The following is a 57427-nucleotide window of genomic DNA, read 5'->3' on the forward strand; positions in this document are numbered from 1 at the left end:
GTGTCGCGGGGCCCCGGTCGTTGCTGGAGGATCAGGCCAGGGGAAGGTCCGGGATCCGGGTGGCACGGGCGTACACCGTCTCGCCCTCGGTCAGGTGCAGCGCCGCGGCATCACCGCGGGTGACCTGGGCGGCGAACTGGTCACCGGTCGCGGCATTGCGCAGTTCCAGGCGCACCTCGAAACCGAGGCGCACGATCCGCTCCACCGTGGCCCTGGTGACGCCCGCCGATTCGGCGGTGCCCTCGTGTTCGGCCATCGCCATGCTCGGATCGCGCCCGACGCGGATGTCGTGCGGGCGGACCAGGTGGCCGTTGAGCCGGGCGACCGCGCCGAGGAACGACATCACGAACTCGTTGGCGGGCCGGTCGTAGACCTCCTCGGGCGAACCGACCTGCTCGATGCGGCCCTTGTTCATCACCGCGATCCGGTCGGCCACATCGAGGGCCTCCTCCTGGTCGTGGGTGACCAGGACGGTGGTCACGTGGACCTCGTCGTGCAGCCTGCGCAGCCACTGCCGCAGATCGGTGCGCACCTTCGCGTCGAGCGCGCCGAACGGCTCGTCCAGGAGCAGCACCTGCGGGTCGACGGCCAGTGCGCGGGCCAGTGCCATGCGCTGACGCTGACCGCCGGAGAGCTGCGCGGGATAGCGGTGCTGGAAACCGTCGAGTCCGACGATGCCGAGCAGCTCGTCGACGCGCTTGTCGATCTCCTTCTTCGGCCGCTTGCGGATGGTCAGGCCGAAGGCGACGTTGTCGCGCACGGTCATGTGCTTGAACGCGGCGTAGTGCTGGAACACGAAGCCGATATCGCGCTTCTGCGGCGCCACGTGGGTGACGTCGTTGCCCGCGATCACCACCACGCCCGAGTCGAGGGACTCGAGGCCGGCGATCGAGCGCAGCAGCGTCGACTTGCCCGAGCCCGACGGGCCGAGCAGGGCGGTGAGCTGGCCTGCGGGGATATCGATGCTGACATCGTCGAGGGCGGCGAAGGAACCGTAGTTCTTGCGCGCGTTGGTCACGGTGATCATTCGGTGCCCCGCTTGCGTTCGAGGAGAGTCATCAGGAGAAGGACGATCAGCGCCATACCCATGAGCAGGGTGGCCGCGCTGTAGGCGCCGAAGGTGTTGTGGTCGTTGATATAGCGCCCGTGCACCAGCAGGGTGAGTGTCTGGGACTTGCCGGGAAGCGCCGTGGAGACCATGATCACCGCGCCGAATTCGCCCAGCGCGCGGGCCACGGTGAGCACGACGCCGTAGGTCAGGCCCCAGCGGATGGCGGGCAGGGTGATGCGCCAGAACGTCTGCCAGCGCGAGGCGCCGAGGGTGGCCGCGGCCTGCTCCTGATCGTCACCGATCTCGTGCAGCACCGGCTCCACCTCACGCACCACGAACGGCAGCGTGACGAAGATGGTCGCGATCACCATGCCGGGCAGGCTGAAGATCACCTTGAATCCGAGTGATTCCAGCCCGCCGAACCAGCCGCCCGCGCCCCACAGCAGGATCAGTGACACACCGACGACCACCGGCGACACCGCGAACGGCAGGTCGACGATGCCCTGCATCAGACTGCGGCCCGGGAACTTGCTCCGGACCAGCGCCAGCGCCGTGACCACACCGAACACCACGTTCAGCGGCACCACGATGACCACGATGATCATCGACAGCTGGAACGCCGAGATGGCCGCGGGCGTGGTGATCGACTCGATGAACGCGCCGATCCCCCGCTCGAACGTGCGCAGCAAAATGATCACCAACGGCAGCACCAGCAGGATCAGCAGGTAGCCCAGCGCGACCGTGCGCAGCGAGATCCTGGTGAACGCGGACAGTTTCATCGGGCCGCCTCTTCTTTGCGCGAGGTGCGTTCGGCCAGGATCCGCAGCACGAGCAGGCTGACGAACGAGATCACCAGCAGCGCCACCGACACCGCGGCCGCGTTGACCGGCCGGTCGACCTCGATCTGCTGCTGGATGTACTGCGAGGTCATCTGCGTCTCGCGCGGGATATTGCCGCCGATCAGCACCACCGACCCGTACTCACCGATCGCCCTGGCGAAGGCGAGGCCGCCGCCGGAGATGATCGCCGGCGCCAGGGTGGGTAGCACGATGCGCCGGAAGGTGATCCAGTTGCTCGCGCCGAGTGACAGCGACGCCTGCTCCACTTCCTTGTCGACCTCGATCAGCACCGGCTGCACCGAGCGCACCACGAACGGCAGCGTGACGAAGGCCAGCGCCACCACCAGACCGGGCTGGGTGGCGTTGAGGTGGATGTCGACCGGGCTGTTCGGGCCGTAGAGCGAGAGCAACACGATCGAGGCGACGATCGTGGGCAGCGCGAACGGAAGGTCGATCAGCGCGTTGACGATGCCCTTGCCCGGGAACTCGTCACGAACCAGCACCCAGGCGATCAGCGTGCCCATCACGACATTGATCACGGCGACGATCACCGAGACGCCGATCGTCACCTTCAGCGAGTCGAGCGCCGAGGGCGCGGTGACCGCGTCCCAGAAGCCGGACCAGCCGTCTTCGAAGGAGCTGACGGTGAGCGCCGCCAGCGGCAGCAGCACGATGAGGCTGAGCCACAGCACGGCGACACCGATGCCGAACGGGCCCACCGACCCGGTGACGCGCAGCCAGGCCCAGCGAGGTCCGCGCGAGGTCGGCGGCTTTTTGTCCAGTTTCACGGCGCCGCCGGGATCGGAGGTATCCCCGGTCCCGGCGGGCCCACTGCTGTCAGTCACAGTTGTCCAGTATCGCGTGTGAGCCGGGTCACGGCCTACTTGGTGGCCTTGTCGTAGATGACGGCGACCTTGCCGGTGCCCTGCGCGAACAGATCCTTGTCGACGGCCTTCCAGCCACCGAGGTCATCGATGGTCCACAGCTTGGCCGGGGTCGGGAAGTCCTTGGCGAACTCGGACGCGACCTTCGGGTCGACCGGACGGAAGCCGGCCTTCGCCCATGCCTTCTGGCCCTCGGCGGTGAACAGGAAGTCGCGGAACGCGGTGGCCTTGGCCAGGTTCTTCGAGTTCTTCAGCACCGCGACCGGGTTCTCGATCTTGAAGGTGGTGGGCGGGTTGATGTGCTCGATCGGGTCGCCGTTGCGCTCGGAGAAGATGGCCTCGTTCTCGTAGCTCAACAGCACGTCGCCGGTGCCCTGCAGGAAGGTCTCGGTGGCTTCACGGCCCGACTTGGGCTGCACCTTCACGTGCTCGGGCGAGACCAGCTGCGACAGGTAGTCCAGACCGGCCTGCTGGTTCTTGCCGCCGTCGCTCTTGGCGGCGTAGGGCGCGAGCAGGTTCCACTTGGCCGAGCCCGAGCTGAACGGGTTCGGGGTGACGACCTCGACACCCGGCTTCAGCAGGTCGTCCCAGTCCTTGATGCCCTTGGGGTTGCCCTTGCGGACCACCAGGGTGACGACCGAACCGAAGGGGATGCCCTTGGTGGCGTCGGCGTTCCAGGTGGACTCGACCAGACCGGCGTCGACCAGGCGGGTGATGTCGGGTTCGACGGAGAAGTTCACGACGTCGGCCTCTGCGCCGTCCTTGACCTTGCGCGACTGGTCGCCCGAGGCGCCGTACGAGGCCTGGACCTGCACACCCTTGCCCGCGTCGGTCTTGTTGAACTCGGGCACGACCTTGTCGAAGCCCGGCTTCGGGACCGCGTAGGCGTAGAGGTTGAGGGTGCCCCCGCTGCCGTCGGCCACGGTAGCGCCGCCGTCGGTCGAGTCGCTGGCGCCACCGCCGCAGGCGGTCAGGGCGACCGCGGCGACAGCAGTGAGAGCGATGGCGGCGGCGCGACGGCGCGAGCCGATCCAGGTGTTGCGAGACATCGGGGTGTACCTTTCGGGAAAGGACCTGCGGCGCAACGATTTTCGTGGCGGCAGGGAAGATCGTGTCGATCGGTAGACCTGTCGTACGTGGATATACGACAGTTGGCGCGACTCGGGCCCAACGGCCCCCGGAGTGACGGACTACGACTGCGAAAGGAAAGCGCGCGCCAGTCTACTGGGCAAGAACGCGCAGCCGGGTCCGGTGGCCGATCATCGACAGAGAATGTCTGCGACCGCGAGGTTGCCGACAGCGATCAACGCCAACTCATGGCGGATCTGCGGGGCGACACTCGACGACACAGGCAGACTGTAGCAGATTGCGCCATGATGATCGCAATCGACGAGAGTTCTCTAACCAGGGGGGATTTCATCCTATGACCATGGCTCCAGACCGGGTTCGCACGCGTTTTCCGGAGATCAGCACGCGCACTTGGGAACACCCGGCCGACCGCACCGCACTCGTGGCGCTGCGCTCGCTGAGCGGCTTCGACACCGTGCTGCGGGCGCTGTCGGGATTGTTGCGGGAGCGCCAGCACCGGTTGATGTACCTGGCGACCGCCGTGCGGGTCGACGATCGGCAGTTCCGCACCCTGCACCAGTTGCGCGCGGACTGCGTCGGCGTGCTCGACGCGCAATCCACACCGGAGATGTTCGTGCTCCAGGACCCCTCGGTGAACGCGTTCACCATCGGGATGGACAAGCCGTTCATCGTGCTCACCACCGGCCTGCTCGAACTGATGGACACCGAAGAACTGCGGTTCGTGGTCGGCCACGAACTCGGCCACGCACTGTCCGGGCACGCGGTGTATCGCACGATGCTCATGCACCTGATGCGGCTGTCGGCCTCGGTCGGCTGGATGCCGGTGGGCGGCTGGGCGTTGCGCGCGATCGTGGCAGCGCTGATGGAGTGGAGCCGCAAGTCGGAGCTGTCCGGCGACCGGGCGGGGCTGCTGTGCTGCCAGGACGTGGAGGCTTCGGTACGCGTGCACATGAAGACCGCGGGCGGTGCGTGGCTGCACGAGATGAACCACGGCGCGTTCCTCGACCAGGCCGATGACTACCTGCGCTCGGGCGACCTGCGCGACGGCGTGCTCAAGCTGCTCAACCTGGAACTGCAGTCGCATCCGTTCTCGGTGCTGCGCGCGGCCGAGCTGCGCCGCTGGATCCAGTCCGGCGAGTACGAGCGGGTGCTCGGCGGCAGCTATCCGCGTCGCGAGCAGGACAAGAACGCGCGGATCAGCGAGGAGGTCAAGGAGGCGACCCGGCACTACCGCGAGTCGTTCGACCAGTCCGAGGACCTGCTGGTCCGCACGGTGCGCGACCTCGGCCGCGACGTGGGCTCGGCGGTGAACACGGTGGGTCAGGAAGTCGGCCGCACGGTATCCGACCTGGGCAAACGTTTCGACGACTGGCGCAAGAACTAGCCGCAGTGTCGGCGCGGGCTGGTGCTCGCGCCGACTAGCGCGTGAAGAACCACGCGATGACGACCAGGACCAGTAGGGCGATGAGCGCGAGCTGGACGCGAGAACGTGGCATCAGCGGGCACCGCTGCCGACGGTCGGGCGTTCGGCGAGGGTGACCGGCATCGGTGGTTCGGTGCGATCGTCGCGGCGCAGCAGGCGGAAGGCCATACGCAGGCTTCGGTCGAGCAGGAAGGCGATGGCGAAGCTGATCGGGACCATGCCGACCAGCACCACGAGAAACTGCGGAATGAAGGGCAGCCCGGCTACCCAGAGTTCGAACCCGTCCCACCAACCTGCGATGCGTTGCACGCCGTCCAGCCTAGTCGGTCGCCGTGAACGCCCTCGCCGTCCGCATGGCCGCGGGCGAATTCCCGGCCGCGACCGGCCGATACGCCGAGATCGCCGCCCCCAGCGGTGGACGCGCGCCCACACCGCCGTGATGATGGGGTATGGAGTCTTCCAGCGCTGACAGCCTGCCGATTCTGAGTCCGGTGTCCTCCAGCGGCCGTCGCGGCGCGTTTCCCCCGATCGACGACTATGCCTTCCTGTCCGACTGTGAAACCAGCTGCCTGATCGCCAGCAGCGGTTCGGTGGAGTGGATGTGCGTGCCACGCCCGGACTCCCCCAGCATTTTCGGCGCGATCCTCGACCGTAGCGCCGGGCATTTCCGGATCGGCCCCTACGGAACGAACGTGCCCGCGGCGCGGCGCTACCTGCCGGGCGGGATGATCCTGGAAACCACCTGGCAGACCGAAACCGGCTGGCTGATCGTGCGCGACACCCTGGTACTCGGCCCGTGGCACAACAACAACGCCCGGTCCAAGACCCACCGGCGCACCCCGATGGACTGGGACGCCGAACACATCCTGCTGCGCACGGTCAAGTGTGTGAGCGGCACCGTCGAACTCGAAATGAGCTGCCAGCCCTCGTTCGACTATCACCAGCGCGGAGCCAAATGGGAGTACACCGGCAAGGTCTACGAGCAGGCGACCGCGCGGGCGTCGAGCGATCCCGACAGTGGGCCGTCGCTGATTCTCACCACCGATCTGCGCCTCGGCCTGGAGGGTAGGGAGGCACGCGCCCGCACCAGGATGGCCGAGGGCGACCAGGTGTTCGTCGCGCTCACCTGGTCGGAGCTACCCGCGCCCGCCACCTACGACGAGGCCGCGCAGAAGATGTGGGCGACCACCGAGTGCTGGCGGCGCTGGATCACCCAGGGTGATTTCCCCGACCATCCGTGGCGCAGCTACCTGCAGCGCAGCGCACTCACGCTCAAGGGGCTCACCTACGCGCCGACGGGTGCACTCCTCGCCGCCGCCACCACCTCGCTTCCGGAAACCCCTGGCGGAGAACGTAACTGGGACTACCGCTACACCTGGGTGCGCGACGCGAGTTTCGCGCTGTGGGGCCTGTACACCCTCGGACTCGACCGCGAGGCCAACGACTTCTTCGCCTTCCTCGACGATGTCACCACCGGCGAGAACGGGGACGCGGTCCCCCTGCAGGTGCTCTACGGAATCGGCGGCGAACGGCAGATCACCGAATACGAGCTGCCGAATCTGTCCGGCTACGACGGCGCGCGCCCGGTCCGCGTCGGCAACGCCGCCTACGACCAGGACCAGCACGACATCTGGGGCACCATGCTCGACGCGGTGTACCTGCATGTGAAATCGCGCGGGCAGGTGCCGGAATCGCTGTGGCCGCTGCTCGAACGCACCGTGCACGCGGCGATCGCGAACTGGCGCAAACCCGATCGCGGGATCTGGGAGGTCCGCGGCGAACCGCAGGACTTCACCTCGTCGAAGGTGATGTGCTGGGTGGCACTGGATCGCGGCGCCCGGCTGGCGGAGTTGCACGGCCAGCACGAGCGCGCGGCCGAGTGGTTCGAGATCGCCGAGGAGATCCGCGACGACGTCCTCGAATTCGGTGTCAGCCCGGAGGGCATCTTCACCCAGACCTATGGTGGCAACACGCTCGACGCCTCGCTGCTGCTGGTGGTGCTGACCCGATTCCTGCCGCCCGACGATCCGCGCATCCGCGCGACGGTGCTCGCCGTCGCCGACCGCCTCACCGTCAACGGACTGGTGCTGCGCTACCGCACCGAGACCACCGACGACGGCCTGGAAGGCGAGGAGGGCACCTTCACGATCTGTTCGTTCTGGCTGGTCTCGGCGCTGGTCGAGATCGGCGAACTCGAACGGGCCACCAATCTGTGTGAGCGGCTGCTCGGACTGGCCAGCCCGCTGCGCCTCTACGCCGAGGAGATCGACTCACGCACCGGGCGGCACCTGGGCAACTTCCCGCAGGCCTTCACCCACTTGGCGCTGATCAACGCCGTGACCCACGTGATCCGGGCCGAGGACCAGCGCAACGCGGGTCAGTTCCAGCCCGCGCACTCACCTTCGCACCGATCATGAGACCGGGGCGGCCGGCGCCTTCGCCCGGTGCCGGACACAGTGTTTCGCCCCACCGGGCGCCCGCTCAGTAGGCGAGGCGTTCGGCGCGGGCGCGTAGCCCCGCCACCGTGCGCAGGCCCGCGTCGATCTCGGTGATACGCAGTTCCCGATGGTCGCCGTAGCGCAGGCCTGTCTCCTCGGCGGCGCGCAGGGCCTCGTCGGCGGTACGGCCCACTTCGGCGGCGATCTCGGTGTAGTGGTCGCGCAGCACACGTTGCAGGGAGCGAAGGCGGTTGCGCGATTCCTTGCCCACCTGGAAGATCACGTCGTCGGCCAGCCGGGCGACGGCCACTTTGGCCTCTGCCTGCCTGCGATGCTTGCGGTTCTTGCGGTCGTCCCACAGCGCGTTCACACCGAGCAGCACACCCGCGCCGGCGGAATACCAGTTCACCAGCGACATCCCGAGCAGGCTGGTGGCCAGACCGACCATCAGGATGCCGCCGTAGGAGCCACGCAGCGCGGTGAGCAGCTGCTGTCCCACTCCGGCTTTGGCACTTTCGAGGGGTTCCAGCGGCTGCACCGGCTCGAGAACCTCGCCGGGGTTGGTCAGCCGCAGTTCGGGCAGCGGCGGGGTTCGGTTGTCGGGCGGGAACTTCGAGGCCACCTGCTCGGTGAGCTCGACGGCACGGTAGTGCGCCATCACGAAGTTCTCCTCGACCGCCTCACAGATCCGCGCGTCCAGTTCGGAGGCGAAATCGGACCACTTGCGGGCAGGGTCGGTGCGGGTGATCTCGGCCTCCGCCTCGCGGACCAGCGTGCGCAACCGGTGCCGCAGGTCGTGTTCGATGTCGGCGCTGAGCTCGGAGCTGCCGTCGACGAGGGTGACCTGCCAGGTGGCGGTGCGCTGTCGCAGCTGATCGGCGGTGGTGCGCGCGGCGGCGAGGCGCTGGGTGATCTCGGCGCGCCTGCGCGGGTCGCGCAGTGTGTCCGACTCGGCCCGCAGGGTGACGGTGAGCTGATCGGTGATCAGCGCGATATCGCGCACCGCGGCCGCCACGGCCACCGAATCAGCCTGGGCGACAACATATTCCCGCAGGTGATCGATGAGCTGGGGCACGCCCGACTCGGCATCACGCTGCTGGTCGCCGCGCTCGGCGGCCTCTCGGTGCAGCAGACCCGAGACGGGAGCCACCGCGAAGTTCAGCCCGGCACCGTCGAGCAGCGCGCGATTGCGTCGCTGGGTGAGCGACCAGTGCGGGTTGCGGTCGATCTTGGTGAGTACGCAGACCACCGACGGGCACACCTGCTCGACCCGGCGCAGATAGTCCAGCTGCGCCTCGGTGAGCTCGGCGGCGGAGTCGGCGGCGTAGAGCACGACATCGGCGGCGGCGATCATCGACCAGGCGGCCGCCTCGTGCGCGGTCGAGCCGGGCGCGTCCATCACGACGAGCCCGTCGGCCAGCAGCCCACTCGGCTCGGCGAACTCGGCGCGCAACACACCGAGCGAGGTCAGGGCGGGAAGCGGATTCAGCGGATCGACGGGCACCCGTTCGACCCGGCCACCCGGCGCCGACTTCACCAGCGTCGCCTTCGGCGCCTGGCCGTATTCGACGATCACCGGAACGCTCGGCTTGCCCTCGGTGGCACTGACCGGCGACCCGACCATGCTGTTGACCAGCGTGCTCATCCCCGCCTGCGGTTCGCCGACGACGACGATCCGGACCCGCGGATCGCTGAGCCTGGCCCGCACCATGCCCAGCCGGGCATCGAGGTCGTTGCGGCCGCCCGAGCGGACCAGTTCCCGCAGTTCGTCGACCAGCGCGACAACGGGAGCCATCACATCCGGATGCTTCACCGTCGCGGTCTGCAGTCCGGCTGCGGCAGACACCTGTTCCTCACTCTCGTCGCATCGACACGGCCGAAATCGTCGTGTCAGACCACGAAGTCATACCCGTGGTGCTCGATGGGAAACGCGGCTGCGTGCAAATCACCGCCACCCAAGCCCGTATCGAACAATCCGGCCGAGACGCCATGGTAACCGCTGTCGTGCTGGTCGAACTCGGCGGCGATCGGCTTGGTCTCGATGACCGGGGGTTTTACCGGCGCGACGGTCGGCTGCACGGTGACCGGCGGCGGGGTGACCACCGTCGGCGGGTCGATGTCGACGGTGGGCTGCTTGGTCGGCGGATCGATGGTCGGCTGCTTGGTCGGCGCCGTCGGCTGCTGGGTGGGCACCGTCGCACTGGTGTGCGGGGTGGTCTGGCTGGGCACATCGACGGTCGGCGTACTCCCACCGGTCGAGGGAGTCGTCACGCCGCCGGTGCTGGTCCCCGGCTTGGTGGTGAGGTCGTCGTCGGGAGTGGTCGGCATGGTCGGAACGGTCGAGCCGGTGTGGCCGGTCGGCGGCACGGTGATCGGCACCTTGGTGACGTCGGGCGCGGTCGGCGCCGTGACCGTGGGCACCTTCACCGTCGTCGGGGTGTCGAGGTCGACCGTCGGGACCTTGGAGGGAACCGTCACCGGCACGGTCGTCGGGGTGTGGCCGCCACCGGAGACTTCGGGGGGCAGCACAACGGGTTTCGTCGGGGTGGGTGGGGTGAACAGCGCGGGCACCGAGGCCGCGGGCGCGGTCAGCGGCGACACGGCTTGGTGACCGAACACATTCGCGATCGGGGTGGAGGCCGCGTCGGGCTGGATGGTGGTCTGCAACGGCGTGCTGACCACGGGGTTGACCGCCACCGGCGCGGGCGCTGCGGGGGCGACAGGCACGGGCGCGGGAGCGATCGGGGCCGGCGCGTGCGCGGGAGCCGCGGCGAACGGTGTCGCCGGGGCGGGTGCGGGAGCCGCGATGGCCGGCGCGGGTGCCGCGAGCGCCGGGGCGGGCGCAGCGGGTGCCGTCGTGCCGGGCAGGCCGATGCCCGACGAGGACGAACCGGGCAGGCCGGGAGCGCCCGACGACGAGTTGCCCAGACCGGTTCCGCCGGACGCGGAAGTGCCGAGGCCGGATCCGGCCGGCGTGGTGCCTGCCGTGTCGCCGGGGACCTTCAGTCCGTCACCGAGCCACTGGCCGTAGTCGTCGAGCTGATCGCCGACCTGGCCGACCTGCACGTCGACCTTCATCTGCGACGTGGCCCACACGCCGTCGAGCCCGACGTGGACGTCGACCTGCCAGTCGGTGGTCACCATCGCGCCGACACCGTCGAACATGCCACCGATACCGTCGAATGCGCCGTCGAGGTTGCCGATCCCGTCGAACATGCCGCCGGGCGCGTTGGCACCGGCCGAACCGCCACCGGGCAACCCGACGCTGTCGTAGCCGGGGAGTCCGAACCCGTTGCCGGGCAGACCGTCATAGCCCGGAATGCCGATACCGCCGCCGGGCAGACCGTCGAAACCGGGCAGACCGTGGCCGGTGCCGGGTAGCTCGAAACCGGGAAGGTTGCCGTGGCCCGGAAGACCTTCGAAACCGGGCAGATCGAAGCCGGGGTCCGGGGTGGTGCCGGGCAGCGGGTTCGGGGTGTCGTGGTACCCCGGTCCGGCGGGCGTGTGCCCGTAGCCCGGTATGCCGATACCGCTGGACGGCTCGTCGCCGCCGGGGATCCGGAATTCACGATCACCGTCGGAGCCGGGAACCTCTGGGCGCCGGGGGGATTCGTCCGTCGCCGCGACCATCGACACGTCGGGCTTGGGCGGCGCGGCGAATGCCGTGTGCGGAATCACCGGGGCAGGCGGGGGCTCGACGGCCAGGTCGGGGAAGGTCACGATCGGACTCGGTGCGTCCGGGCTCGGATCGGTGGAAACGGTCTGCTGCGACCAGCCCGCGTACCTGCTGTCGGCATTGCTGGTGCCCGGCTCGCGCGTGGTCCCGTTGGCCGCGACCAACGCGCCACCGGTGACATAGGCGCCGGCCCTGGCCACCCGGGCTACGCCGTTGGCGATCCGGTAGGCCGTGTCCGACCCCTCCGACCCCTCTGCGCGCGCGGCACCGTCATCGAAAGGCAGATCACGCGTCATCAAAGCTCCAACACTCGCATCGCTGTGGTTCCCCACCACAAACAGCGGCGAAGTGAGGCCCATCCAACACTATTTCCCGGACATCGGCCTGTCATTTCGTGCAGGCCGGTTGGTACCCCGCTCACCTTATGGCGAGCAACATCTTTCGGCGAGCCCGGGGAATCAGGGGCGCGCACGATCCCAAGAGAACTCTAACGAATGCTCAACGGAGCGCGAAGATCGGAACCCTAGCGTCGGTGCGGTCCACCGAGAAGGTCGGTGAAACGCACAGTCAGGAGCCCGATCATGACCGCACTCTCCACCCGTCACCGCGTCAAGGCCGCCGCACTACTCGGCGGTGCCGCCGTGATCACCGCCACTGCGGCGGGCGTCGCATCCGCCGATCCGGGCGAGCGCCCCGACGACGGCCGGGCAACCACGATCATCTGCACCGCGCCGGGCGGCGGGGACGCCCCCGGTCTCCCCCCGCTGCCCGCCGAGCCCGGAGTCCGTTTCGAACGCGTCGTTCCCGGTGTGCCCGGCCAGGAACCCGGCCGGATCCACATCGAGCGCGCGGCCCCGGGCACCCCCGCACCGTCGATGGACGGTCCCGTGGAATGTCAGCGGATCCACCCCGATGGCGAGCGCGCCATCGTCCCTGCGCGACCGTTCTGACCAGCGTAAACAGCGGAAAACACTAGGGTGAGTGCATGACGGGACAGCAGATCTTGGTCGTCGACGACGAGGTCCGCGTGCTCGCGTCGCTGCGGCGCGGCCTGGAGCTCTCGGGCTTCGAGGTGATCACCGCGCCCGACGGCGCCCGCGCACTCTCCCTGGTGGGAACCGCCGCACCCGACGCCATGGTGCTCGACGTGAACATGCCCGAGCTCGACGGCGTGGGGGTGGTCACCGCCCTGCGCGCGATGGGCAACGACATCCCCATCTGTGTACTCAGCGCGCGCAGCGCGGTCACCGACCGGATCGCCGCGCTCGAGCGTGGTGCCGACGACTATCTGACCAAGCCGTTCGATCTGGGCGAGCTGGTCGCGCGGCTGCGCGCGCTGTTGCGACGCAGACCGGTCACCGCCGCCTCGCCGGCCGACACGATCCAGGTCGGCGAGGTGATGATCGATCTGACCGGGCATCGGGTGCACGCGGGGCCGGCCCTGGTCGACCTCACCAAACGGGAGTTCGAGCTGCTCGCGATGCTGGCGCGCAATGCCGGGATCGTGCTCGGGCGCGAACAGATCCTGTCGACCGTCTGGGGGTACGACTTCAGCACCGACACCAATGTGGTCGATGTGTTCGTCTCGTATCTGCGGCGCAAACTGGAGGCCGAGGGTGTCGCGCGGGTGGTGCACACCGTGCGCGGGGTCGGGTTCGTGCTGCGGGATCAGCCGTGAGGGCCTCGTGGTCGTTGCGGGTCCGGGTCGCGTTGGTGTCGGCGGCGGTGGCCGCGCTGGTCGCGGTCACGCTCGGGCTGACCTATGCCGCGCTGCTGAAGGTGACGGGGACGAGCCAGCTCGATCAGACCGTGTCGAGCATGCGGGTACAGATCGCGCAGCGCTACGACGGCGTGCCCGGGGAACCACCCGAACTTCAGGCTCCCTCGGCCCCGGTTCCGTTGCCCACCACCGGGATAGCGCGTGAGCGCACCATCGTGGTCCCCGGCACCCCACCCGATGAGGCGCTCGCCCAGGTCCAGGGCGCCCCGGGGTTGCTGGTGCGGCTCGATCCCGATCGCGAACTCGTCGACGCCGCCATCACCCGCAGCCAGCTGATCGGCCTCGGCATCGGGGTGGCCGGGGTGATCGTCGCCGCCGTATTGGGTTGGGTGCTGGCCGGATTCGCCGCACGCCCGCTGCGCAGACTCGCCACCGCCACCCACGAGATCGACACACTCGACGAGTTGCCACCACTGTCGGGGCGCGGCGCCAAGGAGGCCGAGGAACTCTCCGACGCGATCAACCGGATGCTGGCACGCCTCGAGACCGCACACGGCGAGACCCGCCGGGCACTGGCCAGTGCCCGCGACTTCGCTGCCGTCTGCGCCCACGAGCTCCGCACTCCGCTCACCGCCATGCGCACCGACCTGCAGGTGCTGTCCGGCACCGAACTGCCCGCCGACCAGCGCGGCGCCGTCCTCGCCGATGTGCTGGCCGCCGAGGGTCAGATCGAGCGCACCCTCACCGATCTGGAACGCCTCGCCGTCGGCGATCTCACCGATCACGGTGCGTTCGAACCGTTCGAACTGTGCGAGACCCTCGACCGCGCGGTGCAGAACGCTCGCCGCGCGAATCCCGGCGTCGACATCTCGCTCACCGCCTGCGATCCGGTCCCAGTACACGGACTGCCCGGCGGGATCATGCTGATCGTGACCAACGCGGTCGCCAACGCGGTCCTGCACGGCCGGGCCACCGAGGTCGCCGTCGCCGCACGGTCCACCGGCAACGGCGCCGAGATCACCATCGACGACAACGGCACGGGCATACCGGAACACCTGTCCCCCAACGCTTTCGACCGCTTCGCCAAACGCCCCGGCTCTCCCGGCTCGGGTCTCGGCCTCGCACTGGTCCGCCAGCAGGCCGAGTTGCATTCCGGTACCGCCGAACTCGCCCACAGCCCGCTCGGCGGCGTGCGCCTGCGGGTGGAAATAGCTCAGGCGCCGGTGAGCACCGGCGCCTGAGCGGTCGTTCTGGGAGCTTGCCTACTTCTTGGGCTTGTCCGAATCCGAGGACAGCGCCGCCACGAAGGCTTCCTGAGGGACCTCCACGCGACCGATGGTCTTCATGCGCTTCTTGCCCTCCTTCTGCTTCTCGAGGAGCTTGCGCTTGCGGCTGATGTCGCCGCCGTAGCACTTGGCGAGGACGTCTTTGCGGATCGCCCGAATGTTCTCGCGGGCAATGATCTTCGCGCCGATCGCGGCCTGGATCGGCACCTCGAACTGCTGACGCGGGATCAGTTCGCGCAGCTTGGTCGTCATCTTGTGCCCGTAGCCCTGCGCGGCATCGCGGTGCACGATCGCGCTGAACGCGTCGACGGCCTCACCCTGGAGCAGGATGTCGACCTTCACCAGATCGGCTTCCTGCTCGCCCGCCTCTTCGTAGTCGAGGCTGGCGTAGCCGCGAGTGCGCGACTTCAGCAGGTCGAAGAAGTCGAAGATGATCTCGGCCATCGGCATGGTGTAGCGCAGCTCGACGCGGGTCTCGGACAGGTAGTCCATGCCGCCCAGTTCGCCGCGACGCTGCTGGCACAGCTCCATGATCGAGCCGATGAACTCACTCGGCGAGATGACGGTGCACTTCACGATGGGTTCGTACACGTGCCGCGACTTGCCCTCCGGCCAGTACGACGGGTTGGTGACAACGTGTTCGGTGCCGTCCTCCATCTCCACCCGGTACACCACGTTGGGCGCGGTGGAGATGAGCTCGAGACCGAACTCGCGCTGCAACCGCTCGCGGGTGATCTCCATGTGCAGCAGACCGAGGAAGCCACAGCGGAAGCCGAAGCCCAGCGCCACCGAGGTCTCCGGCTCGTAGGTGAGCGCGGCATCGTTGAGCTGCAGCTTGTCCAGCGCGTCACGCAGATCCGGATAGTCGGAGCCGTCGACCGGGTACAGACCGGAGTAGACCATCGGGCGCGGCTCGCGGTAGCCGGTGAGCGCTTCGGTGGCGCCGTTGCGGGCGCTGGTGACGGTATCGCCGACCTTCGACTGGCGCACGTCCTTCACGCCGGTGATCAGGTAACCGACCTCGCCGACGCCGAGTCCCTGGGTGGGCTTGGGTTCGGGTGAGACGATGCCGACTTCCAGCAGTTCGTGGGTCGCGCCGGTCGACATCATCTTGATCTTCTCGCGTGGGGAGATCTTGCCGTCGACCACGCGGATGTAGGTGACCACACCCCGGTAGGTGTCGTAGACCGAGTCGAAGATCATCGCGCGGGCCGGTGCGTCGGCGTCGCCCACCGGAGCGGGGACGGCCTCGATCACCTTGTCCAGCAGTTCGGTCACGCCGACGCCGGTCTTGCCCGAGACCCGCAGCACGTCGCCTGGCTCGCAGCCGACGATGTGGGCCAGCTCGGCGGCGTAGCGATCGGGATCCGCGGCGGGCAGGTCGATCTTGTTGAGCACCGGAATGATCGTGAGATCCTTCTCCAGCGCCAGATACAGGTTCGCGAGAGTCTGCGCCTCGATGCCCTGGGCGGCGTCGACCAGCAGGATCGCGCCCTCACAGGCCTCGAGCGCGCGCGAGACCTCGTAGGTGAAGTCGACGTGGCCCGGGGTGTCGATCAGGTGCAGGACGTAGTCGGTGCCGTCGACCTGCCACGGCAACCGCACGTTCTGCGCCTTGATCGTGATGCCGCGCTCACGCTCGATGTCCATCCTGTCCAGGTACTGGGCACGCATGGCCCGCTCCTCGACCACACCGGTCAGCTGCAACATCCGATCGGCCAGGGTCGACTTGCCATGGTCGATGTGGGCGATGATGCAGAAGTTCCGGATCCGGGACGGATCGGTGAACGTCGTATCGGCAAAACTGGAAGCCACTCCACTCCTCGCGGGGTATAGGCGAACTGCGCCCATCGTCCCATGCGCCCAGCTACTCCACTCGCACCGGTGCACCCGACCGCGTCATTCCTGCGAGCCCGGGCCCTGTCACCGGTGCACCGAAGTGCGAGTCGGCGTTATATTTCACAGATGGCCAGCAGTTGGAACAGTCTCGGCAAGCAGCTCGGCGTCATCACCAAGGAGCAGGGGCCCAAAATCGTGCGCAAGCAGGGGCCACGACTGCTCGAGAAGCTGGTGGACGCACTGGCGACCAAGCAGGGACCCGCCGTCGCGGTGCGCCCGACGGCCTCGACCCCCGTGCCGACGGCGCATCGCGCCCGCCAGATCGTCTACTGCCCGCAGCTCGACGGGCGCGCCGACCCCGGGGAGATCGTGTGGACCTGGGTGCCGTTCGAGGAAGACCCGACCAATGGCAAGGACCGGCCCGTACTGGTGGTCGGGCGCGACCGCAAGACTCTGCTCGGACTGATGCTGTCGTCGAAGGCCGACCGCGCCCACGACCACAACTGGGTGGGCATCGGCACCGGCCCATGGGATCACGACGGCAGGCCGAGCTGGGTACGGCTGGACCGGGTACTCGACGTGCCGGAGGACGGCATCCGGCGCGAGGGCGCGATCGTCGAGCGCAAGACCTTCGATCTGGTCGCGCACCGGTTGGTAGCCGAATACAGCTGGAGCTGAACGACAATCGAACCCCGACCCGGAGACATCCGGATCGGGGTTCAACGGTTCGTAGCTAGGAGTGCACGTCCTTGGACCGGCCGAAGATCAGGCCGTAGAGCAGTGCGCCCAGCGCCCCGCCGATCAGCGGGAACACGATGAACGCCCATATCTGCCCCATCGCCCCGTCCTGATACGGCGCGACGCCCAGGCTGCGCGCCGGGTTCACCGAGGTGTTGTCGATCGGCAGCGAGACCAGGTAGATCACCGTGAGCGTGACGCCGATCGAGAGCCCGGCCAGTGGCACGTCGGAGATCTGGTCGGTCGAGGCCAGCACCACGAACACCAGCAGCGCGGTGAGCATCACCTCGATGATGATGGTGGCCGCCAAGCCGTACCCGTTCTGCACCACCACATCACCGAGCGGACCGGTCACCGCCGACGGGCTGTGCGCACCCCAGCCGTTGGCGCCGAGACCGTCGACCGGCCGGTCGTAGGCGGGCAGATTGTTGGCCAACGCGAACACCACCAGTCCGGCGAGGAACGCGCCGACCACCTGGGCGATCACATAGCCGACCGCGCCGATCGCACTGATCCGCCCGAGCAACATGTGCCCGAGCGTGACAGCCGGGTTGACATGGCAGCCCGAGATCGGCCCGATCGCGTAGACCAGGAACAGCAGCGACAGTCCGAAGGCGAAGGCGACACCGAGCGGGCCCACCCGATCACCCGCCAGCACCATCGTGCCGACGCCACAGACCACGAGGACGAAGGTGCCGAGCGCCTCGGCCACCCACTTCTTCGGCTCCGGGACGACTTCGATTTCGACGAGTTCCTGTGCAGTGGGAGACATCGGCCGCCACCTCTCCGGGAGGAATAAACCCCGCGGCGAGCGGGGTCCGCACGAGCCTCTCGGACACTACGCGAGCCGGGTGACCTCCACAACGACCTCCAGGTCTGTCGAGCCGCCGCCGGAGAACACGCCTTTCAACGGCGGCACATCGGCGTAGTCACGACCGACGCCGACCGACACGTGCTGCTCGTTGACGGCGAGATTGTTGGTCGGGTCGTAGCCCCACCACTGCCCGGTCCACGCCTCGATCCACGCGTGCGACTGGCCCGCCACCGTTTCGCCGATCGCCGCACCCGGCTTCGGATGCAGGTACCCGGACACGTAGCGACTGGGAATTCCCATGCTGCGCAACAACACCAGCGTCAGGTGGGCGTAGTCCTGGCACACGCCGCGACGTTCGGCGAAGGCCTGCAGCGCCGAGGTGTGCACCGAGGTCGTGCCCGCGATGTAGTCCATCTCCTTGTGCACCCACTCGGCCGCGCGCACCACCGCCTTGGCCGGCTCCTCACCGCGCGAGAGCTGACGCGCCACCGTCGACAGTTTGCGATCGCGCGGCACATAGGCGGTGGGACTGAGCATTTCGTCGAACCGGTCGACGACCCGCCCGCCCTGCAGTTCGTCCCAGCTCAGTTCCTCGGTGGGTTCGGCGAACGGTTCGGTCTCGACCACCGAGGACCCGGTCACCTCGAGTTCGGTGTGCGGTGCGTGCAGGTCGAAGGCCGTGACGGCGGTGCCCCAGTAGTCGGTGTAGCGATAAGCCCTGGTGGCGGGCACGGTTTCGACGCGATTGAGGATCACGTTCTGCCTGCTGTCGGCGCGCGGGGTGAGCCTGGCCTCGTTGAACGACCGCGTCACGGGCGCGTCGTAGACATAACCGGTGGTGTGCACCACCCTGATCCGCCAACTCATAGCTCTCCCTCTACCTGCACGCGGCTGTCCTGCTTGCTGCGCACGTCGGTCCACGCCACCCACGGGGCGGCATGGAAGTACTGGCGTGACACGGCTTCACTGAGCTCACGGCACGATTTCTGCAGGGCGAGCAGGCGGCTCTGCAGATCTTCCAACAACACTCCCGGCGGCAGGAACTCGAGTTCGCTGCGCGCGCGTCCGAGCACCCGTTGCGCCTCGTGCCGCGCGCCGACGCGACTGCCCGGCCGCTGATCCAGCTCGGTCAGGCAGGCCTCGGCGACGCGCAGCGTGTGGAACACCGAACGCGGGAACAGGCGGTCGATCAGGATGAACTCGGCGACTCTGGCCGCGTCGAGGGCGCCGCGATGGGTGCGCAGGTAGGTGTCGTGCGCGCCCGCCGAGCGCAGCACCGTCACCCAGGCGGGCGAGGAGGTCTTGTCACCGGCGCGCGAGAGCAGCAGGCGCACCATCATGTCCACGCGTTCGATGGAACGCCCGAGCAGCAGGAAGCGGTAGCCGTCGTCACGACTCAGGGTCGAGTCGGTCAGTCCGGTGAACATCGCCGCCCTGCCCTTGATGTAGGAGAAGAACTCGTGCGGACCGAGGCCACGCGCCGCCCGCTCCGCCGCGGCCATGCCGTTGTAGGTGGCATTGAGGCACTCCCACATCTCACTCGAGGTGACTTCGCGTGCGCCGCGGGCGTTCTCGCGGGCTTTGGTGATGGAGTCACTGATCGAGACGCCGTGGTCGTGGCTGTAGGCGACGAGATCGGTGACCGACCACACGTCGAGGCGAAGGCCCTCGGGTGGTTCGATCCCGAGCACCTTCAGCAGCACGCGAGACGTGCGGTCCGCGTCGACAGTGGCGTCTTCGAGCAGTTGGTGCACCGCCACGTCCAGGATGCGCGCTGTGTCGTCGGCGCGCTCGACGTATCGGCCGATCCAGTAGAGGGATTCGGCGTTTCGAGCAAGCATGTCTCTATTCCCCGATCAACCGCTGTGTCTGCTGTTGTTGCTGCTGTTGCTGATTGGCCTGCGGGGTGCTGAGTTCGCGACCCAGCTCGAACGAATCCGCTTGCGGCGGTTCGCTGACGAGCTCGGGTCCGGCCAGTTCCCGGTCTTCGGTCCCCGAGCGCCCGGCCAGCACCCAGGTGTCCTTGCTGCCGCCGCCCTGACTCGAGTTCACCACCAGTGAGCCCTCCGGCAGCGCGACCCGGGTGAGACCGCCGGGCAGCACCCAGATGTCGTCCCCGTCGTTGACCGCGAACGGGCGCAGGTCCACGTGCCGGGGGGCGAGATCGTCACCGATCTTGGTCGGCACCGTCGAGAGCTGCACCACCGGCTGGGCGATCCAGCCACGCGGGTCGGCCTTGATCTTGCGCTTGATCGTCTCCAGCTCGCGCGGCGAGGCGTCGGGCCCGATCACGATGCCGTAGCCACCGGAACCCTCGACCGGCTTGACCACCAGTTCGCCGACCCGGTCGAGCACCTCCTCGCGTTCGTCGTCCAGCCAGCAGCGGAAGGTGTCGACATTGGGCAGGATCGGCTTCTCGCCGAGGTAGTACTCGATGATCTTGGGCACGTAGGTGTAGATGAGCTTGTCGTCGCCGACACCGTTGCCCACCGCGCTCGAGATCACCACATTGCCCGCGCGGGCGGCGTTGAGCACGCCGGCGACGCCGAGCACGGAATCGGGGCGGAAGTGCATCGGATCGAGGAAGGTGTCGTCGATGCGCCGGTAGATCACGTCGACCTGACGCTCCCCCGCCGTCGTGCGCATGTAGACGACATTGTCGCGGCAGAACAGGTCGCGCCCCTCCACCAGCTCCACACCCATCTGCCGGGCCAGCAGCGAATGCTCGAAGTAGGCGGAGTTGTGCACGCCCGGCGTGAGCACCACCACGGTCGGGTCGACCTCGTTGGGCGCCGCGGAGGCCCGCAGCGCGCGCAGCAGGTGGCCCGGATAGTCGCCCACCGCGCGCACCCGATGCGAGGAGAACAGATCGGGGAAGACCCGGGCCATCGTGCGCCGGTTCTCCATCACATAGGACACCCCCGACGGCGAGCGCAGATTGTCCTCCAGCACCCGGAAGTCGCCCTTTTCGTCGCGGACCAGGTCGATGCCCGAGACGTGGATGCGCACGCCGTTGGGCGGGACCAGCCCGGCGGCCTCGCGGTGGAAGTGCTCGCACGAGGTGACCAGACGCTTCGGGATCACCTGATCACGCAGGATGTTCTGCTCGCCGTAGACGTCGGCCAGGAACAGTTCCATCGCGGTGACCCGCTGTTTGATGCCGCGTTCGAGCTTGGCCCACTCCGCGGCGGCGATCACCCGCGGCACCAGATCCAGCGGGAACGGGCGCTCCTGGCCCGACAGCGAGAAGGTGATGCCCTGGTCGATGAACGCACGGTCCAGCGCGTCCGATCGTTTGGCCAGGTCATCGACATCATTGGCGGCCATCGCGGCGTGGATGCCCTTGTAGGGCGCCCGTACCTTCCCCGATGCGTCGAACATCTCGTCGAACGCGTCGGCGAAGCGGCCGGGGCCATATCCCTCGAACAATCCGGTGTGGGTGGCTGCCGGATGGCCGTTCGTTCTCACCATCGCCGGTGATGCAGATCGAGCCGTACTCGGCGCAGTGGTGGAGGTCATGACAAAAACTGTGCATCACCCGGCGGCAGGGTCGTGTGTGACACAGGTAAATTCTTTGCATCACCTGAAACGGGTGAAATCGGCGCCCGCTCGCCCGGCCGAGTGGATCGAGGGCCGATTTCGCCGGGGGATGCCGAGCTGGTAACCTCGATCTTCGGCGCGGTGTTACCCGTAGTTCAGCACCATCTGCTGCATCGTGGGCGCGCGCCCGACGAGCTTTCAAGGAATACCACCCAGCGACAGGAAACCAGAGGATACAGGCGTGGCCAACATCAAGTCCCAGATGAAGCGGATCCGTACCAACGAGGAAGCGCGCAAGCGCAACCAGTCGGTCAAGTCCGCGCTGCGCACCGCGATCCGCAACTTCCGTGAAGCTGCCTCCAGCGGTGACAAGGAAAAGGCTGCTGAGCAGCTGCAGTTCGCGAGCCGCAAGCTCGACAAGGCCGCGTCCAAGGGCGTCATCCACGCCAACCAGGCGGCCAACAAGAAGTCCGCGCTCGCGCTGGCTCTGAACAAGATCTGATCGACGGCGAGCCTGGTGCTCGCTGGCAATACTTCGCAAGACGCAGCCGCCGTGGCCTCGATGACCACGGCGGCTTTTGTCGTTCCCTTCCACCGGCTACCATTCGCGCCATGCTGACGGTGTACGCGAATCAGACGGTGGTACGAGGCGATGACCTGGCCGAGGTGATCCGCGCGGCGGAGATCCTGGGCATCGGTCTCAAGGTCGAAAATGTGATGGTGCCCGACGAGGACGGTGGCTACGGCGCCGCGTGGATCGTCACCCGTGAGGACGAGGTTCCCCTCTACGACGAGTGGGAGGGACGCTACGACGACCTCGACGACGACGAGGATGTGGACGTCTCGCTGGTCGTCGCCGGCGAGTAGTCAGTTCACGCAGGGCACCTGACCCGAGGTGATGTCGCTGCGGACCGGCCTGCCCGCGTCGGGAGTCTGTGGCGCCGACGTGGTCGTGCTGGTCTGCCAAGCGCCCGCTGTCGACTCCGCCGACCAGGCGGCAGGCGGTTCGGTGCGTTGTCCGGTGCGCCTGGCCGTGGTGGAGGCCGGGACCGGCATACCGAAGGCCGCGGCCATCTCGCGGCGGATCGCCGACCGGTCGACGATGTTCACGTCCTGGCCGTTGATCACGTCGTAGCGCAGCACCGGCAAGGTGCGGAACTCGACCTCGGGATCGTCGGCGGCGCCCAGGGTGCGGACGAATTCGGTCATGTTCCAGCCGTCCGACAGCACGATATTGCGATGCGCCACATCCATCAGTGCCGAGAGCTTGCGCGGGTCGGTGAGGGTGCCCGCGCTGCGAAGCTGGCGGGCCACCGAGGTCAGGAACGCCTGCTGGCGGTGGGTTCGGTCCAGATCGCCGTTCTCCAGCCCGTGCCGCTGCCGGACGAAAGCCAGCGCCTGTGCGGGATTCAGCTGCTGGCGGCCGGCGGGAAAATCGGCGCCGGAGAACTCGGAGTCCTGGACCGGCTTGTTCAAACACACTTCCACGCCGCCCAGCGCGGCGGCCAGCTCGTAGAAGCCCGCCAGGGTCACCTCGGCGAACCTGTCGATCGGCACGCCTGTCAGATCCCGGACCGCGGCCACGGTAGCGGCCCGCCCCGCCTCCCTGCCCGCCTGTTCCAGCTTCCGCTGATCGGTGATGCCCTGCGCGATCAGCCGGTCCTGCACGGCCGCCTTCTTCAACCCGTACGCCTCCTTGATCTTGGCGTGGGTGTAGCCCGGGATCCCGGTGACCGGCACATAGTCGTCGCGCGGTATCGACACCGCGACGATCTTGTCCATCGACGCCGGAATATGCACCAGGATCAGGGTATTGGCGTTGTATCCGCCTTCGTCACCGTCGCCGGCGTGCAGTTGCTCGAGGACCTCGGCCGGTAGCTCGTTGCCGTTCTGATCGCGGCGGGTATCCAACCCGATCAGCAGGATGTTGAGATCGCCCCCGAGTGAGTGCGGGGCGTCGTCACCGATCGCCCGCGACCGCAGGAACCCCGCATCGAAACTCCCCGCCGTCGACCACCCATATGCCGTGACCACCACCACCGTGGCCGACAACACCGCCGCGACCACCTGCACCACCCGCCGAGCTACCCGCCCCGCCGATCCCCGACCGCGTCGACCGCGCCCGCCTCGTCCATCCCGGCTACCACTCGGCTCAACCATCTCATGATCAACTGTGCCAGCCGCGAGAGCGACCGGACATCGCGATTGGATCCCGATTGGATGGCGGTGCGGCGCGCCTGCTCAGCCGCGCTGGTCAGCCGGTGGCGCGGAGGTCGAGGATGCGGGCGAGGGCGTGTTCCACCGCGTAGGTGGCGTCGGCGGCGCCGCCTTTGACGTCGGCATTGAGGGTGGCTACCACCTGTAGGGCGGTGCCGATGGTGGTGGGGTTCCAGCCGCGGGCTTGGGCTTGGGCTTTCTTGATCTTCCAGGGGGGCATACCCAGCTTCTGGGCGAGGGCGAACGGGTCGCCGCGGCCTGCCGAGCCGACTTTGGCGATGGTGTGGACCGAGTCGGCGAGCGCGTCGGCGAGCAAAACGTGGGGAACGCCGCGGTCGGTGGCCCAGCGCAGGGCTTCCATCGCGCCGGGACGGTCGCCGGCGACCGCGAGGTCGGCGACGTCGAAGCCGGTGACCTCGGCCCGGCCGGAGTAGTAGCGGCGGACCGCGTTCGCGTCGACCTTGCCACCGGTATCGGACACCAATTGTGAACAGGCGGCGGCCAATTCACGCAGCTCCGAACCGACCGATTCGAGCAAGGCTTGCACGACTTCGGTCGAGACCTTGACCCCGAGGGCCCGGAACTCGCCTCGCACGAACTCCACGCGCTCGGCGCCCTTGTTGAGTTTGGTGCACTCGTGGACCGTCGCGCCCTTCTTCTGCAGTGCGGGTGCCAGCGCTTTGGCCCGTCCGCCGCCCGAGTGCAGAACCATGAGCACCACACCGTCGGGCGGATCGGCCGCAGCCTCGGTGATCACCGCGACCGCGTCCTTGCCCGCTTCCGCTGCCGACTCGAGCACGATCACCCGGTCTTCGGCGAACAGCGAGGGGCTGAGCAACTCGGCCAGTTCCGCCGTGCTGGCGTCACCGGCGCGCAATCGGTCGACGGGTACCGAATCCGGATCGGGCGCACAGGCCCGCACCTGCGCGGTCACCATCGCAACCGCACGTTCGACCAGCAGTTCCTCGTCGCCGAGGACCAGATGCACCGAGGCAGGGCGTTCGCTCACCAGGCGATCCTACGTACGCCCACCGACATCCCTTGGCGCCGACCTCGGGCATGTTGCCGAGCACCGTCGTCCCGCTGCGCCTGGCCGAGTTCGACCAGCTCCCGAGGCGGCCGGACGCGACTCGCCCACCGGGAATCGACGTGCTGCTCGTTCTTCACGGTGACCTTCGAGCATCGGTCCGAGACGTCAGTCGTGATGGGTATCAACGTGCCCACCGACCGGATCGCGATCCTCGACGCCATCCAGACGTGGGGCCGTGCCGCGTCTGCGGTGCTCGTCGACGAGACGTGACGGTCCGCAGATCGGCGGCGGTACCCACGATCACGACGTCACCCTCGAGGTCGGTCCGAGCCACGGTTGCGCCGAGCGCGGCGAGGGTCGAGGTCACCGTGGGGTGCGGATGCCCGAAGGTGTTGTCCGACCCGGCACTGACCAACGCCAGACGTGGTCCGACGGCACGCAGGAATGCCGGGGTGGTGGTGCGTGATCCGTGATGGGGCACCTTGAGGACGTCCGCCCGGACATCCTCACCGCGCATGATCCGGGCCTGTCCCTCGGCCTCGATGTCGCCGGTGAACAGGATCGTTCCGGCCGGCGTACGTGCTCGCATCACCAGTGACCGATCGTTGGCCGCATCGGCCGACAGCGACGTCGGCAGGTCCCGGCTCGGTGCCAGCACACGCAATCCGACTGCGCCGAAGGTCATTTCGTGCCCCGCGTGCAGTTCCATCAACGGAATATCAGCCGCACCAGCCAGTTCCGTCACCCGCTCCACTCCCTCGGTGTCGTCACCGTGGCCATGCGATTCTCGTTGGGAAACAGTCTGTTCCGCGGAACGGCGACCACTTTTCGCCGGCCTCTCCCCCGGCGTCCCACGCGGGCACACGACATGATCGTCTCCCGTCGGCCGCACCTCGGCGCCCACCGTCGACGCTCGCTCCATCGGATGTGAGGTTGCGGTCGGCTGCGGTCGCCCTGGCATGGTCGGCGTCGCCGAGCGCGACGGCGGTCCGCCCGAGTCGTCCGGATGCAACGGTGGGACAGCCGAATCCACAGAGGGCACCCGCGCGGCGACTACCCCCTGCGCAGGTGGTGACGATTCCGCTGTTCGCGATGGGTATCTCTCGATTTCTGTGGGATGCGAGGGAGTTCCGGTCGATGGGGTGAGGTTCGGCGGTGTCGGCGCAGTGCTCGGCGTCGGCGCAGTGCTCGGCGTCGGCGCAGTGCTCGGCGTCGGCGCTGCGCTCGGCGTCGGCGCTGCGCTCGGCGTCGGCGCTGTGCTCGGTGTCGGCGCTGCGCTCGGCGTCGGCGCTGTGCTCGGTGTCGGCGCTGCGCTCGGCGTCGGCGCTGTGCTCGGTGTCGGCGCTGTGCTCGGTGTCGGCGCTGTGCTCGGTGTCGGCGCTGTGGTGCGGTCTGCGGCGGCGCAGGTTTCGGCGATCGCTGAACGGAGTTCGCCCGGGGCGGTAGCTATAGCGTCGACAGTGCGGCCTCGGAGAGCGCCGGCGAGTCCGTTGATGTGATCGGCATGGGGGTGAGTGAGGACCAGAAGCGGGATGTGGGTGATTTTCAGGCGATCCAGGCAGGCCCGGATCGGGCGTGGGTCCGGGCCGACGTCTACGACGACCGCGGCACCGGGAGCAACAGACAGAGCCAGGCCGTCGCCCTGCCCAACGTCACACATCGCGAGCACCCAGCCCGATGGTGGCCATCCTGGCTGCAAGAAGCGCACCGGGAGCAGCACAATCGACACTCCCAGCACCACTACCGCGAGGAGTCTGCGGGTGTGCGACCAGCGCAGTGCCGCCACGACCACGACAACGATCACCGCCGCGACCGATCCTGCGACCACGCCGCCAGGCACCGTGATCGTGGCGCCCGGCACCGCGGCCGCGCGATCGGCGACGCCGAGCAACCACCACATCGGTGGCCGCGCGCACCACAGCACCCATACCGCGGCATCACCCCATACGCAGGCCACGACCGCGCCCACCGCGCCGATCACCGTGATCAGCCCGACCACCGGTGCGACGAGCGCGTTGGCCACGATCGCCACCAGGCTCACCCGCCCCGACAGGGCAACCATCAGCGGCACGGTGACCACGAACGCGGCCGCCGACACCGCGACGATCTCCGCGGGTGCGCGCCACCAACCATGCGCCCGCAACCAGTCCGCCCAGCTGGGCGCGAGCAAGATCAGCCCCGCGGTCGCGAGCACCGACAGCGCGAATCCCGCGCTCACCGCCAATTGCGGTGCAACGGCCAGCAATCCGATCACCGCCGCACACAACGCCGGCAGCGCCTGCTTGCGTCTGCCGGTAAGCAGGGCGAGCACTGTCACCGAGCCCATCGCTGCCGCACGCAGCACACTCGGGTCGGGGCGGGCGATCACGACGAACAGTGCGACAGCCCCCGCCGCCGCGGCAGCACTGGTCCGCGGGCCGGCCGTGAGCAGGCGGGTGAGTGCCAACAGGGCCGTCAGCAGGATGGTGAAATTGGCTCCACTGACCACACAGAGGTGCTGCAATCCAGCAATTTCGAATGCGTCACGCACTTGTTCCGGCAGCGCGACAGTGTCACCGACAACGAGCGCGGGGAGCAACCCCGCCGCAGCAGGTGGCAGTGCCTCGGCGGACGCGTCCACCAGATCCGTTCGCACGCTCGCCGCGACCCGCTGCCACCACGGCGGCTCACCGATCCGCTTCGGTGCGTCGGCGGCGTGCAGGGTGGCAACCGTCAGATCGGCTCGGTTCGGCTCGCTGACCTCAGCCCGGAATCGCACCACTTGCCCAGGCGACAGCTCAGCCCACTCACTGCCCTGCGCGAGCACCACAATCGAACCGCCTGCCTGCGTCCATGCCTGGCCATGACCGAACTCGCGCAGACCCGCACGAACAATCCACCGCCGCTCACCGCCGAACCCACCGGCGCGCAGGGGCTTCGCGTCATCGGTGACCACCGCGAGCACGTTCACCGACCGGCCGAACGATTCTCGCAACGGATGTGACTGGACATGGTGCTCCTGCCAAGCACCGGCCGCCGCGAACCCCGCACCGAGCAGCATCGTCGCCAACCCGGTCACCGCGACAACCCGCCACCGCTCCCGCCGATGCGCCATCGCCCACAGCAGCACCACCCACAACCCGATCGCGACCACGACCGACGCAGCAGCCAGCACCAATCCCGCGACCCACCCCACAGTCACCGCGACAATCGTCGCCACCCAGCACCCGAACGCCGCAGGAACCAACCGCATATCGAGTACCTGTAGCTCCGGTTCCCCCTTGCCCGTCACTCCTTGTTGTCCCACGCCAACCCGGCGTCCCGGCCCCCGCCCCGCCGACTCCCAGAGCTCTGCTGCTCGCGTCCACCGACGCCGACCCGACCTTTCCTGCGAAGCGCCCTCGCGTTCAGCCGTTCCCAGCCGCCCACGCCGGTCCGAATCTCCTGGAATCGTCCCCCCGTGCTGTACGGCTCTCGGTCGCCGGCGCGGTTCCTCCCGAACCGCTCCCTCGCCCGGCTCGTGTCTCATCCGCCTGCCGTGTCGTCAGGTCGGGGCGTACCGATGCCCAGGTCAACCACATTGTTCGCAGAACGAGGTTTTTCGCCCGATCCGAGTGGACATGCGAGGCGACGGAGATCGCCTGATCCCGGCGCGCAGTCCTCCACTGTTTCGATGGGTTGAGCTGTGGCGGGTCCGGTACCGAGCCGTGCGCAGGGCCACACCGGGCAGGTCACGCGATCACCTCCGCGCGGGGCGTCTTCGCGTGGATCATGCCGTCACCAGGTCGCGGAGTCGAGCCAGACGGGCGGGACCGATGCCGTCTACCTCGCCGAGTTGAGCGACATCGGTGAAGCGGCCGTTGGTGGTGCGCCACGCGAGAATTGCCTTGGCGGTGACCGGTCCTACGCCGGGCAGTGCGTCCAACTCGGCTTCGGTCGCGGTGTTCAGATCGATGCGCGAATTGCCGGACGAGACACCGCCACTGAGGCCTGCGGTGCTCGAACCTGCGGTGCTCGAACCTCCTGGTTTCGAGCTCGCGGTGTTCGAGCCGCCGGTACCGGGCGTGGTCACAGGTGCGCGACCAGCACCGATCGTGATGCTGCCGAGGCGTGGTTGACCGGTTTGAGGATCGGTGGCTCCGACTATGACCTGGTCCCCGTCCACCAGTCGTTGAGCCAGGTTCAGGCCTGCCAGGTCGGCACCGTCACGAATCCCTCCTGCCTTCTCCAAGGCGTCGGCAATCCGGGAACCGTCCGGCAATCGGTGCAGCCCGGCTCGTTCGACCAAACCGACCACGCTGACGACGACATCGGCACTCGAGGTCGGACCTGGACCGGACACGGCCGCGACCACCGTGGTCGGGCCGGGCTGTACCGCAACGCTTTCCGCCCGCAGTACAGGTACCGGCGGAACCGCCCGCGCCACCGGCTGATCGCGTAGCACCATCACACCGGTGAGCACCACAGCGATGACCCCGACCAGCCCGAGTACCAGCGCGCCGCGACGACCCGGATCCAGCCGTGCGTGTTGGAAGCGCGCCGGCACCAGGCGGTTTCGTCTGCCCGATCCACCATCGTCGAGCCACCCGGGTGTCCCCACTGGACCTGCCGGTCCGGCCGACGGCGCGAGTTCGTCATCATCCCACTGTCCTTCGCCGTCGTCAGGGCGCGCAGCACTGTTCCCGGCCTCCAACCCGGACGCGCGCAGCGGCTGACTACTCGGTCGCGCTCGCTCGCGGACCGCCAGCCCGCCCAGCCGCTGCCGTACTCGCTCGTGCTCTTCGTGTCGTGACATGGCAGCGACGCTAGGTCGACGCCGACCTGACGAACCCGCGCCGACCTGGGCTTCGAGGAAACCTGTGGATAACTCCGAACCTGTGGACAACTCACCGGTCAGCGTGGCTTCGCACCCGGAATCTCGTCTGCCCGAGTGGATACCGTGCGCTCATGGCCGATTCGACGTACCCAGGAACCCATGGAACTCGCACAACGATTCCGCGACTTCGCACTTCTCGAAGCGCGCGGAAATTCCCCGCTCTATCACCGGCGAGCGCTGGATATCAGCGTGGACGCGGAGGTACTGGCGCTGATCGCCCAATTGCCCACGGACAAACAGCAACCCAACCTGATCCTGGCCGCCGCGCGAGTGCACGGCGCGACTGCGGTTCCCTATCACGAGTTCCGCGACCAACTGCGCGAGAACTGGTCGGCGATCTCCGCGACCGCGCTGCGCAGACGTACACAGACGAACGAGGCGGGCCGGGCGGCCACCCTGCTGCCGGTGCTGGCCCGCCTGCCCGGACCCCTGTCGCTCATCGAGGTCGGAGCATCGGCCGGACTGTGCCTGTACCCGGACCGTTTCAGTTATCGCTACAACACCGCCGCGCTGGATCCGGCAGACGGTCTGTCATCGGTTGTGTTGACCTGCAAGACAACCGGAGCGGTGCCGATCCCGGACCGGCTCCCCCGGGTCGTCCATCGGGCTGGAGTAGATCTGAACCCGCTCGATGCCGGCAACAGCGACGACCGGCAGTGGCTGTCCGCGCTGGTCTGGCCGGGACAGAACGAGCGGCTGTCGCGCTTGCGTTCGGCCTGCGCGATCGCGGCGGCGGAACCACCGGCCATCGTCACCGGCGACCTGAACGAGCAGGTCACCGAGCTGGTACTCGCGGCGCCACGCGCCAGCACCGTAGTGGTTTTCCACAGTGCTGTGCTGAGCTACCTCTCCCCTCAGGCGCGGGCGGACTTCCGGGCGACGGTGCGGGACCTGCCCTGCCACTGGGTGTCGCAAGAGGGCACCGGGGTTCTCAGCACGCTGGCCGACCGGTTGCCCCCGCGCGAGAGCACAGCGGCCCGATTGGTGCTCGCCCTCGACGACGAGCCGTTGGCTTTCGCCGGGCCGCACGGCCAGTCGCTGGACTGGTTCGGCCCGGCGTAGCGACCTCAGAGTCGGCGCATCACCGACACGACGCGGCCCAGGACGACGGCTTCGTCACCGTCGATCACGGAGTAGGCGGGGTTGCGCGGTTCGAGCTGCACGTGCCCGTTGCGGCGGCGGTACACCTTGACCGTAGCTTCCTCGCCGATCATCGCCGCGACGATATCGCCGGAGTTGGCCTCGCGCTGGCTACGGACCACCACGAGGTCGCCGTCGCAGATCGCGGCATCGATCATGGAGTCGCCACGCACCCGCAAGCCGAATACCTCACCACGGCCGACCAGTTCACGCGGGAGGGTCATGACGTCGTCGGGGTTGTGCTCGGCCAGGATCGGAGTGCCCGCCGCGATGTCGCCGACGACGGGCACCGACACCGAGGCGTCGGAGTCGGCGGCGGAGGCGCCACGCAGGAACAGGCGCACGTCGATGGGTCGGGTCATGGTGGCGGCACGGCGCAGGAACCCGTCCTCCTCCAACGCCTTCAGGTGTTGGGAGACCGTGGATGTGGAGCGCAGGCCCACCGCGTCGGCGATCTCCCGCGTGCTCGGCGCGTAGCCGTGGGCGAGCACCGAATCCCTGATCACGGCGAGGATGTGTTGTCTGCGGGGAGGCAGGCTCGCGGCGTCGAGGTGGTCGAAGTCGTCGTATCCGGTCATCGGGGAATCGTAGATCCCCCCGCGATCATCACTTCAGTCCAGGTTCCTCGCGAAACAGTTCGACTGCGGCAGGACGTGATACGGCGCGAACAGCGGAATCCGGTGATAGCCACTGCGCTCGTAGAAGCGCACCGCTTCCGGCTGCAGGTGCCCGGTCTGCAGGATCATCCGCGGCCGGCCGGCCGCGCGCACGGATGCTTCGGCGGCCTGCAACAGCGCGGTCGCGGTTCCGGTGCCACGGTAGGCGGGACGCACGAACATCCGCTTGAGTTCGAGGTCACCGGCGTTCCAGCGCACCGCGGCGTGTCCGACAGGCTCCGCGCCCGCGTACGCGACGAACGTCTGGTGCACGGTCGCGTGATCGACCGCGATCGGCGAGGGACCGCGCAGGGCGAGCTCGAGGTGGGCGTAGCGGGGACGGACCTCGGCCGACATCTCCGCGCGCAGCGACTCGGCATCCGGGTCGTCCCAGTCGACCACGAGCACTCGTGGCGAAACGTCGGTCTGTGGGGAAGTGTGGCCAACCATGACAACCACGGTAGGCACCGGATCATCGTCACCGGACTGTTTGCCCTCAGCGAGATTCTGAACCGGCAGCGATCAGACGCATCCGCCGGGCAACACCGCGACACCGAGTGCGCCGACACCGAGGTGCACACCGAGTGCGGGGCCGAACTCGGCGACGTAGAGCTCTTGCACCTCCGGCAGCTGCTCACGCAATTGCGCCGCGATGTTTTCGGCGGCCTCGGGGGCACCGAGATGCTGGATGCCGAGCGCCGCACCATCGGATGCGGCCGCCTCCACCGCGGCAGCCACCAGCTTGGCGTAGGCACGCGATCTGGTTCGCACCTTCTCGCGCATTTCGAGCTTGCCCTCCACCAGCTGCAGCAGTGGTTTCGTCACCAGTTCACTGCCGAAGAACGCGGCGGCGCTGCTCAGCCTGCCACCCTTGCGGAGTTGCTCGGTGCGGTTGACCAGGATGAACGTGCGCGAACGGGTCGCGGCCGACACCGCGCGCTCATAGACATCGTTCAACGCCTCGCCTGCCCTCGCCTTACGCGCGGCGGCCAGCACGGGCAGACCGGTCGCCAGGCCTGCCCCGAGCGAATCGACAACGCGCACACGATCTTCGGCGCCCATGTCGCGCACCGCCTGGCGGCCCGACTCCCACGTCGCCGACAATCGGCGCGACAGATGGACGGCCACGACACCGTCGCCGTCGCTGAGGCTCAGCGCTCGTTCGTAGGCTTCGCGCAGTTCTCCGGGCGAGGCGGCCGACGTGGTGACCGAGTCGGCGGTGTAGTCGATCTCGATCGGGTCGACGCCTTCCCGGATCTCGTGCTCACCGACGAGCACATGCAAGGGCACCACTTCGATACCGAGCTCGGCGACGAGATCGGCGGACAACCCCGCCGCCGAATCGGTGACCACCACAACGGCCACGGACTACCGGACCTCCTGCAGCGCCTTCGTCATCGCCGTCGCCACCGCCGCGTGCCCGGCCCAGCCCCAGTGGATGCCATCCGGGTTCGCCGATCCCGACTCGATGTCGTCGCGCACGGCCTCGCCGAGGTCGACGAGCGGCACCGACGTACGGCCCGACCACGCCTGCAATGCCTTGACCGCCCGCGCCCTGCCCCGGTGGACGCGCCCGTAGGCGTCGCACTTGTGGACCGACGGCAGCACCGCCACGACAGGCAGCTCCGGACGCAGATGATTCAGCGCGGTCCGCGACTGCTCCAGGTAGTCCACGCTCACCTTGGGCGGAAGGGCAACCGGGCGACCGAGTTTCGACAGCTTCGGCTGCAGCCAGTTGTAGGACGCCCGCACGCCACGGCGCAGACGCGGCGGACGGATATAGCGAATCATCTCTCGCAGCGCGGTGGGCAGCGGGGACGGCAACGTGTCCATGCCGCCGACTGCGAATACGACCGCCCCGGCGCGCGGCACCGCAGCCCACACGCGCGGATCTCCGATCAGCGCCCAGTAGGCATCGCGACAGGTCCAGCCGATCCGGGCGATCAGTTCGACATCCCAATCCAGTTCCGCGGCAACCATATTCGGCCAGATCCGTGGATCATCGGCAGGCAGCCCGCCCTTCGGCCCGTAGTAGGCGAGCGAGTCGGCGATTACGAGCAGCACTGGACGCGGTGCGGCCGACTCGACCGGCCTGGGCGACACGGCTTCCTCTACGAGCAGCGAACCGGAGATCTCCGCAGCGCCCGATTCACCGGGCGAGACAGCAGGTTTCGCGGACACCTCGACCGCGGGATCCGCGACAGGGGTTGCCGAGGATGTCAGCAAGCTGTCCGCGATATCGAGGTCCACGTCCGGAAGTGCGGCGGGAGGATCGACCTGCGCATCAGCAGAACCGGTTTCGACGGCGGTCGCCACCTCAGCCGAAGAAACTTCGGACGAGGTAGCGGCATCGACCCGAACCGGATCGCTCGCCTCCGGCCGGAGTGGTTGCGGCGCAGCCGTATCCGTAGATCCGGCGGCATCCACGATCGACTCGGCGACTGCCGGGTCATCGACGGACTGCTCCGTGGGCTTCTCACTGCCGGCAGCCGATACCGCATCCGCAGCAGCGGTGGCGATCTCCGCAGCGGACTCGACGGTATCGGTCTGTGCAGCACCGGAATCCACATCGCCGAGTTCGTCTGTCGAACCGTCATCTGCGACAACATCCACCGATGCCGTGGCACCGGAAGTCTCGCTGTCTGCTTCCTGCACAGCGGAACTGGATGCGACGTCGACAGCGCCGCGTGCGGCCTCGGCATCGTCACCGATCGAGGTCACCGCACTATCGCCGTCGACACTGCCGTCTGGGGAAACATCGGCGGTCGGGGACCCGGAATCCGCTGTCCCCGAGCCGGACTCGACGACGTCTGCCGCCGAGTCGACCGGCTCGGGTTCCGCGACGACCGGCGGGGGCACCGGGCCGAACAGGGCATCGGGCAGCGATCGCGCGCTGCGTGCGGTGACCTGCTTGAAGAGCTCGTCCGGTACCGAACGGATCGGCTCCTCACGCTCTGCGCGCGCGGGCCGAGCGGGTGGCGGACCGAATAGCGCGTCCGGCAATTGCCGTCCGGCTTTGGCCGTCACCTGCTGGAACATCTCATCAGGTACTGATCGGTCGGGCTCTTCATTGGACATCGGGAGCTACCTTCGCCGCTGCGTTCCACACATCGAGGCGCCAGCCGGGTCGATCGATGTCCGGGCCGTGGCTGGAAAGCTGCACCCAGCTGGTATTGGCCAGCCCACCCAGGGCAGGCCAGTTCTCCGGTGGCAGTTCCAGCAACGCGGCCGTCAGAGCAGCGATCAGCCCGCCGTGCGCAACCAGGATGATAGTCCGACCGGGCCAATCCTGCCGCTCGTTGTACAGTTCGCGCACCACAGGCAGGGACCGGGCACCCACCTCGAGCTTGCTCTCGCCGCCGGGCGGTGTGTAGGTCGCATCGAGACGCCACTGCACGCGCGCGCCGGGGTAATCGGCGTCGACTTCGAGGTGGGTCAGGCCTTCCCAGTCGCCCAGGTTGGTTTCGCGCAGTCGCGGATCGGTGATGACAGGCAGATCGCTGATGTCACCGAGTGCCTGCGCGGTTTCCTTGGCGCGACGCAGATCGGAGGCGTGGATCGCGATGGCGTTGCGTGAACCCAGTTCGCGCGCGGCCTCTTTGGCCTGCTGGCGACCGAGTTCGGTGAGATCGGTGTCGATCTGACCCTGCATCCGGTCGGCCGCGTTCCATTCGGTCTGCCCGTGCCGCAACAGGATCAGGTTGCGCACATGGGCGTACTTGCTCACTCGTTGATTCCCTCTACCTGCGCGTCGTCGTCCGCGGCCGGAGTCGGGAGTGCGGCGATGCCTTCGACGGGAACCGCCGGGCAGTCACGCCACAGGCGCTCGAGTGCGTAGAAGTTGCGCTCGTCGTTGTGCTGGACGTGCACGACGATATCGACGTAGTCGAGCAGCGCCCAGCGACCCTCACGGGTGCCTTCGCGACGGACCGGCTTGTGGCCGGCTTCGCGCAGCTTGTCCTCGATGTTGTCGACGATCGCGTTGACCTGGCGCTCGTTGGGCGCCGACGCGATGACGAAGCAGTCGGTGATCACCAGCTGCTCGGAGACGTCGAGGACGACGACATCGGTGGCCAGCTTGTCGTCGGCGGCGAGTGCGGCGACCGTGGCCATCTCGATCGCTTCGGTAGAGGCACTCATACGGTCTCCTCCTGCGGGGTCAGACCCTCGCTCATGTGGCTCAACGTCAGCTACCTTCCGTTCCTGCGGGCACGTAGAGGTGCCGCTTCGATATGTACTGCACCACGCCGTCGGGGACGAGGTACCAGACCGGCCGACCCTCCGCGGCGCGGCGGCGGCATTCGCTCGACGAGATGGCCAGCGCGGGGATCTCGACCATCGTCACGGCGTCGGCGGGAAGGTCCCGCAAATGCTCCTCGAGATGATCGGTGTTCAGTTCGTAACCCGGTCGGCTCACCCCGACGAACTTCGCCAGTTCGAACAGTTCGGTCCAATCCTGCCATGTCAGGATGTTGGCCAGCGCGTCCGCACCGGTGATGAAGTACAGCTCCGCGTCGGGATGCGCGTTTTGCATCTCGCGCAGGGTGTCCACCGTGTAGGTGACCTTGTTGCGTTCGATGTCGGCCCGGCTGACGGAAAACCTCGGGTTGGACGCGGTGGCGATGACCGTCATCAAATAGCGATCCTCGGCGGGGCTGACCTGCTTGTTGACCTTCTGCCACGGCTGGCCGGTCGGCACGAAGATCACTTCGTCGAGCTCGAACCGGTTCGCGACCTCGCTCGCCGCGACCAGGTGGCCGTGGTGGATCGGGTCGAAGGTGCCGCCCATGACGCCGAGCTTGCGGCGCGGCCGAGCTGTTTCGTGCATGAGGTCTGAGCTTAATCCGGCCCATGAGATCGGGGCGGACCGGACTACTCCGCGCCATCGCGACGCTCGCGAGGTCCCGACGCCTGGGCGCACATCTGCGCGAACTGGGCACGGGTGCGTTTCAGCTCCTCGACGAGGTGTGCGGCCGGCTCGGCGGCTACCCGGCGGTCCAGCTCGGTCAACAACACATCGATCGTTACCCACCAGGGCCCACGCACACGCCCCTGCGGTCCGCGCAGTTGCAACCAGGCGGCGGCACGCAGGCAGCGGGCCCGCGGCACGATCTTGTCCTGTTCGCCCCACAGGCCCGCGGCGCGCAGGTAGCCGCCGAGCGCCTCGGTCTCCTGTCCACAGCACTCCCGGGCGACCGCGGCCGACCAGACAAGATCGGCATGGCGGCGGCGCAACGAGGGCGTACCGCCGATCAGCCGTGCCGCCTCGGTGAACTGCCAGGCGGCCTGGCGGTAGCGACCGACGTGGTTCAGCGATTCGGCGAACTGGGCACGTACCAGCGCGAGCTCGGCAGGTGGGTAGCCGACGGGGCCGGTGAGCAGTGGGCGGTCGAAGGCGACCACCGCTTCGCCGTGCCGACCCGCACGATGCCAGGCACGACCCGCGACCAGCCACAGGTGGACCGAGTCCGCACACGAGATCGGCTGCCAGCAGGCAGCGGCCGAGGCCGCGGCGCGGGCTACGTCGCGGTCACGGCCCGGCTGGGCGGCGACCGCGGTCACCAGCTGCGTGCGCATCGCGGCTAGTTCGCGCCCGGCCAGCTCACCCGCGCCGACAACCAGGGCCCGACGCAGTTGCTCCTCCGCTGCCGCGGGAGCGTCTGCCAGCCGAGCGGCGGCGATACCGGCCAGTCGCCGCGCCGCCCGCGCCCCTGAACCCGGCGCCAGCGGACCGGCATCCGCACCGAACGAACCTGCCGCGAGCGCCGTGGCCTGCCCTGCGCCGGCCGAACCCACCTCGAGGCCACCGGCAGGCGGAAGGTGAGGTTCTTCTTCTCGAAGCGAATCGTTCTCGTTCGCGAACGCATCGTTCACCGGGCGGAGCTCGCCGACCGCGCGAGCGCACAGCCCGGCAGAACCACCACTGCATCCGATATCCGTCGATCGGATCGCTCGTCGTCGCGCGACGCCCCTGCCAGCATGGGCGTGATCTTGGTAGCCGTGCCATGCGAGCCGCTTAACGTCGGCTGAAGTACTCAGGCGGTGGGGCGCTTCGACTTCGGGAGCTTGGCGACGACCGCGTCGTAGGAGGCGTCGATCAGTTCGCGTAGTTCGTCGTCCGGCACCGCGCCGCCGACGCGGATGCTGTTCCAGCCGTAGCGGCCGATGTAGGCCGACACGGTGACGTCGTCGGGGTAGATGTCGACCAGCTCGTCGGCTTCGGTGCGGTCACGCCCGCACTTGAGCCCGATCGACGTGCCCGCGCCGAGGAACGCGAAGACTTTGTCGCCGACCTTGGCGACGGTGTCGCCCTCCCACGGCTCGTCCTCCCAGGCGCCCGGTTTGGCCAGGCAGTAAGCCAGGACGTCGACACTCATCGTCAGCTCCTTCAGACGGGCAACAGTCGGGAGACCACCTCGGTCAGCTGCCGAGCTGATCGGCATTCGTGCATCTCGATCACCGAACCGTAGTCGCGGGCCGCTGAATCGCCTGTCCCCCACAGGTTCTGGGGTTCCGGATTCAGCCAGTGCGCGTGCCGGGCGGTGCCGACCAGTTCGCGCAGGGTATCCAGCTGCGGGTTGCGGTAGTTGGTGCGGCCGTCGCCGAGAACCAGCAGCGAGCTGCGGCTGGTGACGGCCTCACCGAAGTTCTCGGCGAAGCTGGTCAGCGCGTAGCCGTAGTCGGAGTGCCCGTCGGCGTCGATGATGCGCGACTCGGTGAAGATCCGGGTCATCACATCGTCGAGACCCGCGTACGGCTCGAAAAAGCTCGTCACCTCGTCGGTGCGGTCGACGAACGCGAAGATCCGCACCCGGGAGAACTGCTCCCGCAGCGCGCTCACCAGCAGCAGTGTGAAGTTGCTGAACCCGGCCACCGAGCCCGAGATATCGCACAGCAGCACCAGTTCCGGTCGACCGGGACGCGGCTTGCGGTTCACCAGATCAATCGGCACCCCGCCGGTGGACATCGAGGCACGCAGGGTCTTGCGCAGATCGATTTCGCCGCGCCGCGCTCGTTTGCGCCGCACCGCCAGCCGGGAGGCCAGGATCCGGGCCAGTCGCTGGGTGCCGCGCCGCAGTTCGGTGAGCTCGCGTTCGGACGCGCGCAGGAAGTCGGCGTCCTCGGCCTGGCGCGCGACACCGTAGGTCGCGACGCGTTCGCGCCCGATCTGCTCTGCCACGCGCCGATTGGTCTCGGCTTCCACGCTGGCCCGAAACCCCGCGATGCGTTCCCGTGCGACGCGGCGGGCAACCTCGGTGTCGCGCTCGCTCGCGTCCGGCGGGAGAGCGAGACCCGCGAGCACCTTGGCCAGCAAGGACTGGGGCGCGAGATCTTTGAGAGCCTGGTACGCGGAGAACGACGGTCCACGCGCGGACTGGTACTGCCCCAGCTGTTCGACCACCTGTCCGGCCAGCATCTGCAACTGCTCGCCACCGCCGTCGGCGGCGAGCATTTCGGCGAGCTGCTCACGGAGGGCGGCCAGGTCGATCTCGCCGTCCGGGGTGCGTGGCAGGTCCGGAGTCTCAGCGGTGCGATCACCCACGGCAACGGGGAACCACAGATCGAACAGGCCGTCGAAGGTGGCGCGATGGGTAGGCCTGCGCAGCAGCGCACAGGCCAGCCCTTCGCGCACAGCTTCGCGATCGAGCAGATCCAGCACGGTCAGTACCCGGCCCGCATCGACGGTTTCCGAGGGTCCCACCGGCACGCCACGGGCGCGGAGCGCACCGACGAAACCGGCGACGTGGCCGCCGATTCCGTGGGGTGCTGGCGCAGTCACGATCAGGCCAGTTTCAGCTCGGCCAGCGCGCGCTGGTGATCGCTGCGGTGCTTGAGCACCACGCCGAGCGTGGCGCGCACGGTCGCGTCGTCGAGGTCGGCGGCGCCCAACGCGAGCAAGGTGTTGCCCCAGTCGATCGTTTCGGCGACCGAGGGCAGCTTCTTGAGTTGCATACCGCGCAACACGTGCACGACCCGCACCAGTTGCTCGGCCACGGTGCTCGGGAGTTCCGGCACACGGCTGGCCAGGATGCGGCGCTCGAGATCTTCGTCGGGGAAGTCGAGGTGCAGGTACAGGCAGCGGCGTTTGAGCGCCTCCGACAGTTCCCTGGTGGCGTTCGAGGTGAGCACCACGAACGGCTTGCGCGTGGCGGTGATGGTGCCCAGCTCGGGCACGGTCACCGCGAAATCGCTGAGCACTTCGAGCAGCAGACCCTCGATCTCGACGTCGGCCTTGTCGGTCTCGTCGATCAGCAGCACCGTCGGCTCGGTGCGGCGGATGGCGGTGAGCAACGGGCGCGAGAGCAGGAACTCCTCGGTGAAGACGTCGGCTTTGGTTTCGGCCCAATCATTTTCACTCGACGCCTGGATCCGCAGGATCTGCTTGGCGTGATTCCACTCGTAGAGCGCGCGAGCCTCGTCGACGCCTTCGTAGCACTGCAGGCGGACCAGTTCGGCATCGGCGACCTGGGCTACCGCCCGCGAGAGTTCGGTCTTGCCGACACCGGCCGGTCCCTCGATGAGCAGCGGTTTGCCCAGCCGGTCGGCAAGGAAGACCGAAGTGGCCGTTGCTTTGTCGGCCAGGTAGCCGGTGGTGGCGAGGCGGGAGATGACATCGTCTACCGACGTGAAGATCGGTTCCTGTACGAGAGTCACGATCACACCGGCCGAGTCTGGCCGTCGCCCCACACGATCCACTTCGTGGAGGTGAGTTCGGGCAGTGCCATCGGGCCGCGGGCGTGCAGTTTCTGGGTGGAGATGCCGATCTCGGCGCCGAACCCGAACTGCTCACCGTCGGTGAACGCGGTGGACGCGTTCACCATCACCGCGGCGGCGTCCACGCGGGCCGTGAACTCGCGAGCGGCGGCCAGATCGGCGGTGACGATGGCCTCGGTGTGGCCGGTCCCCCAGGTGTTGATGTGGTCGACGGCGGCATCGAGGTCGTCGACCACCTTCAGCGCGATATCGAGGGTGAGGTACTCCTCACCCCAGTCGGCATCGGTGGCCGGGACCTGACCGGGCAGGTCGCCGTGGATGGTGACGCCCGCGTCGTCGAGCGCCTTGCTGAGCCGCGGCAGCGCGGTCTCGGCGACGGCGGCGTCGATGAGTACGGTCTCGGCGGCGTTGCAGACGCTGGGTCGGCGGGTCTTGGCATTGAGCACGATGGCCTCGGCCATGTCCAGATCGGCGGCCGAGTGCACGTAGACGTGGCAGTTGCCGGTGCCGGTCTCGATGGTGGGCACCTGCGCGTCGCGGACGACGGCGTTGATCAGGCCCGCGCCGCCGCGCGGGATCACCACGTCGACGAGGCCGCGGGCCTGGATCAGGTGGGTGACGCTGGAGCGGTCGTTGCTCGGCAGCAGTTGCACGGCATCGGCCGGAACATCCTGGGCGACAAGGGCCTCGCGCAAGACCTCGACCAGTGCGGCGTTGGAGTTCGCCGCCGAGGACGACCCGCGCAGCAGCGCCGCATTGCCCGATTTGAGAGCGAGACCGAACGCGTCGACGGTGACATTGGGCCGCGCCTCGTAGACCATGCCGACCACACCGAGGGGGACGCGGGTCTGGCGGATCTCGAGGCCGTTGGGCAGCGTGGAACCGCGCACGATGACACCCACCGGGTCGGGCAGAGTGGCGACCTGCCGCAGCCCCGAGGCGATGCCGTCGATGCGGGCCTTGGTGAGCCGCAGCCGATCGAGCAGATTCTCCTCGGTACCGGCGGCCTGCGCGGTCGCGATGTCCTCGGCGTTGGCCGCGAGTACGCGATCGGCGGCGGCGAGCAGGGCGTCGGCCGCCGCGTGCAGGGCGTCGTTCTTCTGCGCCGTGGTCAGCTGAGCCAGCACACGGGACGCGACGCGAGCCCTGCGGGCGGCGTCGTGCACCGCTGCGCGGATGTCCAGCTCGGGGGTCACTTCTACCGTCATGGCTATCAGCCTACGCAGGCCGCCTCGCGCGCTCGACGCCACCCGGGACCCGGAATAGCCCTCCGACCGGCACCGGGACCGAGTTGTGCACAGGTTCGGCGACGCCGTCGACAAAGTTGTCCACAGCAACGCCGTCGCCGCTAGATTCGGCGTCATGGATCGCACCGGTTCGCCGACCGTCGTCGTGCTCGGCAGCGTCAATATGGACCTGGTCACGACGGTCCCACGCAGGCCCGCGCCAGGTGAGACGGTGCTCGGGAGCGACTTCGCGACCGTGCCCGGCGGTAAGGGGGCGAACCAGGCGATCGCGGCCGCGCGATCCGGGGCGCGGGTGCGATTTCTCGGGGCGATCGGCGACGACGCGTTCGGGACGGACCTGGCGGCCACGTTGTCGGGGGCCGGCGTCGACATCACTTTGCTCCGCAGGGTCGACGGCGCCAGCGGGATCGCCTCGATCGTGGTCGACGAGGCAGGCGAGAACAGCATCATCGTGGTGGCGGGGGCCAACGGGCGGGTAACCGATCTGACGGCAGCCGAACTCGCCGCGATCGCGCGTGCCGACATCCTGTTGTGCCAGTTGGAGATTCCGATCCACACGGTGCTCGCCGCGGCACAGCACGCCCGCGCGTCGGGCACCGTCGTCGCGCTCAATCCGTCCCCGGTTCAGCCGCTGCCCGACGAATTATGGGCGGCCGTCGATGTCGCGATCGTGAATTCCCTGGAGTCCGAGCAGTATTCGGACGAGCTGACGCACGTCGCGCATCTCGTGCGCACGCTCGGTGGGGACGGCGCCGTTTATCGCGACGCCGACGGAAACGAGCGATCCGTCGGCGGTCGCACCGTCGACGTCCTCGACACGACGGGCGCGGGCGACGCGTTCACCGGCGCACTGGTCGCAACCTGGAATCAGGGCGTGTCTACCGCGCTGAACTGGGCGAACACCGCCGGAGCTCTGACGACCACCCGGCTCGGCGCGAGCTCGGCGATCCCCGGAAGCGACCGGATCGCGGCGGCCCTCACCGCCGACTGACCTGTCGGGCGCGGCGAAAATCAGGTGCGCCGCCTCCACCCCATCCCTACCGTTGGTCCTTCATCAAGGAGAGGACCGACCATGTTTCCCGTCGAGCTGCGCGGTACGCGAGCGCAGACGCTCATGTGGGCCGACGAGCACGAGATCGAGCAGTCAGCGCTGCGCCAGCTTCGCAATATCGCGAACCTGGAATGGGTGCACGGACTGCGCGTGATGCCCGATGTGCACCTGGGCAAAGGGGCGACGGTCGGGTCCGTGATCGCGATGCGTGATGCGGTGGCGCCTGCCGCGGTCGGGGTGGATATCGGATGCGGGATGGAGAGCGTGAAGACCGATCTCACCGCCGCCGACCTGCCGGATGACCTGCGCTCGTTGCGCAGCCGGATCGAGAGCGCGGTACCGGTCGGCTTCCAGGCGCACAAGGACGCGGTGAACGTCACGAAGCTGGGTGCGGAGTTCGCGGGGTCGCATGGGCAGGCCGCGTTGCGGGCCAACAGCTGGGAGCGGTTCTGGCGTTCGTTCGGCGAGCTGCATCCCGGGGTCTCCCAGCTGGAGTCCAAGGCGCACAAGCAGATCGGATCGCTCGGGTCGGGCAATCACTTCATCGAGGTCTGCCTCGACCAGGACGATGCCGTCTGGATTCTGCTGCACTCCGGTTCGCGCAATATCGGCAAGGAGCTCGCCGAGCGGCACATGGCGGTGGCCCGCGCGCTGCCGCACAACCAGTCGCTGCCGGATCGCGATCTGGCCGTCTTCGTCTCCGGGACAGCGGAAATGGACGCTTACCGGCGCGACCTCACCTGGGCGCAGGAATACGCCGCGCGTAATCGTGCGGTGATGCTGTCGCTGGTGTGCCGTGCGGTGCGCGATGAATTCGCCGGGCGCGAGGTGCGTTTCGACGAGCCCATTTCCTGCCATCACAACTATGTGGCCGAGGAGATCATCGACGGTGAGCCGATGCTGGTGACCCGTAAGGGCGCGGTGCGGGCCGGATCCGGTGAACTCGCGTTGATTCCGGGTTCGATGGGGACGCGGTCGTATGTGGTGCGGGGCAAGGGGAATCCGGCGTCGTTCCAGTCGGCCTCGCACGGGGCGGGGCGGCGGTTGAGCCGGTCGGCGGCCAAGCGGCAGTTCACGGTCGCGGATCTGGTCGCGCAGACCGAGGGTGTGGAATCGCGTAAGGACGCGGGCGTGGTCGATGAGATCCCGGCCGCGTACAAGGACATCGATCAGGTGATCGCGGCACAGGCCGATCTGGTCGAGGTGGTGGCGACGCTGCGGCAGGTGCTGTGCGTGAAGGGCTGATTCATGGTCGGCTGTCTGTGTTGCCCATCGAACCTGTCGGAGGTGTACGGCACGATAGGCGCATGACCTCACCCGCAGGCAACGATGTGCTCGACCTGACGGCTCCTGACCTGCGCGAACGAGCCGAACAGCTGCTTCGTGAGCTCGCCGGACCCGATGCGCGGCTGCGGGAAGATCAGTGGATCGCGATCGAAGCGCTGGTGGTGCAGCGCAGGCGGGCGCTGGTCGTGCAACGGACCGGGTGGGGTAAGTCGGCGGTGTACTTCATCGCGGCCAAGTTGCTGCGCGGAGCGGGGCGTGGGCCGACGGTGATCGTGTCGCCGTTGCTGGCGTTGATGCGCAACCAGGTGGCGGCCGCCGAGCGCGCCGGGGTGGTAGCGGCCACGATCAACTCGGGCAACGTCACCGAGTGGGACGAGATCCATCAGCAGGTGGCCGACGGTGCGGTCGACGTGCTGCTGGTGAGCCCGGAACGGTTGAACAACCCCGACTTTCGCGATCAGGTGCTGCCGCGCCTTGCTGCCGACGCCGGGCTGGTCGTCATCGACGAAGCGCACTGTGTATCGGACTGGGGCCACGATTTCCGGCCCGACTACCGCCGCATCCGCACGTTGATCGCCGACCTCGGGTCGGAGGTGCCGGTCCTGGCGACCACCGCGACCGCCAACGACCGGGTGGTCACCGACGTGGCCGGACAGATCGGCACCGATACGTTGGTGCTGCGCGGCACTTTGGATCGCGAATCACTGCACCTGTCGGTGGTGCGGTTCGACGACGCGGTGCAGCGCACGGCGTGGCTGGGCGAACAGCTGCATCGGATGCCGGGCTCGGGCATCATCTACTGCCTCACGGTCGCGGCGGCCAACGATCTGGCCGACCTGCTGAATTCACACGGCCACACCGTCGCCGCCTATACCGGCCAGACCGACCCGGCCGAACGCGAGGTGCTCGAGGCCGCGCTTCTGAACAACGAGGTGAAGGCGTTGATCGCAACGTCGGCACTGGGCATGGGTTTCGACAAGCCGGATCTCGGTTTCGTCGTGCACGTCGGTGCGCCGTCCTCGCCGATCGCCTACTACCAGCAGGTCGGTCGCGCGGGGCGCGGTACCGAACGCGCCGAGGTGGTCCTGCTGCCCGGCCCCGAGGACGCGCGGATCTGGAGCTACTTCGCCTCCGTCGCCTTCCCGCGTGAACACATCGTGCGCTCGGTGCTCGCCGCGCTGGACACCGACCGGGCGATGTCGACGGTGGCGCTCGAACCGCTCGTCGAGCTGAACCGATCGCGTCTCGAGATGGTGCTGAAGGTGCTCGACGTCGACGGCGCCGTTCGCCGGGTGCGCGGCGGGTGGCTCTCGACCGGCCAGGACTGGACCTACGACACCGAGCGCTACGAGGGCCTGGCCGCGGCACGCGACGCCGAACAACAGGCGATGATCGATTATCAGTCGACGGCGTCGTGCCGGATGACCTTCCTGCGCCGCCAACTCGACGACCCCGGCCTGGGCGGGCTCGCGACAGCGGAGCTGGATTGCGGCCGCTGCGACAACTGCACCGGCACCCGCGCCGACACCACCGTCGACGACGCCGCGATCGCCGCGACCCGAGCCCGCCTCGATCGTCCCGGCCTCGACCTCGCCCCCCGCAAACAGTGGCCCAGCGGCATGGCGAAATTGGGAATCCCGTTGTCGGGCAAGATCTCCGGTGGTGCCGAGACCGGCCGTGTCCTCGGCCGACTCACCGACCTGGGCTGGGGAATGCGGCTGCGCGCCCTGCTCGACACCACCGACGCGCCGGTCCCCGACGCGGTCTTCGACGCCTGCGTCGCGGTACTGCGTGACTGGACCTGGACCGCCCGTCCCACCTCGGTGCTGGCTCTCGAATCCCCCCGATACCCCCAGCTCACCGCCAGTCTCGCCGAACGCTTGGCCCAGATCGGCCGACTCGACAACCTCGGTACCCTCCGCACCAAACCCGACCGTCCCCCGGTCTCGGCGGCGAACTCCGCCCATCGGGTCGCCGGGCTGTTCGACTCCTGGGAGATCCCCGACCTGTCCGGGGTCGACGGACCGATCCTGCTCGTCGACACCCTCACCGACACCGGCTGGACCATGACCGTCGCCGCCCATGCCCTGCGCACCAGCGGCGCCGACGCCGTCCTCCCCTTCGCCCTGGCTACCCCGACCTGACCCGGCCCGAGCTCCCCGACCCCGAGGGGCGGCCGGGTCGCCCCTCGGAGCCGCGAACACGTGTGCCCCGGCGCGCCGAAAACACAGCCCAACACGCCGCCCAGATTGTGGGCACCCATCACCACCAGTGCTTGAATGCGCCTATGACCAGGACCACATTTGCTCGAACCCTGATGGCCGTTGCTGCGGGCTGTGCGGCCGGATTCACCCTCTTGACCGTTCCCGCCCAGGCGTCGAACGAGAACCCGCTCGACTGCGCCGGCGTCCCCGGCGCCCAGGCCGCCGCCGACCGTGAGAGCGCGATCCGCGGCATCGCCATCACGCCGCTGTGCTTCAGCGGCGGGCTCTACAGCGGCGTCCACGCCGGTATCCCCCTGGCGGTGCTCAATCCGTTGACGATGCCGGGCACCGCGAGCGTGTGCGTCGCCGAACGCGAAACCGTTGAGGCGGCAGCGAGATTCGAATGGACCGACCGGGTCCACGTGATGCCGATGTGCATCCAGAATCGGGCGTTCGGCGTGTACGAGCTGTAGCTCGCCCCGCACGGAGCGGTCCGCACGGAGTCGATCCGTGCGGACTTTTTTTGCCTCTTGCCCTATACGTATACATCTACTTATAGTGAGTCGGACGGAACGAGTACCGCTACCGCACAACTGAACACAGACCCACGACGACGGCCCGAAACGCAGGGCACGCCGCTCGTATACCCATGCCCACATGCGCACTGCCTTATCGAATCGGAGCAATCGATGACCATCGAACCCGCATACGACACTGCCGTAGACACCACCGAGCCGAACACCGACAACGACGGGTTCGCCCCGGTGCTCGTCAAGGTCGGTCCAGGTGGCGGCCGCACCCAGCGCTTCACCGGCCGCGAGGTCGGCCGGTCACGCCGGGTAACCCGCAAGACCATCGAAACAGTCCGGGTCTACCTGACCCGCAAGGGCAACTTCCTGGTGCACAAGCAGACCTCCGCATGGTCGGACTACAACGAGCTCGGCGACTGGACCGTGGACTGGAAGAACTGGCGCTCGATCCTCGGCAAGGGCGAGCAGAGCTGGGGCGACTACACCACCGAGGTGGTCGATTCGCTCGACGCTGTGCGCCCACTGGTCTCCCCGAAGGTGCACCTGATGATCGTCGACCGCGTCCAGCACCCACGCAACCACGACCTCGACATCTGACCAGCCGGGCCGGGAAAGGACCTACCACTATGTTCGCCAGACTGGGACGCGTCGTCGTCCACCATCCCTGGAAAGTGATCGGGCTGTGGGTGCTCGCGATCGTCGCCGTGTTGTCGACGGCGCCGACGCTCACCGCGACGACCGACCAATCCGAGTTCCTGCCTTCGCATTACGAGTCGATCCAGGCGATGAAGTTGCAGGAGCAGGCATTTCCGCAGCATTCCGCGCCCGCCGCGCTCATCGTGATGGTCCGCGCGGACGGCGCGGCGCTCACCGACGACGACTCGACTACGGTCGGCGCGGCAGCGGCAGCGCTCACCGCACGCAATATCAAGGGGGTCACCGGCATTCAGGTGACACCACCGTCGGAGAATCGCCTGGTTCAGGTCGTCGCCGTGCAGATGACCAAACTCACCGACGCCGCCGACAAGACGCAGGGCGAGGCGGTGAAGAGCCTGCGCGAACAGCTGAAGGAACAGGTGCGTGACACCGGGTTGAAGGCAGGCATCACCGGCACCGCGGCACAGACCCTCGATCAGACCGAGGAGGGCGAGAAGGGCATGGCGATCATCGGCATCGCCACGATCGTGCTGATCCTGGTGCTGCTGCTGATCATCTTCCGCAGCCCGGTCATCGCCTTGCTGCCGGTGATCACCATCGGCGCGATCTCGAGCACGGTCAGCGGCCTGATCGCCATGGCGGCCAAGGCATTCGACCTCGATATCGACACCTCGATCAGCGCCATCCTGCTGGTCGTACTGTTCGGCGTCGGCACCGACTACATCCTGTTCCTGATGTTCCGCTACCGGGAACGGCTGCGAGCGGGCGACGATCCCAAGACCGCGATGATCAACGCGGTGGCCCGCGTCGGTGAGGCCATCACCTCGGCGGCAGCCGCCGTGATCATCGCGTTCATGGCGCTGACCCTGTCGAGCCTCGGCATGTTCCGGGCGATGGGTCCCGCGCTGGCGATCGCCGTCGCGGTGGCGCTGCCGGCCGGTCTCACGCTGGTACCCGCGATCGTCTCCCTGCTGGGCACCAAGGTGTTCTGGCCCTCGAAGGCGTGGCAGGTCGAACCGAGAGGCGCGCGGTTCGGCGCGATCGGCGCGGCGATGGGCAGGCGGCCGGGCGTATTCGCTGTCGCCTCCGGCGGAGTGCTGGTGGCGCTCGGGGTGTTCGCGGTCGGCTTCAACCCGACCTTCGATCTGAGCTCGGGTTCCACCTCCGACGCCTCCGAGTCGGTGGTCTTCACCACCGAGCTGCTCAAGGGAATGCCGGCGGGCGCCACCCAGCCCTCCGACGTGTTGCTGCACTCGCCCGGCGGACCGCTGAGCGAGGACCAGCTCACGACCTACCGAACGGCGTTGACCCAGGTCGAAGGCGTCGGGCAGGTCGGGCAGGCGCAATTGTCACCGGACCGCACGATCGCCGACTTCCAGGTGACGCTCGCCGACGCACCGGAATCCGATGCGGCGCTCGACACGGTGGCCGGTCCGCTGCGTACGGTCGCGCATCAAGCGGCGCCCGCGGGAGCCACGGCGGCGGTCGGCGGCATGACCGCGGTGTTCGTGGACTTCAAGGACGCCATGAACCACGACTACGCGATCGTTTTCCCGGTGGCCGCGATCCTGATCATGCTCGTACTGGCGCTGCTGCTGCGCAGTCTCGTCGCACCGTGGTACCTGATGGCCTCGGTGTTCCTCGGCTTCGCCGCAACCTTGGGTGCCACGGTGCTGGTGTTCCAGCAGATCCAGGGGGAGAACGGCCTGATCTTCACGCTGCCGGTGATCATGTACCTGTTCGTCGTCGCGCTGGGCACCGACTACAACATCCTGATGGTCGCCCGGTTGCGCGAGGAAGCCCGCGAGGGACACACGCCACGCGAAGCGGCGGCGCTGGCCGTGCGGCACACCGGGCCGACCGTCGCGGCGGCCGGACTGATCCTGGCGGGCACCTTCGCCTCGATGATGCTGGCGGGCAACGGCACCCTGTCGCAGATGGGCTTCGCCATCTCGGTGGGCATCGCGATCGCCGCGTTCGTGATGGCGCTGTTCTTCACCCCCGCGGTGACCGCCCTGCTCGGGCGGCGCGCGTGGTGGCCCGGCCACGGTGGTGACAGCGACGCGGACGCGAAGTCCCGCTGGGCAGAGCACTCCTACGCCGAGAGCTACTACACCCCGCCGACGGAGCACAGCCGCTGGTAACGGCCACACCGACGCAGGCTCGCTCCCCCACGGGGGCGGGCCTGCTCGTCTATCGTTGGGCGGGTGGCCAAGTCTGCGGCGCCTGCGGTCGAACTACCGGTGGGTGAGCACACCGTGCGGGTCAGCAATCCCGACCGGGTGTATTTTCCCGAGCTCGGCGTGACCAAGCTCGACCTCGCGCAGTACTACCTGAGCGTCGGGGACGGGATCGTCAACGCCCTGCGGGATCGGCCCTGCATGCTGCACCGATTCCCCAAGGGACTGCCGGGCGGAAAGGTGCACCAGAAGCGGGTGCCCGCGGGTGCTCCGGACTGGATACCGACCGTGCGCGTGTATTTTCCGCGCTACGGCAGGCATGCCGACGAGCTCTGCGTGCACGAGCTCGCCGAGGTGATCTGGGCTGTGCAGATGTCCACCGTGGAGTTCCATCCCTGGAATTCGCGGGCCTCCGATACCGAATCGCCCGACGAATGGCGCATCGACCTCGATCCGATGCCCGACTGCCCGTGGTCGCGGGTGCAGCGGGTGGCCGGAGTGGTGCACGAGGTGCTCGACGAGCTCGGCGCGGTCGGCTGGCCGAAGACCTCCGGTGGGTCCGGACTGCACGTGTACGTGCGGATCGCGCCGGAGTACGGGTTTCAGGAGGTTCGCCGGGCCGCGCTCGCGTTCGCGCAGGAGATCGAACGGCGTGCGCCCGAGGATGTCACCACGGCCTGGTGGCGCAAGGACCGCGATCCCGCGCAGCTGTTCGTCGACTACAACCAGAACGCGCGCGACCACACCATCGCCGCCGCCTACTCCGTGCGTGGCGTGCCGGAGGCCACCGTGTCGACACCGGTTCGCTGGACCGAGATCGACGACATCGTGCCCCGCGACTTCACCATCCAGACCGTGCCTGCCCGCTATGCCGAACTCGGCGACCTACAGGCCGACATGGACAACGCCGTCTTCGACATCGCGCCCCTGCTGGAACTGGCCGACCGGCACGGCGTCGAAGAACTCGTCGACCTCGACGAACAGTGAGCAGTCCCGGACCACTTCGCGAGACCGGGAGGGTGCGGGGGCGCCGTCGACAGCGACGAGGAAGAATCAGGGTCCGGTACCGCGTGCGGTGCTCAGGACAGCGCTCGAGCCGCAGTGCGGCACCGGCAGCCGATCGACCCAGGAGGTCTCTGTGCAGGAATCCGCGACCACGATCGCGATCGCCCCGGATCAGCCGGCGCCGCGCTTGCTCGAGAAAGCGGTCGTCGGAGCGGGCGCTCGGGTGGGTGAGGTGGCGGAGGCCGACGCACTGATCTGGACCGGCAAACCCAGCGATTTTCCGGCGACCCTGCCGTCGTCGGTGCGCTGGGCGCAGTTGCCCGCCGCGGGGATCGAGGACTTCTTCGACGCGGGCGTGTTCACCGCGCATCCGGACGTGGTGTTCACCTCCGCGGCAGGGGCGTTCTCGCACAGTGTCGCCGAACACGCGCTGATGCTGTTGCTGGCCGGGGTGCGGTACCTGCCCGAACAGTTACGGGCGACGTCGTGGCAGCAGCGGGAGTTCTTCCCGCACGTCGGATCGCTGCGCGGCAAGACCGTGACGATCGTCGGTGCCGGCGGGATCGGTCGCGCGCTGATCCCGATGCTGGCGCCGCTGGGCGCCCATGTGATCGCGGTGAACCGGTCGGGACGTCCGGTGACCGGCACCGGCATTCCCGCCGATGTCGAGACGGTGCCGACCGATCAGCTCGCGCGGGTGTGGTCGCACACCGATCATGTGGTGGTCGCGGCACCCGCGACGGCGCAGACGCGCCACCTCATCGGCGCCGACGAACTGTCCAGGCTCAAGCCGTCGTCGTGGGTGATCAATGTGGCCCGTGGCAGCCTGATCGACACCGACGCGCTGGTGGACGCGCTGACCGGCGGGGTGATCGGCGGCGCCGGACTCGACGTCACCGATCCGGAACCGCTGCCCGACGGGCACCCGCTGTGGACATTGCCGAACGCGATCATCACCCCGCACGATTCGAACCCACCGCAGTTGCGGTTGGCGGCGTTCGCCGATCATGTCGGCGCGAATGTGGCGCGGTTCGTCGCGGGCGAGCCGTTGGACGCGATCGTCGACACTGCGCGCGGTTACTGAGAGGTCCGGCCGCGGACCCGGACGGCGATCGTAAAAACGTCGGCCGACCTCAGCGTCCGCCGGAACAGTCAGCTGAGGTACTCAGAGCGGGAAAAGATTCCGTTCGGAGATATGAGGCTCGATCGGCACGCCGGAATCGGACAACGCGGGTTAGGCTGTCCCCGTCCTGGTTCGGTAAGGATGGGATCGGCAATGGGATGGACCTTCACCGCTGACGAATTCGCGCACGTCTGGCGGGAATCGGGTCAGGATCGCATGCCGTTTCCGTTGCGCGTGCTCGAGTCGCCGCACACCGAGAACGACGCGGCGCGGCTACGCGCGGGACTAGACGACCGACTACGCGGGGGTGACCCCGACCTCGCCGCCTGTCTGCGGATCATCGCCGAACCACACGCCAGGATCGTGCTGGTCGGCGGCGCCCATACCCCAGGCAGCGAAATCCGGCTGCTGGCCTGCGCGGTCTACGACCATGCGGTGCTGGTAAGGCAGGAACCGAGTACCCGGCCCGATTACGGTGGCAGCGTGCGTGTTTCGATCGGGCACACCGCGGGGATCGGCGCGCGCGTCACCGCCTGCCTGCCCGATACCCCACCCGGACGCGAACCCGCGCGCGAGGCCGCGACCGAGGCGGTGCGCGACGAGGAAACTGTGCTCGCGACCCATCCCGCCGTGCCCCGCATCCAGCGATTATTACGCAGGCCGCACACCGCCGAGGGCCACATCCGCATCGAAACCGGGCTCGACCGTCCGGTGCCGAACCCACCGGTGCACTACAGCTGGATCGACGTGGCCAACGACGGCCGCTACCTGCTGCGAGCGGGCGAAACCGTGCACGTGGTGCCCGCGTCCACTGGGCAACTGGCCGCGCAATTGCAGCGCAGATTGGTGCCGGCGCACAGTTCGCACAGCAGAAGGTCCGGCTAACCTGGACTCCACCGCATCATCTGGAGGGGAGACGCGATGACGATCGAGAGCAGCAGAGCCGAGATCTCCCGGTTCCGCAGCGCCGCCGTGGCGGGGACACTGACATTCGACCCCGATGCCGCGCGCCGATGCGCCGACCTCTACGAACAGCAGGCCGAGCATCTCGCCCAGCTGCGTCAGGGGCTCGAGAACGCTGCCGAGGCAGCGGGATTCGGCGGCTTCGTCTCCGCCCAGCAGTTGCAGGCGGGCTTCGCGCACAAGGCACGCGACGCCGCCGAACTGCTCGATCGCTACATCGAGGCGGCCTACCGGATGAAAGAGGCGTTCCTGCTCAGCGCGGGCCTCTACGAGGAAGCCGACGCCGCCGCGGCCGCCGCCCTGCGCGCCGTCGATACGCGGGTGCGCGGATGAGCACCGACCCCACCTACATCAGTGCGATGGAACATTTCGAATCCATGCCGCACGAACAGATCTACACGCGCGCCCAGCAGATCGACGCCGGTGCCGTTCTCGGCGCGTCGATGACCTGGCTGGAGACAGCCGCCACCCTCTCCACCTCGATGCCGCTGACCAAATCCGGCGCCGAGCGGGTGATCAACGACACCGGCTGGTCCGGCGCCGCCGCCGATGCCGCCGCCGCGAGCACCCGCAGCTTCGCCGCCTCCATCGACGAACTGGCCACGGTGATGGCCGAAGTCGGCGCCCGCCTCGGCGGTGTCGCCGCGGCCGCCGAAGCCGTGAAGCTGGCCGTGGTGGCGCCGGGTGGTTCAGGCCCGATCGGGGCGATCGCCCGCTTGCTGGAGAGCGCGCAGGTGATCGACGCGCAGATGGCGGCCGAGGCGCTACGCCAAGAAGCTGTGCTGGCGATGAACATGATCTACAAGCCGGCGTATTCGCTTGCCGGAACCGGTGTCCCAGCACTGCCCACCGCACCAGGGGAGACAGAAACGCCGTCGGGCCGAGGTGGTTCACCCTCGCCGGGCAACGGGTCGACTCCGAGTCCCTCCGCACCACAAGGCAATTCGCCCCAGGAACCAGAATCCGGCGCGGCGCCTGGTGAAGCCCCGGCACCCGGCGCCACCGTGACGCCAGGCGAAGCCCCCGCACCGTCGGAAACCCCTGCACCGGCAGGCCAGAGCTCCACCCCACAGTCTCCGGCATCCGAGACCCCCTCGCCCACCACCGAAGCGCCCGCACCGTCTTCCGAAGCGCCCGCACCTACTACCGAAGCGCCCGTGCCGTCTTCCGAAGCGCCTGCACCCACTACCGAAGCGCCAGCGCCACCCGCGCCGCCTACCGAAGCGCCCGTGCCGTCTTCCGAAGCGCCTGCACCCACTACCGAAGCGCCAGCGCCACCCGCGCCGCCTACCGAAGCGCCCGTGCCGTCCTCCGAAGCGCCTGCACCCACTACCGAAGCGCCAGCGCCGTCTTCCGAAGCGCCCGCACCCACCACCGAACCGCCAGCGCCGCCTACCGCAGCACCCGCGCCGCCTACCGCAGCACCCGCGCCCACCACCGAAGCGCCCGTGCCGTCCACCGAACAACCCGCTCCACAGAGCCAGAGCCCGACCGTTCCGCCGACGAGTTCGCCCAGCGAGGCGCCCGCTCCCCCGCCCACGCAGCCGAATCAGCTACCGACACAGCAGGATTCGAATCCACCGGCACCGAGGCCCCCGACCACGGAAACCCCGCGGCCGACCGAAGCGCCCGCACCGACCTCGGAACAACCGGCCTCCCCGGCACCACCCGGCCGCCAAGCGCCACAACCACTTCCGCTGCCGGGCATGCCCGACATGTCCGACCCGGGCGGTCAGCCCGGCGTCACCGGCCCGGTTCCCGGATCCGACGTGTCCCCGTCACAGCCGGCCACACCCAAGGCGCCCCCGCCCGAGACCGATCAGCCAGGAGTGGTCCCGCCGCGGTAGATCATCGACCGCGATACGTCCACCGCCCTTTCGTCGGAGTGCCCACCTCGAACCCGGGTAATCACGCCCCGCAGCCGCGTGAACACCCCGAACGAAGGTCTCCGTTCAGACCTTCACCAGATCGTCCGCGTGAATCACCGGACGTTGCATCGTGTCGGGGAGATCTGTCGTAGACCGGCCGAGCATAGAGACGAGCTCGGCACTGTCGTATTCGATAACCCCCCGAGCCACAACCGCGTCATCAGGGCTGACCAGATCCACCACATCCCCCCCGAAGAAGCGACCACGAATCCCGGTGATACCCGCCGCCAACAACGAGTGTCGTTGAGCCACCGCATCAACCGCGCCCGCATCGAGCAGAACCGCGCCCCGCGGATCAGCGGCATGGCGAACCCAGAACTTACGACCGGAGAGCCGGATCGGGCGAGCAGCGAACGCCGTACCCACGGTGCCGCCGGTGAGGGCAACCGCAGCATCAGCGGCCGAAGCCAGCAGGACAGGAATGCCCGCATCGGCGGCGAGGCGGGCAGCGGAGAGCTTGGAGGCCATCCCGCCGGTCCCGAGCGCGCCACCGCTACCCGCGATCACGCCGTCGAGGTCGGCACTGCTGCGCACCTCGGGAATGAAGTTGGCGGCGCCCTTACGCGGGTCGCCGTCGTAGAGCCCCGCCACGTCCGACAGCAGGATCAGGGCGTCGGCGCCCACCAGGTGCGCCACCAGGGCGGCGAGCCGGTCGTTGTCGCCGAAGCGGATCTCCTCGGTGGCGACCGTATCGTTCTCGTTCACCACCGCGATCGCGCCGAGCGACCGCAACCGGTCCAGCGTGCGCTGGGCGTTGCGGTGGTGCTCCCGGCGGGCGAAATCGTCGGCGGAGAGCAGGATCTGGCCGACGGTGCGGTCATAGCGGGCGAACGATGTGCCCCACGCGTGGGCGAGAGCCAGCTGTCCGACGCTGGCCGCGGCCTGCTTGGTCGCGAGATCCTTGGGCCGTTTCGACAGACCGAGCGGAGCGAGTCCCGCGCCGATCGCGCCCGAGGACACGACCACCACATCCGAACCGGCCCGCATCCGCGCCTCGACCGCGTCGGCCAGCAGATCGAGGCGGGCGGTGTCGAGGCCACCTTCGAGGCTGGTCAACGCCGACGAGCCGATCTTCACCACCACGGTGCGCGCCGACACGATCGCCGCGCGTCCCTGACTCAGCTCCGAACCCACCTGCATCGTTCAACTCCCTGCACCACGATCACCGAGCTACCTCGTCAACCATCGCAGTATGCCGATCCAATGGCCGCGCCCGACAGCGATTTTCGCCGGGCGCGACCCACCTCACTCTTTGCGTTCGCCGTTTTCGTCGAGCAGACCACGTCGCGCCTGCGAGGCGAGCTTGCGCTCGGCCGCACCGATACGATCGTTGGTCTCGAGCCGGAGGTCGGTTCCGCGGCCGGTCGGCTGCATATCGACACCCGCCGAGATCATCGGCTCCCATTCGAAGGTCACACCGGCGATGGTGACCGGGCAGCCCGGTTGCGCACCCTGTTTGACCAGCGCGGCTTCGACACCCAGGCGAGCCAACCGGTCGGCCAGGTAGCCGACGGCCTCGTCGTTGTTGAAGTCGGTCTGGCGAATCCAGCGCTCGGGGCGAGTGCCGCGCACGATGAAACCACCCGCCTCCTCCGGGTCGGCGATGACGCTGAAACCGGTCTCGTCGGTCGCGATCGGGCGGATGATGGTGCGCTTGGGCGCGGCCTTGGGGTGATCCTCGCGATACTGACGAACCATGTCGGCCAGCGCGAACGTCAACGGGCGCAGGCCCGCGCGGCTCACGGCGGAGATCTCGAACACCGGCCAGCCACGCTCGGCGAACTCGGCGGACACCATTTCGGCCAGCTCGGCCGCATCGGGCACGTCGGTCTTGTTGAGGATGACCACGCGCGGGCGGTCGGCCAGATCACCGAGGCTGGCGTCACCTGACAAGGCGGGCTTGTAGGCGGCGAGCTCGGCCTCGAGTGCATCGACGTCGGAGACCGGGTCGCGGCCGGGTTCCAGGGTCGCGCAGTCGACGACGTGGGCAAGCACCGCGCAGCGTTCGATGTGGCGCAGAAAGTCCAGGCCGAGGCCGCGGCCTTCGCTGGCACCGGGGATCAGGCCGGGCACGTCGGCGATGGTGAAGGTCGTGTCACCGGACAGCACGACGCCCAAGTTGGGGACCAGCGTGGTGAACGGGTAATCGGCGATCTTCGGCTTGGCCGCGGACAGCACCGAGACCAGCGACGACTTGCCCGCGGACGGGAAGCCGACGAGTCCGACGTCGGCGACCGACTTCAGCTCGAGTACGACGTCGACCTCGTCGCCCTCTTCGCCGAGCAGCGCGAAACCGGGCGCCTTGCGTGCCTTGGACGCCAGCGAGGCGTTGCCGAGGCCACCGCGGCCGCCACGGGCGATGATGAACCGGTTGCCCGCGCCGACGAGGTCGCAGACCACCTTGCCGTCGTCATCGACGACGACCGTGCCGTCGGGGACCTGCAGCACCAGATCGGCGCCGTTCTTGCCCTCTCGGTTGCTGCCCTCGCCCGGCTTGCCGTTGCCGGCCTTGGCGTTGGGGTGGAAATGGAAATCGAGCAGGGTGTGGACGTTGGCGTCGACCTCGAGGATCACGTCGCCGCCACTGCCGCCGTTGCCGCCGTCGGGCCCACCGAGCGGCTTGAACTTCTCACGATGCACCGAGGCGCAACCGTGTCCACCTCTACCGGCACGAACATGCAGCACGACGCGGTCGATGAATTTGGACATGGGTTGATCCTCCTCCTTCTGACTAGTCGTTTGCGGTAAGGGGTGGGGAGAACACGACAGAGCGGGTCAGGGAATCAACCCTGACCCGCTCTGGTGTCTGTGGGGAGCGAAGCTCCAGGCGGTCAGGCCTGGACCGGCTCCGGAACGACGATGTTGACGGTCTTGCGGCCACGCTTGGTGCCGAACTCGACCGCGCCCGCCTCGAGGGCGAACAGCGTGTCGTCGCCACCACGGCCGACGTTCACGCCCGGGTGGAAGTGAGTTCCACGCTGACGGACCAGGATCTCGCCCGCGCTGACCTTCTGGCCGCCGAAACGCTTCACGCCGAGGCGCTGGGCGTTCGAATCGCGGCCGTTCCGGGAGCTGGATGCGCCCTTCTTATGTGCCATTGCTTCGTCTCCTCGGGAAAATTCTTACTTGATGCCGGTGACCTTGATGACCGTCAGCGGCTGACGGTGACCCTGGCGCTTGTGGTAGCCGGTCTTGTTCTTGAACTTGTGGATCCGGATCTTCGGGCCCTTGGTCTGGTCGATGACCTCAGCGGCCACGGAGATCTTGGCCAGCTTGTCGGCGTCGGTGGTCAGATCGGTGCC

At 68.3% G+C, this 57427-nt stretch carries 53 protein-coding genes (1 of these 53 cut by a window edge); 20 read left to right on the plus strand and 33 right to left on the minus strand.

The genetic code is table 11. From position 1 onward, the window contains the following. Positions 1 to 31: 31 nt before the first annotated feature. From ACWGCN_RS27820 to ACWGCN_RS27840, 5 genes are all read right to left on the minus strand, one after another. Positions 32 to 1027 (minus strand): sulfate/molybdate ABC transporter ATP-binding protein, encoded by a 996-nt coding sequence (locus ACWGCN_RS27820; RefSeq protein ID WP_378993816.1) that lies wholly within the window; start codon positions 1025 to 1027, stop codon positions 32 to 34. Further along, positions 1024 to 1830: a sulfate ABC transporter permease subunit CysW gene (cysW, locus tag ACWGCN_RS27825; RefSeq protein ID WP_378993813.1), complete on the minus strand. Its 807-nt coding sequence runs from the start codon at positions 1828 to 1830 to the stop codon at positions 1024 to 1026. The genes ACWGCN_RS27820 and cysW overlap by 4 nt, the downstream gene beginning before the upstream one ends. Continuing rightward, positions 1827 to 2678, minus strand: a complete 852-nt coding sequence (gene cysT / locus ACWGCN_RS27830; protein ID WP_378637744.1) for a sulfate ABC transporter permease subunit CysT — start codon at positions 2676 to 2678, stop codon at positions 1827 to 1829. The genes cysW and cysT overlap by 4 nt, the downstream gene beginning before the upstream one ends. A gap of 92 nt (positions 2679 to 2770) precedes the next feature. After that, on the minus strand, positions 2771 to 3823 hold the full coding sequence (locus tag ACWGCN_RS27835) for a sulfate ABC transporter substrate-binding protein (protein ID WP_452458107.1): 1053 nt from the start codon (positions 3821 to 3823) through the stop codon (positions 2771 to 2773). A 210-nt stretch (positions 3824 to 4033) separates the two neighbouring features. After that, positions 4034 to 4123, minus strand: coding sequence for an Ms4533A family Cys-rich leader peptide (locus ACWGCN_RS27840; RefSeq protein WP_019045829.1), 90 nt, complete (start codon positions 4121 to 4123; stop codon positions 4034 to 4036). Positions 4124 to 4197: 74 nt separating this feature from the next. Between ACWGCN_RS27840 and ACWGCN_RS27845 the strand changes: the two genes are divergently transcribed. Then, positions 4198 to 5247, plus strand: a complete 1050-nt coding sequence (locus ACWGCN_RS27845; protein ID WP_379315189.1) for a M48 family metallopeptidase — start codon at positions 4198 to 4200, stop codon at positions 5245 to 5247. A 111-nt stretch (positions 5248 to 5358) separates the two neighbouring features. On the opposite strand, the gene ACWGCN_RS27850 is transcribed toward ACWGCN_RS27845, so the two are convergent. Next, positions 5359 to 5595 carry a hypothetical protein gene (locus ACWGCN_RS27850; protein WP_378657211.1) on the minus strand — a complete coding sequence of 79 codons (237 nt, stop codon included), beginning with the start codon at positions 5593 to 5595 and terminating at the stop codon, positions 5359 to 5361. 140 nt (positions 5596 to 5735) lie between these two features. Between ACWGCN_RS27850 and ACWGCN_RS27855 the strand changes: the two genes are divergently transcribed. Further along, the gene (locus tag ACWGCN_RS27855; RefSeq protein ID WP_387447722.1) at positions 5736 to 7703 is read left to right on the plus strand and encodes a glycoside hydrolase family 15 protein; all 1968 of its coding nucleotides are present in this window, start codon (positions 5736 to 5738) and stop codon (positions 7701 to 7703) included. A gap of 64 nt (positions 7704 to 7767) precedes the next feature. Here the strand turns inward: ACWGCN_RS27855 and ACWGCN_RS27860 are convergent, their stop codons facing one another. Together ACWGCN_RS27860 and ACWGCN_RS27865 are read right to left on the minus strand one after the other, a co-directional pair. Continuing rightward, positions 7768 to 9570: a P-loop NTPase family protein gene (locus tag ACWGCN_RS27860; protein ID WP_378993804.1), complete on the minus strand. Its 1803-nt coding sequence runs from the start codon at positions 9568 to 9570 to the stop codon at positions 7768 to 7770. Positions 9571 to 9614: 44 nt separating this feature from the next. After that, positions 9615 to 11696: a hypothetical protein gene (locus tag ACWGCN_RS27865; RefSeq protein WP_452458106.1), complete on the minus strand. Its 2082-nt coding sequence runs from the start codon at positions 11694 to 11696 to the stop codon at positions 9615 to 9617. A 285-nt stretch (positions 11697 to 11981) separates the two neighbouring features. On the opposite strand from ACWGCN_RS27865, the gene ACWGCN_RS27870 reads away from it, so the two are divergent. From ACWGCN_RS27870 to ACWGCN_RS27880, 3 genes are read left to right on the plus strand one after another with little or no spacing between them, the layout of a single operon-like run. Next, positions 11982 to 12350: a hypothetical protein gene (locus ACWGCN_RS27870; RefSeq protein ID WP_387447720.1), complete on the plus strand. Its 369-nt coding sequence runs from the start codon at positions 11982 to 11984 to the stop codon at positions 12348 to 12350. Positions 12351 to 12385: 35 nt separating this feature from the next. Continuing rightward, on the plus strand, positions 12386 to 13078 hold the full coding sequence (locus tag ACWGCN_RS27875) for a response regulator transcription factor (protein WP_449969063.1): 693 nt from the start codon (positions 12386 to 12388) through the stop codon (positions 13076 to 13078). Further along, entirely contained in the window at positions 13075 to 14361 is a 1287-nt protein-coding gene (locus tag ACWGCN_RS27880; protein WP_452458105.1) for a HAMP domain-containing sensor histidine kinase, read from the plus strand. Before ACWGCN_RS27875 ends, ACWGCN_RS27880 begins: the two co-directional genes overlap by 4 nt. 21 nt (positions 14362 to 14382) lie before the next feature. On the opposite strand, the gene lepA is transcribed toward ACWGCN_RS27880, so the two are convergent. Next, a complete protein-coding gene (gene lepA / locus ACWGCN_RS27885; RefSeq protein ID WP_378993794.1) occupies positions 14383 to 16257 on the minus strand; it encodes a translation elongation factor 4 in 1875 nt (624 codons plus the stop codon). Positions 16258 to 16371: 114 nt separating this feature from the next. Here lepA and ACWGCN_RS27890 point away from each other — a divergent pair, with 114 nt between their 5' ends. Beyond that, entirely contained in the window at positions 16372 to 16923 is a 552-nt protein-coding gene (locus ACWGCN_RS27890) for a type II toxin-antitoxin system PemK/MazF family toxin (protein WP_452458104.1), read from the plus strand. A 55-nt stretch (positions 16924 to 16978) separates the two neighbouring features. On the opposite strand, the gene ACWGCN_RS27895 is transcribed toward ACWGCN_RS27890, so the two are convergent. The 4 genes from ACWGCN_RS27895 to ACWGCN_RS27910 form a co-directional block, all read right to left on the minus strand. Continuing rightward, positions 16979 to 17755, minus strand: coding sequence for an aquaporin (locus ACWGCN_RS27895; RefSeq protein ID WP_379314116.1), 777 nt, complete (start codon positions 17753 to 17755; stop codon positions 16979 to 16981). Between the two features lie 66 nt (positions 17756 to 17821). Beyond that, positions 17822 to 18664 carry a transglutaminase family protein gene (locus tag ACWGCN_RS27900; RefSeq protein ID WP_378637428.1) on the minus strand — a complete coding sequence of 281 codons (843 nt, stop codon included), beginning with the start codon at positions 18662 to 18664 and terminating at the stop codon, positions 17822 to 17824. Continuing rightward, positions 18661 to 19638: an alpha-E domain-containing protein gene (locus tag ACWGCN_RS27905; protein ID WP_101463949.1), complete on the minus strand. Its 978-nt coding sequence runs from the start codon at positions 19636 to 19638 to the stop codon at positions 18661 to 18663. Before ACWGCN_RS27905 ends, ACWGCN_RS27900 begins: the two co-directional genes overlap by 4 nt. A gap of 4 nt (positions 19639 to 19642) precedes the next feature. Next, positions 19643 to 21268 carry a circularly permuted type 2 ATP-grasp protein gene (locus tag ACWGCN_RS27910; RefSeq protein ID WP_378994041.1) on the minus strand — a complete coding sequence of 542 codons (1626 nt, stop codon included), beginning with the start codon at positions 21266 to 21268 and terminating at the stop codon, positions 19643 to 19645. A gap of 310 nt (positions 21269 to 21578) precedes the next feature. Here ACWGCN_RS27910 and rpsT point away from each other — a divergent pair, with 310 nt between their 5' ends. Continuing rightward, entirely contained in the window at positions 21579 to 21839 is a 261-nt protein-coding gene (gene rpsT, locus ACWGCN_RS27915) for a 30S ribosomal protein S20 (protein ID WP_056821462.1), read from the plus strand. A gap of 110 nt (positions 21840 to 21949) precedes the next feature. Next, positions 21950 to 22204 carry a hypothetical protein gene (locus ACWGCN_RS27920; RefSeq protein ID WP_378637424.1) on the plus strand — a complete coding sequence of 85 codons (255 nt, stop codon included), beginning with the start codon at positions 21950 to 21952 and terminating at the stop codon, positions 22202 to 22204. Here the strand turns inward: ACWGCN_RS27920 and ACWGCN_RS27925 are convergent, their stop codons facing one another. From ACWGCN_RS27925 to ACWGCN_RS27940, 4 genes are all read right to left on the minus strand, one after another. Next, the gene (locus ACWGCN_RS27925; RefSeq protein WP_452458103.1) at positions 22205 to 23413 is read right to left on the minus strand and encodes an LCP family protein; all 1209 of its coding nucleotides are present in this window, start codon (positions 23411 to 23413) and stop codon (positions 22205 to 22207) included. A 178-nt stretch (positions 23414 to 23591) separates the two neighbouring features. Beyond that, positions 23592 to 24563: a DNA polymerase III subunit delta gene (holA, locus tag ACWGCN_RS27930; RefSeq protein WP_378993787.1), complete on the minus strand. Its 972-nt coding sequence runs from the start codon at positions 24561 to 24563 to the stop codon at positions 23592 to 23594. A gap of 202 nt (positions 24564 to 24765) precedes the next feature. Continuing rightward, a complete protein-coding gene (locus tag ACWGCN_RS27935; protein ID WP_452458102.1) occupies positions 24766 to 27816 on the minus strand; it encodes a ComEC/Rec2 family competence protein in 3051 nt (1016 codons plus the stop codon). Positions 27817 to 28332: 516 nt separating this feature from the next. Beyond that, positions 28333 to 29358 carry a ComEA family DNA-binding protein gene (locus ACWGCN_RS27940; RefSeq protein ID WP_452458101.1) on the minus strand — a complete coding sequence of 342 codons (1026 nt, stop codon included), beginning with the start codon at positions 29356 to 29358 and terminating at the stop codon, positions 28333 to 28335. A 180-nt stretch (positions 29359 to 29538) separates the two neighbouring features. Here ACWGCN_RS27940 and ACWGCN_RS27945 point away from each other — a divergent pair, with 180 nt between their 5' ends. Next, positions 29539 to 30501, plus strand: coding sequence for a DUF2332 domain-containing protein (locus ACWGCN_RS27945; RefSeq protein ID WP_452458100.1), 963 nt, complete (start codon positions 29539 to 29541; stop codon positions 30499 to 30501). A gap of 5 nt (positions 30502 to 30506) precedes the next feature. On the opposite strand, the gene lexA is transcribed toward ACWGCN_RS27945, so the two are convergent. The 12 genes from lexA to ACWGCN_RS28005 all read right to left on the minus strand — a co-directional run bounded on the left by lexA (position 30507) and on the right by ACWGCN_RS28005 (position 41158). After that, positions 30507 to 31157, minus strand: a complete 651-nt coding sequence (gene lexA / locus ACWGCN_RS27950; RefSeq protein ID WP_452458099.1) for a transcriptional repressor LexA — start codon at positions 31155 to 31157, stop codon at positions 30507 to 30509. Between the two features lie 33 nt (positions 31158 to 31190). Beyond that, complete coding sequence (locus ACWGCN_RS27955; RefSeq protein ID WP_452458098.1) at positions 31191 to 31685, minus strand: GNAT family N-acetyltransferase; 495 nt, start codon at positions 31683 to 31685, stop codon at positions 31191 to 31193. A gap of 72 nt (positions 31686 to 31757) precedes the next feature. Further along, positions 31758 to 32600 carry a DegV family protein gene (locus ACWGCN_RS27960; protein ID WP_378993775.1) on the minus strand — a complete coding sequence of 281 codons (843 nt, stop codon included), beginning with the start codon at positions 32598 to 32600 and terminating at the stop codon, positions 31758 to 31760. A 3-nt stretch (positions 32601 to 32603) separates the two neighbouring features. Further along, the gene (gene octT, locus ACWGCN_RS27965) at positions 32604 to 34313 is read right to left on the minus strand and encodes a diglucosylglycerate octanoyltransferase (protein ID WP_452458097.1); all 1710 of its coding nucleotides are present in this window, start codon (positions 34311 to 34313) and stop codon (positions 32604 to 32606) included. Further along, on the minus strand, positions 34303 to 34962 hold the full coding sequence (locus ACWGCN_RS27970; RefSeq protein WP_101463961.1) for a histidine phosphatase family protein: 660 nt from the start codon (positions 34960 to 34962) through the stop codon (positions 34303 to 34305). The genes octT and ACWGCN_RS27970 overlap by 11 nt, the downstream gene beginning before the upstream one ends. Continuing rightward, complete coding sequence (rsfS, locus tag ACWGCN_RS27975) at positions 34959 to 35375, minus strand: ribosome silencing factor (RefSeq protein WP_056821472.1); 417 nt, start codon at positions 35373 to 35375, stop codon at positions 34959 to 34961. Before rsfS ends, ACWGCN_RS27970 begins: the two co-directional genes overlap by 4 nt. A 46-nt stretch (positions 35376 to 35421) precedes the next feature. Continuing rightward, positions 35422 to 36063, minus strand: coding sequence for a nicotinate-nucleotide adenylyltransferase (nadD, locus tag ACWGCN_RS27980; RefSeq protein WP_101463962.1), 642 nt, complete (start codon positions 36061 to 36063; stop codon positions 35422 to 35424). A 44-nt stretch (positions 36064 to 36107) separates the two neighbouring features. Then, a complete protein-coding gene (locus ACWGCN_RS27985) occupies positions 36108 to 37031 on the minus strand; it encodes a hypothetical protein (RefSeq protein ID WP_452458096.1) in 924 nt (307 codons plus the stop codon). A gap of 239 nt (positions 37032 to 37270) precedes the next feature. Then, positions 37271 to 37612, minus strand: a complete 342-nt coding sequence (locus ACWGCN_RS27990) for an MmcQ/YjbR family DNA-binding protein (protein WP_358071889.1) — start codon at positions 37610 to 37612, stop codon at positions 37271 to 37273. A gap of 11 nt (positions 37613 to 37623) precedes the next feature. Further along, complete coding sequence (locus ACWGCN_RS27995; protein WP_452458108.1) at positions 37624 to 39021, minus strand: vWA domain-containing protein; 1398 nt, start codon at positions 39019 to 39021, stop codon at positions 37624 to 37626. Continuing rightward, complete coding sequence (locus tag ACWGCN_RS28000) at positions 39018 to 39896, minus strand: AAA family ATPase (RefSeq protein WP_358071885.1); 879 nt, start codon at positions 39894 to 39896, stop codon at positions 39018 to 39020. The genes ACWGCN_RS27995 and ACWGCN_RS28000 overlap by 4 nt, the downstream gene beginning before the upstream one ends. Continuing rightward, a complete protein-coding gene (locus tag ACWGCN_RS28005; protein WP_378993768.1) occupies positions 39893 to 41158 on the minus strand; it encodes a glutamate-5-semialdehyde dehydrogenase in 1266 nt (421 codons plus the stop codon). Before ACWGCN_RS28005 ends, ACWGCN_RS28000 begins: the two co-directional genes overlap by 4 nt. 154 nt (positions 41159 to 41312) lie before the next feature. Between ACWGCN_RS28005 and ACWGCN_RS28010 the strand changes: the two genes are divergently transcribed. The 11 genes from ACWGCN_RS28010 to ACWGCN_RS28060 all read left to right on the plus strand — a co-directional run bounded on the left by ACWGCN_RS28010 (position 41313) and on the right by ACWGCN_RS28060 (position 54044). Further along, positions 41313 to 42188, plus strand: coding sequence for a ribokinase (locus tag ACWGCN_RS28010; RefSeq protein WP_452452428.1), 876 nt, complete (start codon positions 41313 to 41315; stop codon positions 42186 to 42188). 81 nt (positions 42189 to 42269) lie between these two features. Further along, the gene (locus ACWGCN_RS28015; RefSeq protein ID WP_378993764.1) at positions 42270 to 43493 is read left to right on the plus strand and encodes an RtcB family protein; all 1224 of its coding nucleotides are present in this window, start codon (positions 42270 to 42272) and stop codon (positions 43491 to 43493) included. A gap of 62 nt (positions 43494 to 43555) precedes the next feature. Then, positions 43556 to 45679, plus strand: coding sequence for a RecQ family ATP-dependent DNA helicase (locus tag ACWGCN_RS28020; RefSeq protein WP_452458095.1), 2124 nt, complete (start codon positions 43556 to 43558; stop codon positions 45677 to 45679). A gap of 143 nt (positions 45680 to 45822) precedes the next feature. Next, positions 45823 to 46212 carry a hypothetical protein gene (locus tag ACWGCN_RS28025; protein WP_378637387.1) on the plus strand — a complete coding sequence of 130 codons (390 nt, stop codon included), beginning with the start codon at positions 45823 to 45825 and terminating at the stop codon, positions 46210 to 46212. A 216-nt stretch (positions 46213 to 46428) separates the two neighbouring features. Next, a complete protein-coding gene (locus tag ACWGCN_RS28030; RefSeq protein ID WP_378993760.1) occupies positions 46429 to 46866 on the plus strand; it encodes an EXLDI protein in 438 nt (145 codons plus the stop codon). Positions 46867 to 46895: 29 nt separating this feature from the next. Further along, on the plus strand, positions 46896 to 49070 hold the full coding sequence (locus tag ACWGCN_RS28035) for an MMPL family transporter (RefSeq protein WP_452458094.1): 2175 nt from the start codon (positions 46896 to 46898) through the stop codon (positions 49068 to 49070). A gap of 63 nt (positions 49071 to 49133) precedes the next feature. Beyond that, a complete protein-coding gene (gene ligD, locus ACWGCN_RS28040) occupies positions 49134 to 50093 on the plus strand; it encodes a non-homologous end-joining DNA ligase (RefSeq protein ID WP_387447700.1) in 960 nt (319 codons plus the stop codon). Positions 50094 to 50244: 151 nt separating this feature from the next. Next, positions 50245 to 51195 (plus strand): D-isomer specific 2-hydroxyacid dehydrogenase family protein, encoded by a 951-nt coding sequence (locus ACWGCN_RS28045; RefSeq protein WP_452458093.1) that lies wholly within the window; start codon positions 50245 to 50247, stop codon positions 51193 to 51195. Between the two features lie 192 nt (positions 51196 to 51387). Then, positions 51388 to 52119, plus strand: a complete 732-nt coding sequence (locus ACWGCN_RS28050; RefSeq protein WP_378993752.1) for an ESX secretion-associated protein EspG — start codon at positions 51388 to 51390, stop codon at positions 52117 to 52119. Positions 52120 to 52155: 36 nt separating this feature from the next. After that, positions 52156 to 52530 (plus strand): hypothetical protein, encoded by a 375-nt coding sequence (locus ACWGCN_RS28055; protein ID WP_387447698.1) that lies wholly within the window; start codon positions 52156 to 52158, stop codon positions 52528 to 52530. Then, on the plus strand, positions 52527 to 54044 hold the full coding sequence (locus ACWGCN_RS28060) for a hypothetical protein (RefSeq protein WP_452529136.1): 1518 nt from the start codon (positions 52527 to 52529) through the stop codon (positions 54042 to 54044). The genes ACWGCN_RS28055 and ACWGCN_RS28060 overlap by 4 nt, the downstream gene beginning before the upstream one ends. 105 nt (positions 54045 to 54149) lie before the next feature. On the opposite strand, the gene proB is transcribed toward ACWGCN_RS28060, so the two are convergent. The 4 genes from proB to rplU all read right to left on the minus strand — a co-directional run. Beyond that, a complete protein-coding gene (gene proB, locus ACWGCN_RS28065; RefSeq protein WP_378993746.1) occupies positions 54150 to 55265 on the minus strand; it encodes a glutamate 5-kinase in 1116 nt (371 codons plus the stop codon). A 105-nt stretch (positions 55266 to 55370) separates the two neighbouring features. Beyond that, positions 55371 to 56834 (minus strand): GTPase ObgE, encoded by a 1464-nt coding sequence (gene obgE, locus ACWGCN_RS28070; RefSeq protein ID WP_378993744.1) that lies wholly within the window; start codon positions 56832 to 56834, stop codon positions 55371 to 55373. Positions 56835 to 56956: 122 nt separating this feature from the next. Further along, a complete protein-coding gene (gene rpmA, locus ACWGCN_RS28075) occupies positions 56957 to 57223 on the minus strand; it encodes a 50S ribosomal protein L27 (RefSeq protein ID WP_056821498.1) in 267 nt (88 codons plus the stop codon). Positions 57224 to 57247: 24 nt separating this feature from the next. Beyond that, positions 57248 to 57427, minus strand: partial view of a 50S ribosomal protein L21 gene (gene rplU / locus ACWGCN_RS28080; RefSeq protein ID WP_067456085.1) — the 3' portion only. Its footprint extends 132 nt past the window's final position; 180 of the gene's 312 nt are visible here — the last part of the coding sequence; its start codon lies off the right edge, out of view; the stop codon is at positions 57248 to 57250.

Source organism: Nocardia sp. NPDC055050, assembly GCF_053608345.1.

Excerpts from the sequence above, each read along its gene's own strand:
- rsfS (WP_056821472.1), bottom strand. The coding sequence starts at position 35,375 with ATGAGTGCCTCTACCGAAGCGATCGAGATGGCCACGGTCGCCGCACTC.
- octT (WP_452458097.1), bottom strand. The coding sequence starts at position 34,313 with ATGTCCAATGAAGAGCCCGACCGATCAGTACCTGATGAGATGTTCCAG.
- ACWGCN_RS27845 (WP_379315189.1), top strand. The coding sequence starts at position 4,198 with ATGACCATGGCTCCAGACCGGGTTCGCACGCGTTTTCCGGAGATCAGC.
- ACWGCN_RS27870 (WP_387447720.1), top strand. The coding sequence starts at position 11,982 with ATGACCGCACTCTCCACCCGTCACCGCGTCAAGGCCGCCGCACTACTC.
- obgE (WP_378993744.1), bottom strand. The coding sequence starts at position 56,834 with ATGTCCAAATTCATCGACCGCGTCGTGCTGCATGTTCGTGCCGGTAGA.
- rpmA (WP_056821498.1), bottom strand. The coding sequence starts at position 57,223 with ATGGCACATAAGAAGGGCGCATCCAGCTCCCGGAACGGCCGCGATTCG.
- ACWGCN_RS27820 (WP_378993816.1), bottom strand. The coding sequence starts at position 1,027 with ATGATCACCGTGACCAACGCGCGCAAGAACTACGGTTCCTTCGCCGCC.
- nadD (WP_101463962.1), bottom strand. The coding sequence starts at position 36,063 with ATGCACGAAACAGCTCGGCCGCGCCGCAAGCTCGGCGTCATGGGCGGC.
- ACWGCN_RS27890 (WP_452458104.1), top strand. The coding sequence starts at position 16,372 with ATGGCCAGCAGTTGGAACAGTCTCGGCAAGCAGCTCGGCGTCATCACC.
- ACWGCN_RS28025 (WP_378637387.1), top strand. The coding sequence starts at position 45,823 with ATGACCAGGACCACATTTGCTCGAACCCTGATGGCCGTTGCTGCGGGC.
- ACWGCN_RS27945 (WP_452458100.1), top strand. The coding sequence starts at position 29,539 with ATGGAACTCGCACAACGATTCCGCGACTTCGCACTTCTCGAAGCGCGC.
- ACWGCN_RS27940 (WP_452458101.1), bottom strand. The coding sequence starts at position 29,358 with ATGTCACGACACGAAGAGCACGAGCGAGTACGGCAGCGGCTGGGCGGG.
- ACWGCN_RS27855 (WP_387447722.1), top strand. The coding sequence starts at position 5,736 with ATGGAGTCTTCCAGCGCTGACAGCCTGCCGATTCTGAGTCCGGTGTCC.
- ACWGCN_RS28005 (WP_378993768.1), bottom strand. The coding sequence starts at position 41,158 with ATGACGGTAGAAGTGACCCCCGAGCTGGACATCCGCGCAGCGGTGCAC.
- ACWGCN_RS28055 (WP_387447698.1), top strand. The coding sequence starts at position 52,156 with ATGACGATCGAGAGCAGCAGAGCCGAGATCTCCCGGTTCCGCAGCGCC.
- ACWGCN_RS28020 (WP_452458095.1), top strand. The coding sequence starts at position 43,556 with ATGACCTCACCCGCAGGCAACGATGTGCTCGACCTGACGGCTCCTGAC.
- ACWGCN_RS28015 (WP_378993764.1), top strand. The coding sequence starts at position 42,270 with ATGTTTCCCGTCGAGCTGCGCGGTACGCGAGCGCAGACGCTCATGTGG.
- ACWGCN_RS27990 (WP_358071889.1), bottom strand. The coding sequence starts at position 37,612 with ATGAGTGTCGACGTCCTGGCTTACTGCCTGGCCAAACCGGGCGCCTGG.
- ACWGCN_RS27920 (WP_378637424.1), top strand. The coding sequence starts at position 21,950 with ATGCTGACGGTGTACGCGAATCAGACGGTGGTACGAGGCGATGACCTG.
- ACWGCN_RS27900 (WP_378637428.1), bottom strand. The coding sequence starts at position 18,664 with ATGAGTTGGCGGATCAGGGTGGTGCACACCACCGGTTATGTCTACGAC.
- ACWGCN_RS27935 (WP_452458102.1), bottom strand. The coding sequence starts at position 27,816 with ATGCGGTTGGTTCCTGCGGCGTTCGGGTGCTGGGTGGCGACGATTGTC.
- ACWGCN_RS28050 (WP_378993752.1), top strand. The coding sequence starts at position 51,388 with ATGGGATGGACCTTCACCGCTGACGAATTCGCGCACGTCTGGCGGGAA.
- ACWGCN_RS27905 (WP_101463949.1), bottom strand. The coding sequence starts at position 19,638 with ATGCTTGCTCGAAACGCCGAATCCCTCTACTGGATCGGCCGATACGTC.
- ACWGCN_RS28035 (WP_452458094.1), top strand. The coding sequence starts at position 46,896 with ATGTTCGCCAGACTGGGACGCGTCGTCGTCCACCATCCCTGGAAAGTG.
- ACWGCN_RS28060 (WP_452529136.1), top strand. The coding sequence starts at position 52,527 with ATGAGCACCGACCCCACCTACATCAGTGCGATGGAACATTTCGAATCC.
- ACWGCN_RS27875 (WP_449969063.1), top strand. The coding sequence starts at position 12,386 with ATGACGGGACAGCAGATCTTGGTCGTCGACGACGAGGTCCGCGTGCTC.
- lepA (WP_378993794.1), bottom strand. The coding sequence starts at position 16,257 with ATGGGCGCAGTTCGCCTATACCCCGCGAGGAGTGGAGTGGCTTCCAGT.
- ACWGCN_RS28010 (WP_452452428.1), top strand. The coding sequence starts at position 41,313 with ATGGATCGCACCGGTTCGCCGACCGTCGTCGTGCTCGGCAGCGTCAAT.
- ACWGCN_RS27835 (WP_452458107.1), bottom strand. The coding sequence starts at position 3,823 with ATGTCTCGCAACACCTGGATCGGCTCGCGCCGTCGCGCCGCCGCCATC.
- ACWGCN_RS27910 (WP_378994041.1), bottom strand. The coding sequence starts at position 21,268 with ATGGTGAGAACGAACGGCCATCCGGCAGCCACCCACACCGGATTGTTC.
- ACWGCN_RS27865 (WP_452458106.1), bottom strand. The coding sequence starts at position 11,696 with ATGACGCGTGATCTGCCTTTCGATGACGGTGCCGCGCGCGCAGAGGGG.
- cysW (WP_378993813.1), bottom strand. The coding sequence starts at position 1,830 with ATGAAACTGTCCGCGTTCACCAGGATCTCGCTGCGCACGGTCGCGCTG.
- ACWGCN_RS27895 (WP_379314116.1), bottom strand. The coding sequence starts at position 17,755 with ATGTCTCCCACTGCACAGGAACTCGTCGAAATCGAAGTCGTCCCGGAG.
- proB (WP_378993746.1), bottom strand. The coding sequence starts at position 55,265 with ATGCAGGTGGGTTCGGAGCTGAGTCAGGGACGCGCGGCGATCGTGTCG.
- lexA (WP_452458099.1), bottom strand. The coding sequence starts at position 31,157 with ATGACCGGATACGACGACTTCGACCACCTCGACGCCGCGAGCCTGCCT.
- ACWGCN_RS28030 (WP_378993760.1), top strand. The coding sequence starts at position 46,429 with ATGACCATCGAACCCGCATACGACACTGCCGTAGACACCACCGAGCCG.
- ACWGCN_RS27955 (WP_452458098.1), bottom strand. The coding sequence starts at position 31,685 with ATGGTTGGCCACACTTCCCCACAGACCGACGTTTCGCCACGAGTGCTC.